This is a genomic window from Reyranella sp. (genome assembly GCF_004297265.1).
Taxonomy (GTDB): domain Bacteria; phylum Pseudomonadota; class Alphaproteobacteria; order Reyranellales; family Reyranellaceae; genus Reyranella.
Map to the genome: position 1 here is coordinate 170,180 of NZ_SCUT01000045.1, position 55,866 is coordinate 226,045.

Sequence of the window (55,866 nt, forward strand, 5' to 3'; positions counted from 1 at the left end):
GGAGCCGCCCAAGCCTGCCCCCGAGGTGAAGAAACCGGAGCCGCCCAAGCCGCCGCCGCCCAAGCCTGCGCCGCCCAAGCAGAGCGTCGATTCCATGATCGACGACATCCTGAAGAACAAGCAGTCGCAGCAGAAGATCCAGACGCCTGAGCAGAGCCCGAAGCCCGTGCAGCAGGTCACCCGCCAGGCGCCGGCCGCGCCGAACCTGGCGGCCGTCGTCACGGCGAGCGAGATCGAGGGCGTGCGCCAGAAGATCCGGCCCTGCTGGAACACGCAGGGCGGATCCCGTGATCAAGCTATGATCATTACGCTGACCGTCGAGATGAACCAGAACGGTACACCGGTGAAGGCTGAGCTGCGAGATACGGGGCGCTATAACAGCGATCCGGTCTTTCGTGCCGCAGCCGATGCGGCGCATCGCGCCATCATGAATCCGCGTTGCCAGCCCTGGCCGCTTTCGCCAGAGAAGTTCGCGAGCTGGCGAACGATCACCTTCAATTTCGATCCACGTGACTACTAAGACCCCTCCACCCTAATAGAAGCCTTGAGATGAAGAGGTCCGACATGATGCTTCCCCGACGGACGACCCTGCTGGGCGGTGCTGCCCTCGCCACCATCGGCGTTGCGGGCACGGCGCGCGCGCAGCTCACCATCGACATGACGCGGCCGAGCTTCGAGCCGGTGCCGATCGCCATCGTCGACTTCAAGGGCGACCCGGTGGGCGCCCAGATGGCGGGCGTGATCCGGAACAACCTGCAGAATTGCGGCCTGTTCCGGGTAATCCCCACGAGCGCCTACATCCAGAAGGACGTCGACGCGACCTCGCCGCCGCGTTTCCAGGACTGGCGCAGCGTCGGCGCGGCCGGCCTGGTCGTCGGCCAGGTCACCTCGGTCGGCGGCAGCATCAAGGTCGACTTCCGCCTGTGGGACGTCGTCACGAGCCAGCAGGCCACCGGCCTGTCCTTCACCAGCCAGCCGAGCAACTGGCGGCGCCTCGCGCACATCATTTCCGACGCGATCTACAAGCGCGTGACTGGCGAGGAAGGTTATTTCGACACCCGCGTCGCCTACGTCTCCGAGACCGGCCCAGGCAACAACCGGACCAAGCGCATCGCGGTCATGGACCAGGACGGCGCCAACAACCGCTACCTGACCGACGGCAAGACCATCGCGCTGACGCCGCGCTTCTCGCCGACCCTGCAGGAAATCGTCTACATGGCGTACGGCGAGAACAACGGGCCGCCGCGCGTCTACCTGCAGAACGTCGACAGCGGCCGCCGCGAGCTGCTCGGCAACTTCCCGGGCATGAGCTTCGCGCCGCGCTTCTCGCCGGACGGCACCAAGGTGGTCATGAGCATCGCGGAGAACGGCCGCACCAACATCTATGAGATGGACGTGCGCGGCCGGCAGCTCCGCCGCCTGACCAACTCGCCCGCCATCGACACCTCGCCGTGCTTCTCGGCCGACGGCTCGCAGATCGTGTTCAACTCCGACCGCGGCGGCGCCCAGCAGCTCTACGTGATGAGTGCCGGCGGGGGCGGCGAGCGGCGCATCAGCTTCGGTGACGGACGCTACGCGACGCCGGTCTGGTCGCCGCGCGGCGACTTCATCGCCTTCACCAAGATCGGTGCGGGCGGCTTCGGCATCGGTGTGATGCGCTCGGACGGCAGCGGCGAGCGCATGCTGGCCAGCGGCTTCCTCGTCGAGGGTCCGACCTGGGCGCCCAACGGCCGCGTGCTGATGTTCTTCCGGGGACAGCCCAGCTCGGGCGGCAGAGCGGGGTCGGCTTCCCTGCACCAGATCGACATCACCGGCCGCTTCGAGCGGCAGGTGCCGACGCCGACCGACGCGTCGGATCCGGCCTGGTCGCCCTTGATTCCGCAGTAGCGAAATATATGATCTTTTCTGTCGACCCGTGCGTACCCCTCGCCCGGGTCGATTCCGTCAGGGAGTGGATCGAAATATGAGCATGATCAAGGCTTTGTCGGCCATTGCAGCGCTGTTCCTCATTGCGGCCTGCAGCAACAACGACACGCAGACGGCCTCTGCGGCCACCACGACCGTGACGCCCGGATCGGTCGGCGACTTCCGGCAGAACGTCGGCGACCGCGTCTTCTTCGACACCGACTCCTCCACTGTGCGCGAGGACGGCCGTCAGACCCTGAACCGCCAGGCCGAGTGGCTGAAGAAATATTCGAACTACCAGATCACCATCGAGGGCCACTGCGACGAGCGCGGCACGCGTGAATACAACCTCGCGCTCGGCGAGCGCCGTGCCAATGCCGCGCGCCAGTACCTGATCGCACAGGGCATCCCCGCGACGCGCATCAAGACCGTCAGCTACGGCAAGGAAAGGCCCGATCCGGTCGGCTCCGACGAAGCGGCCTGGGCGCGTAATCGCCGCGCCGTTACCGCCCTGGAGTAGGAATCGCCTCGCACCGAGGCGAGTGCGGACAACGCCGGTCGCCATGCGACCGGCGTTTTCGTTTGGCGGCGGGACGGCCATGCCTGAAAATGGCCGCGTTTGATGTGAACAAAGCGTTGGCCATGAAGATCTTTCCCTCCCGGCTCGCTCTCCTAATCGTTCTTGCCCTGCCGACCGCGGCAGCGGCGCAACGGGGAGGCGATGCAGTCTATATCGATGATCGACTCAATCAGCTCCAGCAGTCGCTCACGATGATGACCGGCCAGATCGAGCAACTGCAGAATCGCAACGCGAAGCTGCAGCAGCAGATGGAGAAGATGCAGGCCGACTACGAGTACCGCATCGAGCAACTCGAGAAGGGTGGGGCCGGCCGCCCCGGAGGCGCCGCGCCGCGTCCGGGCGCGCAGGCCGCGGCGCCCGCGACACCTTCGCCGACGCCTCCCGCAGGCGCTGCCAATGCCGACCAGCTCTACGACGAGGCCGTCAAGAAGCTGCAGGAAGGTGACTATGCGGCCGCCGAGCGCGGCTTCAGGACCTTCATCCAGCGCAATCCGCAGAACAAGCTCGCCGGCAATGCACAGTACTGGCTCGGTGAGACCTATTACGCGCGCCGCGACTACAGCAACGCCCTCACGGCCTTCGCCGAAGGCTACAAGGTCTACAAGAACAGTCCGAAGGGGCCCGACAATCTCCTGAAGCTCGGCATCACCATGTCCGTGATGGGCCGCAAGCCGGATGCCTGCGCCGTGTTCGCCCGCTTCAACCAGGACTATCCGCGCGCGACCGACCTGCAGAAGCGCCGGATCGACCAGGAGCGGCAGAAGAACGGCTGCGGGTGAGCGATCCCGCCGAGCCGCGCCCCGTCGACGGAGCGACCTTCGCGCGCCTGATGGCGCTGTTCGGACCTTTCGAGGCATGTCCTGAACTGGCTGTCGCCGTTTCCGGCGGCCGCGACTCTCTCAGCCTCGCCCTGCTCGCGCACGAATGGTCGACCGGGCAGGGCGGCCGGGTTCTGGCGCTGATCGTCGATCATGGCCTGCGGCAGGAGGCGGCGGGGGAAGCGCAGGTGACAGTGGAGGTGCTGGCTCGGCACGGGGTGCAGAGCCTCGTCCTGCGCTGGACCGGCGCCAAGCCGCTGGCCAGCCTGCAGGAAGCCGCGCGCGACGCCCGCTACCGTCTGCTGCGCGAGGCGTGCCGGGAGCGCGGCATCCTCCATCTTCTGGTGGCCCACCATGCCGGCGACCAGGCCGAGACGATCGCGATGCGCGCCGCGCGCGCCAGCGGCCCGGATGGGCTGGCCGGCATGGCCGCCCTCGTCGAGTGGCCGGAGGTTCGCCTGCTGCGGCCGCTGCTCTGCGTGCCGCGGGCACGCCTGTCGGCAACACTCATGGCGCGCGGCGTCGCCTGGGTCGACGATCCTTCCAATTTCGATCCGCGCTTCGAGCGGGCTCGCCTGCGCCTCACCGGGACGATCGGGCCGGGGCAGCCGGATGCAGACCTCCTGCGTGCCGGCCGGGAGGCGCAGGCCGCCCGGGCGGGGGTCGAACTTATCGAGTCCCGGGCGGACGGGAGCATCGCGATCGACCGTACGGCGCTCGAGCGGCTGGCCCGCGACACGCGTGCCCGGCTGGTGAGCCGCGTCGTGCAGGCCTTGGGAGGCGGTTCTCATCCGCCGCGGCGAGACCGGCTCGATCGGGGCCTGGCCCGGATGTTCGGAGCGCCGGACCGCGGCAAATCGGGCCGCAGGCAGGATTTCACCCTGTCGGGGTGCCAATTCGCCCTGCGTCAGGCTGTCGGCTCGCGCCAGCTTGAGTGGATTGTCCGGCCCGAAAGTGGCAGGAAAGGAAGGCAGCCCTTGATTCCCGCTGCATTTTTCGCTTGCGACCCGGCGGCCGCAACCCATCTTTGGTCGTAGCCCTATTTTACGGAAGCCATCAGTGAACCCGTTCAATCGTAACGCTGCCCTGTGGATCGTCATCGTCCTGCTGCTCGCGCTGCTCTACAGCGTCTTCCAGGGCGGCGCGACCCGGTCTCCCGGCAACACGATCTCCTATTCGGAATTCGTCCGGGCGGTTGAACAGCGGCAGATCCAGGACGTTCGTATCCAGGGCAACACGATCAGCGGCACCTTCCGCGAGCCGCGCAACGGCGTGCAGAAATTCTCGACCTACGCGCCGAGCACCCCGCCCGACGACCAGTTGATGCCGATGCTCATCAAGAACGTCGACCGCGTCGATGCCGGGCCGGCGGAAGAGGGTGTCAATCTCGGCAGCATCTTCGTGAGCTGGCTGCCCGTGCTCGTGCTGGTCGGCGTCTACATCTTCTTCCTGCGCCAGATGCAGAGCGGCACCGGCCGGGCCATGGGCTTCGGCAAGTCCAAGGCGCGCCTCCTCACCGAGAAGCATGGTCGCGTCACCTTTGACGACGTCGCCGGAATCGACGAGGCCAAGGGCGAGCTCGAGGAGATCGTCGACTTCCTGAAGGACCCGCAGAAGTTCCAGCGCCTGGGCGGCAAGATCCCCAAGGGCTGCTTACTGGTCGGCCCCCCGGGTACCGGTAAGACCCTGTTGGCGCGCGCCATCGCCGGCGAAGCCAACGTGCCGTTCTTCACCATCTCGGGCTCCGACTTCGTCGAGATGTTCGTGGGCGTCGGCGCCAGCCGCGTGCGCGACATGTTCGAGCAGGCCAAGAAGAACGCGCCCTGCATCGTGTTCATCGACGAAATCGACGCCGTCGGCCGCCATCGTGGCGCCGGCCTGGGCGGCGGCAACGACGAACGCGAGCAGACGCTGAACCAGCTGCTGGTCGAGATGGACGGTTTCGAGGCCAACGAGGGCGTCATCCTGATCGCCGCCACCAACCGTCCCGACGTGCTCGACCCCGCGCTGCTGCGTCCGGGCCGCTTCGACCGCCAGGTCGTGGTGCCGAACCCGGATGTCGGCGGCCGCGAGAAGATCCTCAAGGTCCACATGCGCAAGGTGCCGCTGGCGCCGGACGTCGATCCGAGGGTGCTGGCCCGCGGCACGCCCGGTTTCTCCGGTGCCGATCTCGCCAACCTGGTGAATGAGGCCGCGCTGCGCGCCGCGCGCGTCGGCAAGCGTCTCGTGACCATGGGCGACTTCGAGTATGCCAAGGACAAGGTGCTGATGGGCACCGAGCGCCGCTCGATGGCGATGACCGACGAGGAGAAGACGCTTACGGCCTACCATGAGGCGGGCCACGCGCTGGTCGCCATGCACGTGCCGAAGAGCGACCCGCTGCACAAGGTGACGATCATTCCGCGCGGCCGCGCGCTGGGTGTCACCATGCAGCTGCCGGAGCGCGATCACCTGAGCCACACCAAGCAGTATCTGGAGTCGCGGCTCGCCATCATGTTTGGCGGTCGCCTGGCCGAGGAGCTGGTGTTCGGTCCGGAGAACGTGACGACGGGCGCCGCCAGCGACATTCAGGTCGCGACCCAGACCGCGCGCGGCATGATCACCGCCTACGGCATGTCCGAGAAGCTTGGCCGCGTGCGCTATCAGGCGAACGAGCAGGAGGTCTTCCTGGGCCACGCCGTCACGCAGACGCAGAACGTCTCCGAGGCGACGTCGCAGCTCATCGACCAGGAGGTCCGCCGCCTGATCGAGGAGGCCGAAGGCCGGGCGCGGACGATCCTCACCGAGCGCCTCGAGGATCTGCACACGATCGCCAGGGCGCTGCTCGAGTACGAGACGCTGAGCAACGACGAAATCGGCACGATCCTGCGCGGCGAGAAGGTCGTGCGCGACGACACCGGCGGCGCGGGCACGTCGGACCGCCGTCGCCGCGCCTCGGTCCCGACCAGCACCGGCCCGGCGCCAGGCGCCAATCCCGAGCCTCAGCCGGGCGTTTGACGCGAAGCTTCGCGGGCCTCGCGCTCGATCGCCCTGTCGTGATGGCGATCGTGAACGTGACGCCCGATTCCTTTTCCGACGGCGGTGAACGCCTCGACCCGGCGCGGGCCATCGACGATGGCCTGCGCTTCGTGGCGGAGGGGGCCGATATCCTCGATGTCGGCGGCGAGTCCACGCGCCCCGGTTCGGCTTCCGTCTCTCCCGAGGAGGAATGCCGCCGCATCCTCCCCGTCGTGGAGGGGCTGGTCCGGCAGGGAGCAATCGTCTCGCTCGACACGCGCCGCGCCCTGGTCGCGGATGCGGGATTGGCCGCCGGCGCGCAGATCGTGAACGATGTGTCGGCGCTGCGCGACGATGGGGCGATGCTGCCCCTGGTGGCGCGGCGCAAGGCGGCGGTCGTCCTGATGCATCGGCGCGGCCGGCCCGAGGAGCGCTATGCCGGTCCGGCCTATGACGATGTCGTCGAGGATGTACGGCGGTTTCTGCTCGATCGTGCCGCCGCTTGCGAGGCGGCGGGCATCGACCGGCAGAGCATCGCCCTCGACCCCGGTCTCGGCTTCGGCAAGAAGGTCGAGGAGGAACTGGCCTTGATCACGGGGACGCAGCGTCTGGCACAGGCCGGATACCCCGTGTTGATAGGCTGCTCTCGCAAGAGCTTCATCGGCCGGCTGACGGGCGTCGAAAAGCCGGCGGATCGCGATCCGGCCTCGGCGTTTCTGGCCGTCGAAGCCGTACGGCGCGGGGCTTCGATCGTCCGCGTCCACAACGTCGTCGCGACGCGGCAGGCTCTCGCGGTCTTCGAGGCGATGCGGTAAAATTATCATTATGGTTCGATCACTCTTCGGCACGGATGGCATTCGCGGTCGTGCGAACACTGCGCCGATGACCGCCGAAATCGCGATGCGCATCGGCATGGCCGCGGGACAGGTGTTTCACCGGGGCGCCCATCGCAACCGTGCCGTGATCGGCAAGGATACGCGCCTGTCGGGCTACATGCTGGAGCAGGCCCTGACTGCGGGCTTCCTCTCGGTCGGCGTCGACGTGTTCCTGTTGGGGCCCATTCCTACGCCCGCGGTCGGCTTCCTGACGAGATCGATGCGCGCCGACGTTGGCGTGATGATCTCCGCATCGCACAACCCGTACGAGGATAACGGGATCAAGTTGTTCGGTCCTGACGGCTTCAAGCTGTCCGATGCGGTCGAGATCGAGATTCAGGCGCTGGTGATGTCGCCCTCGGATCTGGTTCTCGCCGATTCCGCCGCGATCGGCCGCGCGCAGCGGCTGGACGACGTGCAGGGCCGCTACATCGAGGCGGTCAAGGCATCGGCGCCGCGCGGCCTCGACCTCAGCGATCTCAAGATCGTCATCGATTGTGCCAATGGCGCGGCCTACAAGGTAGCGCCCACGGTGCTCACCGAACTCGGTGCCGAGGTCATTCGCGTCGGCGTCTCGCCGGACGGCTTCAACATCAACGGCAACTGCGGCTCGACGCATCCCGGCGTGCTGCAGGAGCAGGTGGTCGCGCACCACGCCCACATCGGCATCGGCCTCGACGGCGACGCCGACCGCGTCATCATGGTCGACGAGACGGGCGCGGTCATCGACGGCGACCAGCTCATGGCGACCATCGCCGACCAGTGGACGCGGAGCGGCCTGCTGTCGGGCGGCGGCGTGGTGGCGACGGTCATGTCCAATCTCGGGCTGGAGCGCTATCTCGACGCGCGGCGGTTGAAGCTGGTGCGCACGCAGGTCGGCGACCGCTACGTCCTCGAGCGCATGCGTGCCGACGGTTACAATCTGGGCGGCGAGCAATCCGGCCACATCATCATGACCGACCATGCCACCACCGGCGACGGGCTGATGGCGGCATTGCAGGCGCTGGCCGCCCTGATCTGCGACGGTCGTCCGGCGAGCGAGCTTTTCCGGGCATTCGAGCCTGTGCCGCAGCTGCTGAAGAACGTGCGCGTGGCCGATGCCACACAGGCCCTGCACGCCGCATCCGTGGTCAAGGCAATCGCCTCGGCCGAGGCCCGGCTCGGCAAGAGCGGGCGCATCCTCGTGCGAAAGTCGGGTACGGAACCGCTGATCCGCGTCATGGCCGAGGGGGACGATTCCGATCTCGTGCACAGCGTCGTCGACCAGATCATCGAGGCGATCCCCCGGCAGGCGGCATGAAGGGCCGTGTGCTGATCATCGCCGGCTCGGATTCCGGCGGCGGGGCGGGCATCCAGGCCGACATCAAGGCGGTCACCGCGATGAACGGCTTCGCGGCGACGGCTATCACGGCGCTGACCGCTCAGAACACCGAGGGTGTGCATGGCGTGGTCGGCATCGAGCCGACCTTCATCGCCCAGCAGATCGAAGTCGTGCTGAGCGACATCGGCGCCGATGCCGTGAAGACCGGCATGCTGCACAGCGCCGAGGTGATCGGCGTGGTGGCGGCGGGGCTTGCCCGGCATGCGGCCAGTGTGCCGCTGGTCGTCGATCCAGTGATGGTCGCCAAGGGCGGGCACCGGCTGCTGCTGACCGAAGCCGAGGCCGCGCTGCGCGACACGCTGCTGCCGATGGCGGCGCTGATAACGCCGAACCTGCCGGAGGCAGAAGTGCTGGTGGGATTTCCCGTGAGGGTCGAGGCCGACATGAAACGCGCCGCCGAAAGACTGGCTTCGCTGGGGGCCGGCGCCGTGCTGATGAAGGGCGGCCATCTCGAGGGTGACCGCGTTGTCGACCTGCTGTTCCACGACGGAAGATTCGACCGCTTCGAGGATGCGAGGATCGTGAGCCGCAGCACCCATGGGACCGGCTGCACGCTCGCGTCGGCAATCGCGGCGGGGCTGGCGCAGAGGATGACGTTGCGCGATGCCGTGGCGCGTGCGCGCGACTATGTGCGCAAGGCCATCGAAACCGCGCCCGGCTTCGGACGCGGCCACGGTCCGCTCAATCACGCCGTGACGGTCAAATCAGGCTAGCATCCTTCGTGGCAGGCTGCCGCGGCGTCCATTTCCCGGCCTCGGTCTGGACGATGAAGTTCCAGAGCTCGCGATTGAAGGCATCAGGCTCCTCGAGGTTCACCGCATGGCCGGTCTTGGCGAACATCGCGAGGCCGGCATTGGGCAGAACGCGCTTCAGGTAGAGGCTGGGCTGCAGGCACGGATCGTCCTCGTCGCCGCAGATGATCAGCGTCGGCACGTCGAGCGTCTGCCATTCCTCCTCGAAATCATAGAGCGACGGCCGCTTGCCCTGGTAGTTCTCCATGGTGTTGGCGGCGCCGAGGTCCGGATGCTCGGAGAGATGCTTCGTGAATTCCGCGAAGCCGCGCGGGTCCTTCAGTCTGAAGCGCGAACGGGTGGGGTTGGTCGTCAGGCTCTCGGCATACTTCGCCATGCCGTGCTTGCGGATGAGTCCGGCCGTCGTCACCGCATCCTTCTTGAACTGCTCGTGGCCGTCGCGGCCGGCGCCGGACCCTACGCCTGCGAGGGTCAGCGAGAGGGCACGGTCGGCATGCAATCGGCCGAAATGCGCCGTCGCGAAGGCGCCCTGCGACAGGCCGACGATATGCGCTTTCGAAATCTTGAGGTGGTCGAGCATGCGCCTGGCATCGTCCACGGCGAATTGTTGGCCGTACATGTCACCGCTCGCGGGCACATCGGAGCCGGGATAGCCGCGGAAAGAATAGGTGATGCAGCGATGGCGGCGGGCGAAGAAGCGCATCTGCGGCTCCCAGGCGCGCCAGTCTCCGCAATATTCGTGGACGAACAGGATCGGCGTGCCGTTGCCGGCCTCCTCGTAATAGAGCTTCACCCCGTCGGGCGTGGTGGCGTGCGGCATGGCGCGGTTCCTCTTCGCATTGTTGATGGTGGTGGCAAATAGGCTAGCATCGCGGTCATGGCAAAGCATCGCATCTACACGACGAGCTTCGCGAGCGTTTACCCGCACTACGTCACGAAGGCGGAGAAGAAGGGACGCACCAAGGCGGAGGTCGACCGGATCATCGCTTGGCTGACGGGCTACAGCGCCAAGGCGCTGGACACGCATATCAAGAAGCAGACCGACTTCGAGACCTTCTTCGCCAAGGCCCCGAAGCCCAACCCGTCCCGTGCGCTCATCAAGGGCGTCGTCTGCGGCGTCCGCGTCGAGGAGGTCGAGGAGCCAACCATGCGCGAGATCCGCTACCTCGACAAACTCATCGACGAGCTGGCGAAAGGAAGGGCGATGGAGAAGATCCTGCGCATGGAGTGACGCGCAGGATCCGCTTTACACGCCAAATCGCTCCAGTCGTTCCAGCACCGCCGGAATCTTGTCGTCGGTGACGTTGGCGAAGGCGAGGCGGATGAATCTCTCCTGGCCGGCGCCGAACATGTCGCCGGGAATGGTGAGCAGGTTTTCCTCGTCGGCCATGCGCCTGGAGACTTCGGTGGAGGCGGTGCCGGCGAAGGGGTGCTCTACATACGCGAAGTAGGCGCCGATGCTCACCAGGCGCCAGCGGTTGGAGCGCTCGAGTCCCCGGCCCAGCAGGTCGGCCCGCGCCTTGAGGCCGGCCGTGTTGTTCCGGGCCCAAGGCAGCAGGTTGCGCAGGCCGTAGAGCGCCGCCTCCTGGCCAAGCCGCGGCGGACAGATCGAGACGCAGTCCATCGCCTTCTCGATCTCGGCCATCAGCTCGGTGCCCGCGGTGACGGCGCCGACCCGGTAGCCGGTCAGCGCGAACACCTTGGAGAAGCTGTAGAGGTGCACCAGCGTGCCGCGCCAGTCGGGCCGGCTGAAGAGGTCATGCGGCCGCTCGCCTTCGGGCAGGAAATCCTTGTAGGTCTCGTCGAGCAGCAAGGCGATGCCGTGCTTCTTGGCGAGTTCGAAGAAGGCGTGGATCGTTTCGGGCGGATAGACGGCACCCGTCGGATTGTTGGGCGAGATCAGGATGATCGCGCGGGTGCGAGGCCCGATCAGCTTCTCGGCATCCTCCGCGCTCGGGACGGCGCCGGAGCCGGGCCGGAAGTCGAGCGGCACGGGCTCGACACCCTGCATGCGCATCCACATGTCGTGATTGAAGTAGTGCGGGCGCGGCACGATCACCTGGTCACCCGCCCTGGCGATGCTCATCAGGGCGAGGCAGAAGGCCTGGTTGCAACCCGACGTGATGCCGACTTCGGCGGGCGTGACCGGAGCACCGTAGAATTCGCTGAGGTGTCCCGCATAAGCCTCGCGCAGCACCGGCAGGCCGAGGATCGGCGTGTAGCCATGCATCGTCGGATCGAGCAGCAACTCGCCCAGATGCTTGCGCAACTCGAGCGCCGGCGGATAGCCCGGCACGGCCTGGCTGAGGTCGATCAGCGGCCGGTCGGCGGGAAAGGTACGGCCCAGCACCCAGCGCTTGGTTTCGCCGATGGGCGAGGGGGCGACGGCTGCGAGCCAGGGATTGGTGATCGGAACGGTATTCATGACGAGGCAGACGCTTCTTTCAAATCTGGTGCCGAGAGAGACGGCGATGGAACTCGATCGGGATGCAATTCACAGAAAATTCTCGCAGGAATTGCAGGCCCGCTCCGGCTCGGGGCCGCGGAGCATCCAAGTCTCGCTGCTACCTGTCAAATCCCTGTCGAATCCGGGTCTCATGTCAAAATGCATTGCTTGCCCGGTGTCTTGTGCATAGCATCGAGTCAAGGCTCCGTCTGAGAGCCAGTGCCCCAAGCGTCAGCTCGGGCTGGGATCAATCTGCCGGTCGAAATCGGCGTTGAGGAGGAAACATGGTCTCGAGGAAGGTCAATCGTCGTCGATTTGTCGCCGGTACCGCTGCCGTTTCGGCAGCGTTCGTGGCTGCGCCATTCGTCCGTGGCGCCAATGCCGCCGGCAAGCTTTCGGTCGGATTCTGGGATCACTGGGTGCCGGGCGCCAACAAGGCGACCGAGGATCTCGTCAAGGAGTGGGCCGAGAAGAACAAGGTCGAAGTCCAGATGGACTTCATCACCTCGCAGGGCAACAAGCTGTTGCTCACGACCGCTGCGGAAGCGCAGGCCAAGTCCGGCCACGACGTGCTCGCTTTCTCGACCTGGCTCCCGGCGCGCTATTCCGAGCAGCTCGTCCCGATGAACGATGTCATGGAGCCGCTCATCAAGGAGAACGGCGCGGTCAACGGAACGGTCGAGTATCTCGGCAAGCTGAACGGAAAGTGGCTCGCCGTGCCGGCCACGGTGGGCAGCCAGATCAAGGGGCCCTGCTCGCGCATCGATCTGCTGAAGAAGCATGCCGGCATCGACATCCAGGCGATGTACCCGGCCGGACAGGCGCCCAAGGCGGACGCCTGGAATCTCGACAACTTCCTCAAGGCGGCGGAAGCCTGCCAGAAGGGCGGTAACCCGTTCGGCATCGGCCTCGGCACGACGTCGGACAATGTCGACACGGCCGGCGCGCTGTTCCACGCCTTCGGCGCGCAGCTCGTCAACGCCAAGGGCGACATCGTCGTGAAGAACGACCAGGTCCGCCAGGTGCTCGACTACTACAAGAAGCTGATGCAGTTCCTGCCGCCCGACGTCCCGTCCTGGGATGACGCTTCGAACAACAAGTTCCTGGTGTCGGGCCAGGGCTCGCTGATCATGAACCCGCCCAGCGCCTGGGCCGTCGCCAAGCGCGATGCGCCGCAGGTCGCCGAGCAGCTCTGGACGCACGGCTTCCCGGTCGGGCCGAAGGGCCGCTATGCGCCGTTCCTGCCGTACTTCTGGGGTATCTGGAACTTCAGCAAGAACCAGTCGGCGGCCAAGAGCCTGATCACCCATCTCTCGCAGGCCAGCTCCGCCGAGAAGATGACCAACGCGTCGCAGGGCTACGACCTGCCGTCGTTCGAGAAGCTCACAACCTTCAAGGTGTGGGCTGAAGAGTCGCCGCCCAAGGGCACGCTCTACCACTACCCCAACCCGCACAACCATCAGACGCTTTCGATCGCCGCGGCTCCCGCGCCGCACAAGATCGCCGAGCAGATCTACACCCAGGCCATCATGACCCAGATGGTCGTGCGCTACGCCAAGGGTGAAGCGATGGACAAGACGCTCGACTGGGCGGCTAAGGAGCTCGAGGGCTTCACACGTAACTGACGCGTCGTCGTTCTGCATCCGTTGGGGGCGCCGCGTGAGCGCGGCGTCCCTGCGATTGCATCTTTGGTCTCGCCGCGGGAGTACAACATGGCAGACATCGCCGCCCGAAATCCGACCATCCTTACGGGTGATCGCCGCAGTGGCTTGCACAAACTCATGCAGCGCAAGTCGACCATCGCCTTCCTGATGGCCCTGCCGCTGATCCTTCTGATCGCCATACTGGTCGCCTATCCGGCGGGCTACGCGGTCTATCTCGCAACGCTCAACAAGGGCATGACCCGCTTCGTCGGCTTCGGAAATTTCGAGTTCCTGTTCGGCCGCGACACGTTCTGGCTGGTCGTCTACCAGTCCTGCCTGTTCGCCATCACGGCGGTGATCTTCAAGGCGATCATCGGCTTTGTGGTCGCGCACTTCGTCCATAACATTCCAGCGAAGGGCCAGCGTAAGTGGCGTGGCATGCTGCTGGTGCCGTGGGTCATTCCGCCGGCCATGAGCACGCTCGCCTGGCTGTGGCTGTTCGATCCGTCCTACAGCGCCCTCAACTGGCTCCTGGGAATTTTTGGCATCGAGGGCATTCCCTGGACCGGCGAGGCCGGCTGGGCACGCTTCTCGGTCATCCTCGTCAACGTGTGGATCGGCTCGCCGTTTTTCATGATCATGTACCTCGCGGCGCTGAAGTCGGTGCCCGAGCAGCTCTACGAGGCGGCCTCGATCGACGGCGCCACCTGGTGGCAGCGCATCTGGTACGTGACCCTGCCGATGATGCGCAATATCATCGCGATCACAGCGCTCTTCTCGCTGATCGTCACTTTCGCCAACTTCGACATCGTGCGCGTGCTGACGGCGGGCGGCCCGCTGAACAGCACGCATATCTTCGGGACATGGGCATTCCGCGTCGGCATCGAGGGCGGAGACATCCCGCTCGGCGCCGCCGTGTCGCTGTTCATGGTGCCGATCCTGGCCGTCGCCGCGACCTTCATCCTGCGCGACATCACCAAGCGGGGGAGTGAAGTCTGATGGCCGACGCATCGATCGCCAGCGGGGCGCCGAGCCGCCCCAAGTACGGCAGCATGAGCCGGGACCGGGCCTGGGCGCTGCGCTGGTCCTATTTCTTCCTCGTGCTGTTCGCCATCTTCTTCCTGATGCCGCCGATCTACATGCTGATTACCTCGCTGAAGACCAGCGCGGAGATCTCGGCCGCTGCCAACCCCTGGTGGATCAGCAATCCGACGCTGCAGAACTACATCGACCTGCTGTCGCAGAACCAGTTCCTGGTGTTCTTTCGGAACTCGGCGATCGTATCGATCTGCGTCGTCATCCTGACCATGATGATCAGCGTGATCGCGGCCTTCGCGCTCGCCCGCATGAAGTTCTGGGGATCGGCCACGCTGGCGACCGGGGTGTTCCTCACCTACCTGATACCGGAAACGCTGCTGTTCATCCCGCTGTTCAAGATGTTCGCCTGGGTGAACGAGACTTTCGGCATCCAGTTGATGAATCATTGGTGGACGATGATCATCCTCTACCCGACGCTGACGGTGCCGTTCGCCACCTGGATCATGATCGGCTACTTCGCCTCGATCCCGAAGGAACTCGACGAAGCGGCGCTGATCGACGGCGCGACCTGGATGCAGACCTTGACCAAGATCTTCATTCCGGTAGCCCTGCCCGGGATCATCGCGGCGACGATCTTCACCTTCACGGTGGCCTGGGCGCAGTTCCTCTATCCGCTCGCCTTCACGACCTCTACCAGTGAGCTGGTGCTGCCGGTGGGCATCATCACGACCCTGATCAAGGGCGACGTCTTCAACTGGGGACAGATCATGACCGGCGCGCTGCTCGGCGCGGCTCCGCCGCTCATCATCTACGCCTTCCTCATGGACTACTACATTGCGGGTCTGACCGCGGGCGCGACAAAGGGATAGTCGACACATGGCTCAGGTAACGTTGCGTAAGGTCGTCAAGAAGTACGACGAGGTCCTCGCCGTCCGCGGCATCGACCTCGACATCACCGACAAGGAGTTCATCGTCCTGGTCGGCCCGTCGGGCTGCGGCAAGAGCACCACGCTCCGCATGATCGCGGGGCTGGAGGAGATCAGCGGCGGCGACATCGCGATCGGCGGCCACGTCGTCAACGACGTGCCGCCCAAGGACCGGGACATCGCCATGGTGTTCCAGAACTACGCGCTCTATCCGCACATGAACGTCTACGAGAACATGTCGTTCGGCCTGAAGCTCAAGAAGACTCCGAAGGACGTGATCGACCAGCGGGTCAGGCAGGCGGCGCAGATCCTCGACATCACGGAACTGCTCGACCGCAAGCCCAAGCAGCTCTCCGGCGGCCAGCGCCAGAGGGTCGCCATGGGCCGCGCCATCGTGCGCGATCCCAAGGTGTTCCTGTTCGACGAGCCGCTGTCCAACCTCGACGCCAAGCTGCGCGTGCAGATGCGCACCGAGATCAAGAAGGTGCACCAGAAGGTTCGCACCACCACGGTCTACGTGACCCACGACCAGGTCGAGGCGATGACCCTGGCCGACCGCGTGGTGGTCATGAACGGCGGCATCATCGAGCAGGTCGGCTCGCCGAACGACCTCTACCACTCGCCGGCCACCAAGTTCGTTGCGGGCTTCATCGGCTCGCCTGCGATGAATTTCATCACGTGCCAGCTGGAACAGGCGGCGGGTGCGTTGCGCGTCCGTCTGAACGACGCCCTGTCGTTCCCGGTGCCTGCCGACCGCACGGCCCGCTACACGCCGCATGTCGGCAAGCCCAACCTGATGCTGGGGCTGCGGCCCGAGCACATCATGGAGACGAGGCCCCACACCGAGCCCAACCAGCACGATTTCGACATGCTGATCGACGTCGTGGAGCCGATGGGCATGGAAACACTGGTTTATTTCACTGTGAACGGCCGGGAGGTCTGCGGCCGCGTCAATCCCAACGCGGGAGCGGAGCCGGCCCGTCCCATGAAGCTCCGGGCCGACCTCAGCAACATGCACCTGATCGACGACGGCACCGGCAAGGTGCTTTAATCGTCGCTTTCCAAGCGAGCGTTGAGGAGATTTTCATGGGTTCGTTGACGGGCAAGGTCGCCTGGGTGACCGGTGCTGGCTCGGGTATTGGACAGGCGGCGGCGGTCGCGCTGGCGAAAGAGGGCGCCACGATCGTGCTGACCGGCCGGCGCAGCGCGCCGCTCAAGGAAACGGCCGCCATGATCAAGAAGGCCGGTGGTGCGTCCGAAGTGAAGCCGGGCGACCTGATGAAGGCGGCCGCGGTCACCAAGATCGCCAAGGAGATCGAGAAGAAATATGGCCGTTGCGACATCCTGGTGAACAACGCCGGCCTGAACATCCTGAATCGCCAGTGGGCCAAGCTGACGCCGGCCGATGCCGAACTGGTGATCGACGGCAATCTCGCCAGCGCCTTCTACTGCACGACCGCGGTGCTGCCGATGATGCGCAAGCACAAGGATGGTGTGCTGATCCACACCTCCTCGGTGGCCGGCAAGGTGCCGAGCCTGCTGTCGGGCCCGGCCTATTCGGCGGCCAAGCACGGCGTGGTGGCGATGAGCCACACGATCAACATGGAGGAATGCGTCAACGGCATCCGCTCCTGCGTCGTTTGCCCGGGCGAGGTGGCAACGCCGATCCTCGACAAGCGCCCGGTGCCGATCACCCCGGCCGAGCGCAAGCGCATGGCGCAGTCGGAGGATGTCGGCGATCTGATCCGCTATGTCGCCTGCCTGCCGCCGCACATCGTCATCAACGAGGTGATGATCAACCCGACCTGGAACCGCGGCTACGTCGCGAGCCTGCAGCGCGGGAAGTCCTGACATGGGCAGCGTGACCATCAAGGCGAAGGAACTCGAATCCTTCGTCGCGGACATCTTTGCCGCCGCGGGATGCTCGAAGGAGGAGGGCGGCCGCATCGGCCGCTATCTCGTGAGCGCGAACCTGTCGGGCCACGACAGCCACGGCGTGGTGCGTGTGCCGCGCTACGCCTCGCAGAAGAAGAGCGGCACCGTCATTGCCGACGTGAAGGTCGACGTGCTGGTCGACACGCCGGTGATCGCCGTGGTCGACGGCAAGTACGGATTCGGCCAGACCGTGACGCCGCAGGCGGTACAGATCGGCATCGACAAGTGCCTGAAGAACGGCCTCTCGGCCGTGACTCTGCGCAATGCGGGCCATGTCGGCCGGGTCGGCGACTGGGCCGAGATGGCGGCCGAGGCGGGCCTCGTCTCGGTGCATTTCGTGAATGCCTCGGGCAGCGTGCTGGTGGCGCCCTATGGCGGTGTCGAGCGGCGTTTCTCGACAGCGCCCTATTGCGTCGGCGTTCCGCGGCCGGGCGAGGATCCGCTGATCCTCGACTTCGCCACCTCGATCGTGGCCGAGGGCAAGGTCCTGGTGACCAGCCAGGGCGGCAAGAAGCTGCCCGAGGGAGCGCTGATCGGCCCGGACGGCAAGCCGAGCGCCGATCCGCATCTGCTCTATGGCGACTACACGCCCACGGGGCCGCGTGACCACAGCAAGGGCACCGGCGCCATCCGCGCCTTCGGCGACCACAAGGGCTCGGGCCTCGCGTTCATGTGCGAGATCCTGGGTGGCTCGCTGTCGGGCACGGGCGCGACCGATCCCAAGCGCGGCCGCTTCGCCAATGGCATGCTGTCCTTCTACGTCGATCCCAAGGTGTTCGACGCCGAGGGCTTCTTCCCCACGGACATCGCCAAGTACGTCTCCTTCGTGAAGGGCTCCAAGCCCGTGACGCCCGGCGTCGAGATCCTGGTGCCGGGCGAGCAGGAATCGCGCACCCGCGCCCAGCGTCTTGCCGAGGGCGTGCCACTGCCGGACGATACCTGGGCCGCGATCGTGGAGACGGCCCGCGCGGTCGGCCTCGACGAGCGGCGCATCCAGCAGGCGACGATGTAGCCGTCAGCGGCCGGCGGCGCGTTGCAGCCGGTACAGGGAGCCTGCGACCGGATCGACGGACACCGGCGTCGCGACAAAGTCGGTGCGCAGCATGCGTTGCAGTGCACCGAGACGGGCGGCGTCGGCGACCATGCCGGTCTCTGTCAGCAGCTGCGCCTCGGGAATGTTCCACAGGCGCACGACGATCACCTCGTAGCCGAGCGCCAGCGCGCGGTCGATCTGCTGCCGCAATGCCTCGACGTGACGTTCGGTGCTCCAGTCGGGGTGGCGCAGGACGTCGCCCGTGAAGCCGATCCACTTGAACCTCGGCAGCGCCTGCGGCGCGGGCCCGAGCGCGGCAACACCCGGTTCCGAAGTACCCCAGTGCAGCGAGGCGTAGACCATCGTCCAGTCGAAGTCGTGCAGCAGGAATACCGTGCGCGATGGATCGCCCAGCTGCTCCAGTCGCTCGATCCCGAGGCGCCATTTGGTGTCGAGGCCGCGCAGTGGGGCGATGCTCCAGACGTTGTAGGCGAACAGCGCTACGGTGACGGCAGTCATCGCGGCGAGGCCGCGGGCGGGCCAGCGCCGGCGCGCGGCCAGCAGCACCAGCGCCCAGGCCGGCGTGACCCAGGCCATGACGTTGATCTGCATTTGCGGGTCCTGCGGCTGGGAGTAGAGGTTGAAGACCTCGCCGGCGAGGAAGGTGACGCCGAACACCGCGACAAGGGCGCGGGTCCGTTCGTCGCCTCGGGTCGGCCACAGGACCGAGCCGGCCACCCATGCCATGCCGATCAGCCAGAAAGTCGTGGCGAAGCGCCAGATGTCCCAACCAGGAATGCCGTCGAACGTGGTGACTCCCGTTCCCAGCAGATAGGCGACGATTCCGTCCCAGAGATAGCCGACCTTTGGCCAGGTGAAGCCGGCCCACACCGAGCGCACCGCCTTGCCCGTCCAGATGAGATCGAAGGGGCCGACGGCGCCTGGATGCCCGTGCCAGGCCAGCGCCATGAGGGCGGCCGTGGTGACCATCGCGCCGAGGAACAGTGCGATCCAGGCAAAGCGCAGCGACCAGCGTCGCTCGCAGAACCAGAGCGCGGCCAGCATCGCGGGTAGGGTGGGGAACATCAGCCGCCATTCGAACAGCCAGCCGATCGAGAACAGGACGGAGACCGCGGCGACCCGCGCCACCGACGGCCGGGCAAACCAGACCGCTCCCAGCGACATCGCCGCGAACATCACCGTATAGCTCGGCATGATGTCCTCGTTGACGATGGCAAGGAACATCACGTGACTGGTCGAGAGATGGAACGCCCCCGTCAGCCAGGCGATGACCCGGTCGCCCGTCACTGCGCGGGCGAGAAGGTAGGCCGCGCCGGTGCAGAGGCTCGCGCTCACGGCATTGAGGATCGTGAGCTGCCGCCGCGGATCGCCGGCGAAGACACCGAGCAGATCGAGCAGCCGGCAGAGTGCGCCGTAGGCGGGATAGAAGAGATAGTTCGAGGCGTAGAGCGGCGCGTTCGCCGGATCGACCACCCAGGGCTTCAGCTCGAGGCTCTTGAAGACGCCGTTGCCCGTCAGGCCGCCCTGCGCATTGTCGAACCAGAGGATGAGGGCGATCAGTACGGCGCCGCTGACGACGACGAGCAGCGCAAGATCGACGAACGTTGTGCGCGGCGAGCGGCCGTCCAGGAAGGGATGGGAAGGAGCCGGGAGGGTCATCGGGAGGGCCGGCGGCTGAGGCCACGGCGCTTGCGGCAGGAGCGCCCCGCGCGCACCATCCCGCCAGGCAACAGGAACGGGCGGATGGCATGTACCGGGTAACTTCCCAATTCAAGGCGACGACACTGGCGCGCTTCGCGGCGGCGCTGCATCAGCTCGACGACTGGAACCGCGAGCCCAACTGGAAGGAGGAGGAATGCCTCTTCCGTGCCCTGGGCTACATGAAGCGCGGCAACTTCAAGCTCGCCGAGGCGGAACTGAAGGAACTGACCGCCATCTTCACGTCGCCGCCGGACAAGAAGGCCGTTCCGCCCGATATCGGCCGGGAACGCTACACCAAGGCCCTGATGAAGCGGGGACTCGCCCAATTGAGGGGGGAGGCGGCCTGACGCCGTTCCAGAGACTCGAGATTGCCCCATGCCGGCGTTTCAGTAGCTGTTGTCGGCGGTATTCTCAACGATGCCGCGAATGAAGTCCCGGGAGGAAACGATGAAGAAGATGACAAGGCGCGCTGCCTGCGCGCTGGCGCTGGCAGTGGCCGCGGGCCCCGCGCGGGCGCAGGACTTTCCGTCCAAGTCCCTCAAGCTGGTGGTGCCCTATGCGCCGGGCGGCGGCGCCGATTCGGTAGCGCGCATCGTCGCGAAGAAAGTCAGCGAAAACATCGGCCAGCCGATCGTGATCGAGAACAAGGGCGGCGCCGGCTCGATCGTCGGCACCGACCTCGTCGCCAAGGCCGAGCCCGACGGCTACACGCTGCTACTCGGCCAGTCCGGCCCGATCTCGATCAACCCGGCCGTCTACAAGACGCTGCCCTACGATCCGGTGAAGGATTTCGCGCCCATCACCATGACCACGGCCTACCCCTACATCCTCGTCGTCAATTCGGAGGCGCCGGCCAAGACCCTGCAGGAGTTCGTGACGCTCGCCAAGAGCAAGCCCGGCGCCCTGAACTACGGTTCGACCGGCGTCGGCGCGGCCAACCATCTCGTGGCCGAGCTGTTCGCCAGCAAGGCCGGCCTCAAGATGACCCATGTGCCCTATCGCGGCACGGCGCTGGCGGTCGCTGATCTCGTCAGCGGCCAGTTGAACGTCGTGTTCGGCGATCCGATCAGCGTCCTGCCGCACATCAGGTCCGGCAAGCTGCGCGCGCTCGCCGTCACCAGCCTGGAGCGGTCGCCGGTGGCCCCGGAGGTGCCGACCATCGCCGAGAGCGGCTATCCCGGCTTCGAGGCGCTGGCCTGGCATGGCATCCTGGCGCCGGCCAGGACCCCACCTGCCGTCGTCAAGAAGCTGAACGCCGAGATCGTGAAGGCGCTGGCTGATCCCGCCACCAAGGAGCTGCTGGAGAAGCAGGCCATGCAGACGGTCGGGAACTCGCCGGAAGCGTTCGCTACCTTCATCCAGAAGGACATCGCGACCTGGAAGGCGGTCGCGGCGGCCGCCAACGTCACCGTCGAGTAGGCACCGCGAGCGCCAGCAGCGAGGAGACATCCTCGCTGCCGTCGAGCGCCCACACGGCGTCGATCAGCGGCTGGATGTCGTGGTCCGGCTCCCAGCGCCTGGCCTCGTCGCGCAGCTTGGCCTCGATCTCGGAATCCTTCAGCGGGTTGGACGAGCTGCCACGTGCCGCCTGGGTCGAGAGCGGGTGCTTCTTCCCGTCGGTCGTCCAGATGTCCATCTCGGCCGCGATGGTCGAGATGCGGTCATCTGCCGAGCATTCGAACTTGAGGCGCAGCGCCTTGATGGCGGGATCGGCGACGCAGGCATCGGTCAACTGATCGAGACCGGCTTTGCCGAGCACCAGCGCCGCCGCCACGCAATGCTGCAGGCTGACCTGCGCCTCGCGGCCCGTGGCGATGTCGGCGCGGTCCGTGCGCTGCAGCAGCAGGGGATTGCCGCGTACGGCGATCCGCTCGACCTGGCCGTCCGGATGGGCGCGGCGCCAGTCGAGCGCCAGGTCGAGCAAGGGATGGATCACGAAGCCCGCAGCATAGGGCTTGATCGAGTTGTGATTGACCTGCCAGTCCTCGCCCAGACCGTCGAGCAGGGCCTTCCAGTCGGGCGGCTCGCCCATGGCCGCGAGAAAGCCCTGCGCGCCGGCGATCGGCTCGGGCGGGCCGGCAAATCCCTTCTCCGCCAGCAGTGCCGAGAAGAGGCCGTTGCGTGCGGCATTGCCGACGCTCACGCTCTTCGCGGGCCAGCCGAGGCACTCGCAGAGGCCGGCGGACTGGGTCGAGGCGCTGCCCAGCGCCCAGACGGTGCGCTCGACGTCGAGGCCGAGCAGCTTGGTCGCACCCGCCGCCGAGCCGAACACGCCGCAGGTCGAGGTGATGTGCCAGCCCTTGGGATAGTGACCGGGCGAGACCGCGCCGCCGACCCGGCACTCGATCTCGAAGCCCAGTGCGAAGGCCAGCAGCAGCTCGGGTCCGGTCACCTTGCGGATTTCCGACAGGGCCAGCAGCGCGGGGGCGAGCGGCGAGGTCGGGTGAACGACCGTCGGCAGATGGGTGTCGCAATAGTCGAAGACGTTGGCGCCGGCCGCATTCAGGAAGGCGGCCGTCAGCGGGTCGATGCGCTCGGGCCGCCCGACGATGGTTGCCTGCCGGCCGCCCGAGAATTCGCCCAGGGTCCGCAGCGCCAGCTCGACCGGCTGGGTGCGGCACCCGGCGATCGCGACGGCGAAGAAGTTCAGCAGGGCCCGCTTGGCTTCGTGGCGGGCCTTCTCGGGAAGGTCGTCCCACTTCGTATCGACGATGAAACGGGCCAGTTCCGGGGTGACGCCTTGTCTCGGCAGCATGGTTACTCTTTCAATGAGGAAGCGTGTCTATTCACGGACCGCCGGGCCTTCGAGCCTGAGCGGGGCATCGGCGGAGGGCTTGATGCCTTCGTCGAGCCTCAGGCAGCCGGCGTTGAGCCCGTCCCCCGGCTTCCTGTCGACCGGGGCGATGAACAGCGCCGTGACCTTGATGTCGCCGACGGCGAGGCGCGCCTCGCTCAGCCAGCGGGTGGCGCGGATCGAGGCGCCACCCTTGTCGAGCGGAACCCAGCCGCACAGCACGGTGCGTTCTCCCGACGGGGCGATGCGCACATGCGCCGTGTCGCTGCCCTTGAAGCTGCCGGCGGCACTGTTCACCTGCCACTCGAAAGGCACGGGTCGGTAGAGTTGCGCATCGTCTGCCGAAACGTCGATCGTGCCGACATAATCGGCTTTCGCGAGCGACGGATCGCGCAGCCAGCCCTGCGAGGCCGCGATGCCGTACAGGACCAGCGCGGCCGCCAGCAGGAGCATCGCCCAGCGCGGGATGCCTGTCATGGTCTGGCCCGTCCGATCAGGCGAGGATGGTCGTCAGGCCGCCGTCGACCACCAGCGTGTGGCCGGTGATGTAGGCGCCGGCGTCCGAGGCCAGCAGCAGCAGGGCGCCACGCAGATCCTCGGGCTTGCCCCAGCGCGCGGCCGCGGTGCGGCGCTCGAGCATGTCGCTGAAGTCCTTGTTCTGCTGCAGGGGCACGTTGAGCTCGGTCCGGATGTAGCCGGGCGCGATCGCATTGGCGGTGACGTGCGGTCCGAACTCGGCCGCCAGGTTCTTGGTCAGGCCGACAAGCCCGTGCTTGGCGGAAACGTATCCCGCGACCGAGGCGCGGCCGAGGATCGCCATGACCGACGAGATGTTGACGATGCGGCCATACTTGCGCGTCAGCATGTGACGGCCGACCTCTCGGGCGACGATGAACTGCGAGACCAGGTCGGTTTCGATCACCTTGCGGAAATCGGTCGTTGCCGTGTCGACGATGTCCTGGCGATGGACGATCCCGGCATTGTTCACCAGCACGTCGATGCGGCGGTGCCTGGCCACGATGGCCGCGACCTTGGCGACGACATCGTGCTCGTCGGTCACGTCCATCGGAACCACGTGCGCCTTGCCGCCCTTGCGGCCGATGGCGCGGGCCGTCGCGTCGAGTTCCTTCACCGAGCGGCCGGCGCAGAGCACCGTTGCGCCGGCGCCCGCCAAGGCCAACGCCATGTCGCGTCCCAGTCCACGCGACGCGCCGGTCACCAGGGCCACGCGCTTCGTCATCGAAAAAAGATCGGCCATGTTCCCGCTTACCACCCGCTTCTTTGCCTTGGAGGCCGATCCTAGCCTATGAAAGGTGCCGCAGATATCGGGAGAAGCGACATGGCGAAATCGAACAAGGTGGCGATCGTGACGGGCTCGGCGACGGGGCTGGGCGCTTCCTGCGCGCTCGACCTGGCCGAGCGCGGCTGGAACGTCGCGATCAACTACACCAAGAGCAAGAAAGAGGCGGACGAGACCTACGAGGCGGTGAAGGCCAAGGGCGTCGAGGCGATCCTCGTCCAGGCCGACATGGGCCAGGACGCCGACTGCCGGAAGCTCGCCGCCGAGACCATGAAGAAGTGGGATCGCATCGACGGTCTGGTGAACAATGCCGGCACCACCAAGTTCCAGAACCAGGGCGACCTCGACGGCGTCACGCCCGAGGATTTCGATCGCATCCTGCGGGTCAACGTGACCGGCCCCTATATGATGAGCCGCGCCGTCTATCCGACGATGAAGAAGCAGTGGGAGACCCATCAGGACCGCGGTTCGATCGTCAACATCTCCTCGATCGCTGGCGTCATGGGTGTCGGCAGCTCGATCCCCTATGCCTGCTCCAAGGGTGCGCTCAACACCTTGACCCTCACGCTCGCGCGCTGGCTGTCGCCGGCAGTCAGGGTCAACACGGTCTGCCCGGGCTTCATCCAGACGCGCTGGCTGCTGGGCGGCATGGGTGAGGAAAACTACAACAAGATGAAGATGGGCCAGGAGCAGAACACCCCGCTGCGCCAGGCCGGCACGCCCGAGCAGATGGCGGAGGCCGTGATGTTCTTCCTGACCAGTGCCAGCAACATCACCGGCGAGTTCCTGATCGTCGACGCCGGCACCCATCTCGCCAGCCTGCCGATGAAGGCGCGCTGACGACGCGTTCTTGCCGTGAACGTGCGGCGCGACAGAAGAGGTTTTCCTTTCGGATAACGTCTCTTCATGTGGCGCCGCACATCTTCTCCATGGCGTGGAAAGGGGGTGGGTCCAAGATCATCCGAACATCTTCGGAGGTCCTGGACCATGACTCTGCAGGAACAACTCGACGTCTTCTCCAACCTGTCGAGCGTCGTCGCCGACATGAACTATCTCGTGCCGATGGTGGAGCGGCCGCGCAACTACACGTTCGACCCACCGCCCGGCATCCCGCGCAGCAATGCCGAGCACGAAGCGCACGCCGTCGCGATCCGTGACGCGCGGCCTCTCGCCGACAAGGTGTCGCTCGACGCCAACGGCTTTGCGCTCGTCCGGCATCGCAGCGACGTGAAGGACTTCTTCGACGACGAGGAGGTTCGCCGTATCTACTATCCAGAAGTCGAGCGTCTCGTACGGGAAGCCACGGGCGCGGACCGGGTTCACATCTTCGACCACACGACCCGCCGCCGCGTGCCCGATGCCGAGACCCAGGCGGATGCCCCGCGCCAGCCGGTCCGTCGTGTCCATATCGACCACACGGCGCGGTCGGGGCCGCAGCGGGTGCGGGATCTTCTGCCCGATGAGGCCGTGGAGCTGCTGAAGGGCAGGGTGCAGGTGATCAACCTGTGGCGTCCCATCAAGGGGCCGCTGCTCGATTCACCCCTCGCGGTCTGTGATGCAACGAGCATCGTGCTGGACGACCTGGTGCCGTCGGATCTCGTCTATCCGCATCGGGTCGGCGAGACCTACTCGGTGAAGTTCAATCCCGCGCATCGCTGGTACTACGTACCGCAGATGCGGACCGACGAGGCGCTGCTGCTGAAATGCTGCGATACGTCGACCGGCGTTCCGGCGCGCTATACGCCGCACAGCGCCTTCACCGACCCGACGGCGCCCATCGATGCCCCGCCGCGCGAAAGCATCGAGGTCAGGACGCTGGTGTTCCACCGGTCCTGACGGTGACTACGGAATCTCGTGGCCGCGGCCGATGTTGCGGACTACTTCCTTGAGGTGCGGCTTCACCTCGAGCAGAGCCTTCCGATAGGCGACAAGGCCCCGCAGCATGGCGCCGTCGCGCTTCAGCAGCGTGTCGGCGAATTCGACCATGCGGGTGTTGGGCCAGCCGTGCTGGCGCAGCTCCAGCAGCTTCAGGAAGGCCTGTTCCTCGGTTCCCGGTGCGAACTGCGTCATCAGGATGGCGGCGGCGGCAGTCGAACGTGAAATGCCTGCGTGGCAATGGACCAGTACGTGGCCATCGGGCCGGGCATGGACGCGTTCGCCGAAGGCCAGCACCTTCTCGATATGGGCCTGCGTGCAGGCCTCGAAGCCGGGATACTCCGCCACGACGTCGTCGAAGCGGATCAGCTCGTGTTCGAAGTCGGAGTAGGTGTCGAGCGCGGGTGGGCGCGGTTCGTGGGTGTCGATGATCGACAGGACGTGGCTGACGCCGACGGCGCAGTGCTGCGGCAGCTCGGGAATGCCGCAGATCGTGACCTTGAAGGGAGGGAGTGACATGGCTCGACCCTACAACAACCCACGCGCCATGTGCAGCCCGAGGGCCAGCAGCCCGACCAGGAAAACCCGGCGGAACATCTCTGGAGACAGGGCATTGCGAGACTTCTGGCCGAGCCAGACGCCGATCGAGGTCGGCACGATGGCGGCAATCCCGCCGATGACGTTCGTGGTGTCGAAGGCCCCTTGGCGAAACAGCGCGAAGGTGAGAGCACCGATCAGGAAGATGAAGAGGATGCCCAGCGCCTGGACGAGGTCGTTCTTGTCGATGTCCAGCGACTGCATGTAGGGCAGGAACGGCACCGCCGCGATGCCGGTGAAACCGGCGACGCCGCCGCTGGCAATGCCCATCAGCGGGTTCATCCAGCGTTCGGCCTGCCGCGACACCCGCGGACGCCACGCCAGGAGCACGATGGTCGAATAGACGGCCAGCATCACGCCCAGCCAGGCCGAGGCCTGGGCCGAGCCGAGCTTGCCCAGGGTCGCTGCCACCAGGATCAGCGTGACGGTCGCGGTGAGGGCCAGCGTCCAGAACCGGCGGAACAGGCGCAGCAGGCCGGAGCCGTAGCCGGCCTGCCAGACGTTCGTGGCCAGCGTCGGAATGGTCATGATCGCCAGCGCGTCGTCGAGAGGCACGGCCAGGGTCATCAGGCCCACGGCGATCGGCGGCAGGCCGATGCCGACCGCTCCCTTGGCGATGCCGGCGACGATGAAGGCGACGACGATCACCAGGATCTGGATTTCGGTCATCAGGGCAGAACGCCTTTCACCAGCCGGTCGAACGCCTCCCAGAACAGGGCGCGGATCTCGTCGGTTTCCATCATGATCTCGTGGCGGGCATGGCCGATCGTGAAGTGCTCGCCATGCTTCAGCCGCGCCACCAGGGGGCCATGCGATCGGGAGTCGATCAGCCGGTCCTCGCCGGCGCTGATGACGAGGAGCGGAATGTCGATGCGCTCGAGATAGCCGGGCGCCTGGACGGCGGCCATCGAACGGACGGCCTGGCGGGACCAGCCGAGCGTCGGTCCGCCCAGCGACAGCCGCGGATCGGCGGTGAACCAGTCCTCGGTGAAGCGATAGCGGCGCTCGTCATGGGTCACGAAATTCGAGGCGAATTCCCGGGCAAGGAGGACGAAGGGACCGGTCCCGAACAGGTAGCGTTCCTCGACGGCGGGGACCTCGGGCATGATCATCAGGACCGACCGCAGCATCGCCTCGCGGCGAAGGGCCGTCATGGGCGACACGAACAAAGCGGCGGAGAAGGGGCCGGTCCCGTTTTCGGCCATCTCGCGCATCATGATATGGCTGCCCATCGAGTGGCAGAGGGCCAGTACCGGGCGAGGCGCTTCGGGCGAAACGACGGTTTCCAGGAACAGCCGGAGGTCGGCCATATAAGTCGCGAAGGTGTCGATGTGTCCCTTGCCGCGATCCTGCAGCGGCCTGTCCGAAAGGCCCTGGCCCCGCCAGTCGACGGCGGCCACCGCGAACCCGCGCTCCAGCAGGTCGCCCACCACCTCGGTCGCGTACTTCTCGATGAACTCGCCCCGGCCGGTCAGGATGACGACGGTACCGCGGGCGGCGCCCAAGGCGTTCCACCATGCGTAACGAAGGCGCGCTCCGGCGCGCTCGAGGAAGCCGTAACGATCTGCCGCGCGATAGGTTGCGCTAAGAGAGGCAGGTATCGTTACGGGGGCTGCGGCGGGGTCCTGATCGCTCATTGTTTGTGGCGTTTTGGCGAAGGACGGGCGTCAAGGCCAGCAAAGAATTGGGCATTTTAGCCATCATCCCCTTCGGTCTCTTTACCGTACCGGGAGCCGCAGGTTATAGAACGCCTGTGTCGCCTTACCGACTGCGAAGGGTCGCCGTCGAGGAAATCGGGCGCAAGGAAACCTCGAAGAGGTCCGCCGCACTGCGTGGTAGTCGGCTCGCTGGAAGAGTCGATCCGGGCACGGTCCTTGCGTCGACGATTGTCGTCCGCAGGAGACTTGCGACCGCGATCCCGAAGCGAGCGTTCACCACCGGCGGCGTTGCCGGAGCAATCGTCTCTTCATGATGCGTCGGGGCCTGGTTCTTTTCATTGCAGTCGCGGCCACGCTGGTGGGCTGGCGCCTCCTCGACAGCCGTGTGACGGCGGCGAACGTCGACGGTCCGCTCCACGGCGTCACCTATGCGCCCTGGGCCAAGGACCAGGATCCGCTCGAAGGCAAGGCGAGCGGTATCTGGAGCTTCCTGCGGACCGCCGTGAACGAGGCGCCCGCGCCGCAGATCAAGCCGCGCAACGACCAGATCGAGCGCGACTTCGCCATGCTCAGCGGCAAGGTCAACTATGTCCGTACCTACCGCACCACCGACGGCGGCGACGTGATGCCGGCGCTGGCCGCGAAGTACGGGCTGAAGCTGGTGCCCGGGGCTTGGATCTACAGTCCGAACGAAGCCAAGCTGCAGTTCGGCCGCGAGGCGAGTGAGGTCAACGCCGAGGAGACCGGCGCGCTGATCCGCATGGCCAACCAGAACCCCAATATCGAGCGCGTGCTGGTCGGCAACGAGAACATCCTGCGTTTCGACGGCGAGAAGGATCTGCGCAATCCCAACGCCACCAGCCCGGCCCAGCTCATCCGCGAGATCCGCAACGTCAAGCGCAACGTGAAGGTGCCGGTCAGCACCGCCGAGCCCTGGCACGTCTGGGAGCGCTATCCCGAGCTCGCACGCGAGGTCGACTATCTCGCCGTCCATATCCTGCCGTACTGGGACGAGCAGTCGAGTTCGACGCCGCTGGAGTACGTGAAGGAAAAGATCGGCCTCCTGCGCAAGCTCTACCCGAACAAGAACATCATCGTGACCGAGGTCGGCTGGCCGTCGAACGGCGCTGCACGGCGCAGCCCCGGCTCAGGCGTGGTGAAGTATGCGACGCCGGCCGAGCAGGCCAAGAACGTGCGTGACATGGTGGCGTGGCTGCGCTCGCAGAACATCGACACTTTCGTCGTCGAGGCCGTCGATCAGCCGTGGAAATCCTACGACCTGGAAGGCAAGGCGGGTGGCTACTGGGGCCTGTGGAATGCCGACCGGCAGCCCAAGTTCGCCTGGACCGGACCGATCGAGACTTTCCCGCAGTGGCTTTCCTGCGCGGCCTGGTCGCTGGCGGCGTCGCTGCCGCTGATGCTGCTCTTCCTGTGGCGCTGGCCGCGCCTCGGCATGGCGGGGCAGGTGGGATTCTGCGCCCTGCTGGCCCTTTCGGCGAGCGCCGTGGCCTATGGCGCGTCCGTTGCGGCCGGCACCTACATGGTCGCCTCCGAAATGATCGGTTGGGGCGTGCTGGCCTTCTTCCTGGTGGCCAGCCTCGGCATGGCGCTCGTCCAGGCGCTCGAGATGGCGGAGACGATCTGGCGCGGCCGCTGGACACGCGAGGCGCTGCCTGCGGCCGAGATGATCGCCCGCCAGCCGGCAAACCGCGAGTGGCCCAAGGTTTCGCTGCACCTGGCGATCTGCAACGAGCCGCCGGCGATGGTCATGCAGACCCTCGATTCGCTGGCCGGGCTCGACTATCCGGATTTCGAAGTCATCGTCATCGACAACAACACCAAGGACCCCGCGGTGTGGCGCCCGGTGCAGGACTACTGCGCTCAGCTCGGCGAGCGCTTCAAGTTCTTCCATTTCGACGTCATGAAGGGCTTCAAGGCCGGCGCGCTCAACTACGTGCTGAGCCAGACCGCGCCCGACGCCAAGGTGATCGGCGTCATCGACAGCGACTACATGGTGCGGCCGGACTGGCTGAAGGCGCTGGTGCCGTACTTTGACGACGCCAGGATCAGCTACGTGCAGGCGCCGCAGGACCATCGCGACTGGCGCGGCGACCGGTTCAAGGAAATGCTGAACTGGGAATATGCCGGCTTCTTCGACATCGGCATGTGCCTGCGCAACGAGTACGACGCCATCATCCAGCACGGCACGATGACCTTGGTGCGCCGCTCCTGCATGGAGGAGATGGGCGGCTGGGCGACCTGGTGCATCACCGAGGACACCGAGCTCGGCCTGCGGCTGATGGAGAAGGGCTACGGCGCGATGTACAGCCGCGAGCGCTTCGGCCACGGCCTGACGCCCGACCACTTTGCCGGCTACAAGAAACAGCGTTTCCGCTGGGCCTACGGTGCCATGCAGATCATGAAGGCGCATGCCGGCAAGATGTTCTTCGGCGATACCAAGCTGACCTTCTGGCAGAAGTATCACTTCGTCGCCGGCTGGCTGCCTTGGTTCGCAGACGCGCTGAACCTCATCTTCACCTGGGCGGGACTGGCCTGGGTGCTGGCGGTCGTCGTGCCGCCGTTGTTCGGCATGAAGCCGGTCGGCCTGCCGCCGTCTGAGTTCATCGCGCCGACCATCGGCATCTTCGTCTTCAAGCTGCTCTATTCGTTCGGCCTCTACTTCGACCGCGTGCGCTGCACCTTCCGCCAGAGCATCGGCGCCTCCCTGGCGGGCCTTGCGCTCACCTACACGGTGGGACGGGCGGTGATCTACGGGCTGGCGACCAGCCGCCTGCCGTTCATGCGTACCCCCAAGATGGACGAGCGCGCGACCCTCGGCATGGCGCTGGGCATGGCGCGCGGCGAGGCGATCCTGGCCGCGTTCCTGTGGATCGCGGCGGCCGTCCTGTGGTTCGGCAACGGTGTCGTCGACCCCGAGGCGCGCCTGTGGTCGCTGTTCATGATCGTGCAGTCGCTGCCTTATGCGGCGGCCGTCTATGTCTCCATGGTCAATGCGGTGGAGCAGATGCGGCATGCCGAGACGGCCTTCGAGCCGCCGGCATCGGCAGTCCCCGCGGCAGCACCCGCCATGCAACCCGCGCAATAGGGAGCAGCTGCTTTTTCCTGTCGACTTGGAAAGGCGTCTGTTAGCGTTTCGCCCATGCCCCCGATCGAGTCTCGTGCCGGTCTCGACTCGCGCGCCGGTACCTCTCTTTTCCTGAAGCGCTGGCTGCGCAACCCCTTCTCCATGGGTGCGGTCGTGCCGAGCGGGCGGCTGCTGGCCGAGGCGATGGCGCGGACGACCCTTGCCGAGATGACAGGGCGCGACGGCCATGTGATCGAGCTTGGTGCCGGCACGGGCGAGGTCACCAAGGGGCTGCTGGCGGCCGGCATCCCGGCCGACCGGCTGGCCCTGGTCGAGCGCGAGCCCGAACTCGCATCCTTCCTGCGCCGCCATTTCGTTGGGCCGCAGATCGTCGAGGGCGATGCCGCCCGCCTGCCGAAGATCCTGGCCGAGCAGGGGATCGGCTCGGTCTCCGCCGTCGTGTCGAGCCTGCCGCTGCTGTCCCTGCCGGCCGACGTTGTGCGGGGCATCGTCCATGGCGTGTTCGAGGCCCTGCCGCGCGGCGGTGCGCTGGTGCAGTTCACGTACGGCCCCTCGCAACCGGTGCCGCGTACCCTGACGCAAGAGTTGAGGCTGGTCGGGACGCGCGGCCCGCGCATCTGGCGCAATGTGCCGCCCGCCGTCGTCTGGACCTTCCGGAGACCCGCCGGCGCGTGAAGTCCTTTCCGCTAGACCAGGCGTTGCGCGCCGACGTCATGGCCCGTCTCGGCCGCTTCGACCTGCGCCGTCGTACCGATGCCGGCGGCCTGAAGCGCGCAGCCGTGGCCATCGTCATCGCCGAGGCCGATGAGCCGGGCGAGGCCGCTTTCCTGCTGACCAGGCGCACGCCGAAGCTGCGCGCCCATGGCGGCCAGTGGGCCCTGCCGGGCGGGCGCGTCGATCCCGGCGAAACGATCGAGCAGACCGCCTTGCGCGAGCTGCACGAGGAACTGGGCGTGCTGGCCTCGGCCGACGATATCCTGGGCACGCTCGACGACTATCCGACGCGCTCGGGCTACCTGATCGCGCCCGTTGTCGTGTGGGCCCCCGGCGTGACCCTGACTCCCAACCCTTCCGAGGTGGCGGGTGCCTATCGCATCGCCTGCAACGAACTCTTCCGCGAGGGCTCGCCCGAGGTCGTGGCGATCGAGGAATCGGACCGGCCGATCATCCGCCTGCCGCTGCCGGTCGCCACGGTGAACGCCCCGACGGCGGCCCTGCTGTTCCAGTTCCGGGAAGTGGCGCTGGCCGGTCGCGACACGCGCGTCGACCATTACGAGCAGCCGGTCTTCGCCTGGCGCTAGGTTCGACGGTTGGAAGCAGCCGGGCGCCGGCACATCATGCCAGCACTGCTTACATAAGAGACCCTTTTTTCCCACCCGTAGCGGAGCGGAGGGTTTTTCCTTTCGTTCGTTTCGTTGATTTCGTTTGTTTCGGTTACGCTCCCCTGGCGGCGCTCTGCACAGCCCGGCGCCGTTTCAGGAAGACCGTCGTCTCCTGTTCCATCACCGGCTGGTCGCGTTGATTGATCGTGACCTGGCGCAGCCGTGCGATGCCGCGGTCGGGCCTGGAGGCGGATGGCCGCAACTCGACGATGTCGGTCACAACCCGCAGCGTGTCGCCGGGGCGGACGGGACGGGGAAACTGCACTTCGCCGATGCCGGGCGAGCCCAGGCTGCAGGCCTGGAAAATGCCGAGATCGAGCCACAGGCGCAGCGTTGCGGCCATCGTGTGGAGCCCCGAGGCGATCAGCCCGCCGAAGGTCCACGTGGCGGCGAACGCGGGATCGGTGTGGAAGGGCTGCGGGTCCCACTGGCGGGCGAAGTCGACGATGGCGGATTCGGTAAGGGTCATGCTGCCGCTCAGGAAGCGATCACCGACGTTGAAATCCTCGTAGAAGCGATCGGTCAAAGGACCAGCTCCATATAGACGGTGCCGGGCACCGGACTGGGGTAGTAGGGCGCGATCTCGGTGAAGCCCATCGTGCGATAGAGCTTGATCGCGGCCTCCATTTGGGGACCGATTGTGTCGAGCCTGAGACGCCGGTGGCCGCAGGCGCGCGCTGTCTCGACGATGCGATGGGCGAGTTCGCGGCCGATGGAATTGCCGCTTTCGGTGCGCTCCCTGCGGAAGTCTGGCCTGACATACAGCCGCTTCATCTCGCCGATGCCGGGCTCCAGCTGCCGCAGCGCCACGGTGCCGGCCGACTCACCGTCGACCCGCGCCAGCAGCAGGGCGCCGCCCGGCGGACCATACTTTGCGCGGAGGTCTGCAAGTTCCGCCTCGAACCCCTGATAGTCGAGGGAGAAGCCGAGCGATCCCGAATACTCCCGGACCAGTTCCGCGATGGCGTCGTAATCCGTCGTATCGCGGGGCGGGCCGATCTGGATGGTGCCTGTCATGAGGTCATTTTCGGGAGCCTATGCTACCCTGTCACTTGAAACGAACTGGGAGGTTCCAGAAATGTATCCGACGCGTCGCCATGTCCTGGCGCTCGCTGGCGCGGCCGGCGCAGCGCTTGCCGGACCGGCCATCGCGCAATCCGCGTGGCCCAACAAGCCCGTGCGCTTCGTCGTGCCGTTTCCCCCGGGACAGGCCGCCGATATCTTTGCGCGCCTGATGGCCGAGAAACTGTCCGAGAAGTGGAAGCAGCAGGTCATCGTCGAGAACAAGGCCGGCGGGAGCGGCATCCCGGCCACCGAGTACGGGAAGATGGCGGCGCCCGACGGCTACACGCTGATGGTCGTGTCGAGCGGCACGTTCGGCGTCAATCCCAGCCTCTATCCCGACCTGCCCTACAAGCCGCTGACCGATTTCCTGCCGATCTCCAACATCTTCCTGGTGCCGCTGGTCATCGTGGCGCATCCCAGCCTGCCGGTGAACACGCTGGCCGAGTTGATCGCGCTCGCCAAGAAGGAGCCTGGCCAGCTTTCCTACGCTTCGGCTGGCCCCGGCACCTCGCAGCATCTCGCCATGGAGCTGTTCAAGCTCAAGGCCGGGGTCGACATCGTGCACATTCCTTACAAGGGCAGCGGGCCGGCGATGGCCGACCTGCTCGGGGGGCACGTCAAGCTGATGATGGACAGCACCGCGTCCGCGCTCAACGCCATCAAGGACGGCCGCATCAAGGCGATCGCCGTCACGACGTCGCGCCCCGCGCCGCCGCCGCTCGACAAGATCCCGCTGATCGCCGCGACCATACCGGGCTTCAATGCCGCCGGCTGGTCGGGCCTCGCGGCCCCGGCGCGCACGCCACTGGAGATCGTGGCCAAGGTCAGCCGGGACCTGCAGACCCTGCTGAACGACGATGCGGTGATCAAGCAGATCGAGCAGCGCGCGGCCCTGCCGGCGCCGGGGACACCCATCCAGTTCGCCGAGTTCATCAAGAACGAGATCGACACCTGGGGCGCGGTGGTCAAGGCGACGGGCACCAAGCCCGGAACCTGAGTTGGAAAAAAGAAGCCCGTCGTCTCGACCGGAGCGCCGCAGGCGCGTAGCGGAGAGACCTTCTCTCTACAAATAGGCGACCTTTGGTGGAGAGAAGGTCTCTCCACTACGCCTCGCTGCGCGAGGCTTCGGTCGAGACGACGGAGCCTCCTACAGCCCCGCGGCCCGCAGGCCGTAGATCAGGCCGACGACCAGCAGGCCGACGAAGATCGTCTCGGTGATGAGCAGCATCACCGGGGCCATGCCGATGCGCACCAGCGCCAGCAGCGACGTCTTCATCCCCAGCGCCGCGATGGCGGTGATGATCAGGAAGGCGGAGATCTGGCCGACGGCGTCGCGCACGGCGGCGGGAACGACGCCCAGCGAGTTCAGCGCGGCGAGCGCCAGGAAGCCGAACAGGAAGACCGGCGGCGTCGGCCGCGCCGAGGTCTGCGGGCCGCCGCTCCGGGCGACCCACCAGGCGATGCCGGCGATGGCGGGCAGCAGCGCCGCCACCCGCAGCAGCTTGGTGATGACCGCGTCGCTCAGCACCTGCGGGCCCATCGTCTGGCCGGCGCCCGCCACCTGCGCCACATCGTGGATCGCGCCCCCCAGGAACACGCCCATCTCGAACAGCGAGAAGCCCAGCGCCTCGCGCAGGGTGGGGTAGATCACCATCACCACGGTGCTGAGGAAGTTGACGCCCATCACGGTGAAGGCGAGGTCGCGGTCCGAATTCTCGTGCTTGGGCAGCACGGCCGACGCCGCCATTGCGGCCGCCGCGCCGCAGACGCCGGTGGCGCAGCCGGTGAGCAGGCCGAAATTCCGGTTGAGGCCGAACAGGCGCGACACCCAGGCGCCGAACACGATGGTGCAGCCGACCGCCGCCACGGCGACCACGATCGGCAGAGCACCGCCCTCGACGAGGTTGCCCAGCGTCAGCCGGGCGCCCAGCAGGGCGACGCCGATGCGGAGCAGGGTGCGGCCGGCGAATTCGAGGCCGGGCTTCAGCACGGGCCTGGCCGAGAGCGGCTGCAGCGCCATGCCGATGACCAGGGTCAGGATCAGCGGCGGCACCCACACGGCGCCGAAGCGCAGCAGGCTCCTGGTGTCGGCATAGTAGGCGACGGCGGCGATGGCGGCGCAGAGAGCGATGCCGGGGGCGGAACGGCGGAGATTGTCAGGCGCCCAGAGCCGCGCCAGTTCGACGGCAACGACGCTGTTACGCATCGAGCACGGCCACGAGCTGGCCTTCGCCGATCGCCTCACCTTCGTTGACCTTGATTTCCCTGATCACGCCCGCTTTGGGCGACAGAACCGGAATTTCCATCTTCATCGATTCGAGGATCATGATCTCGCCTTCGGCCTCGATCCGATCCCCCGCCTTGACCTGGATCTTCCAGACATTGCCGGCGATCTCCGACTTCACATTGACGACGGCCATGCCCCAAACGTCTCCCGTTCAGCTTTGTCCAGACTTTTCGGCCAGTGCGCGCGCCAGTGCAAGGGCGGAGCTTCCCACCCTCGCGCCGAGCCGGTATGCGGTTGCGTTGACGTCGGAAATCGTTCCGTCCTGCAGTGTGGAACGGCCATCTCCGATGCGGGCGGATTGCGTTGCGACTGCGATGGCGGCGATGCCTTCCTTGTCGAGTTCGGGCAGTGCCAGCACCCCGCCGCGATCGGCGCCGAAGCCGGCATCGTTGAACATCAGCAGCAGTGGCCGGAACGGTGCGGTCGCCCGGTAAGAGTTGAGCGCGCCGTGACTGCCGGTCGCGACGATCCGGCCGCCATCTTCCGGCACCAGCAGCGTGGCGGAATCGGCGCAGACGGCTCCCTCGATCATGTACCGGCTTTCGCCCTTGGCAGGCGGCATCGTGTGCGGCCACGGCGCCTGCTTCAGCAGATCGGCCGCCTCGCGGGCCGGCATGCCCGGCACCACGCCGCAGGCCGCGGCGAGCCCGTTGGCCCGGCTGATGATGCCGCGGGCGTGCAGATCGGTGCCATCGCCAATGCGGGCGCTTGCCGTCGCCACGGCCGCCATCGCCATGCCGAGCGTGTCGGCATAGGCGAGGCCGCCGACCCCGGCCTCGTCCTTGCCAATGCCGGCATCGTGGTGGATCGCCGCGCGGCAGCCGAACTTCGCGGACATGTAGGCGGCATAGACCGCGGCGTGGCTGCCGCCGATGACGACCGCCCCGTCCGCTTCGGGCGGCAGCTTGGTCACGCTATCGAATACGAGAGTGGCGACGTCTGGAGCGAGGGGCATCGCGCGACCCTAGCCGGGCGGCTATATGTCGGCCATGTCGGAGACGGTGGACAACAAGGTTTCGATCCTGGTGCTGCAGCATCCGCAGGAGCAGGACCGCGTGCTGGGTACGGCGCGCCTGCTCTGCGGCTCGCTGGCCCATGCCAGGGTCGTGGTCGGCCTGTCGTGGCGCAACCTCGCCCATGCGCTGGGCGAGCCAGCGGAACCGCGCGACTGGGGCGTGCTCTATCTCGGCTCGACGCAGGCGAAAGGGCAGGGGCCGCTGGTCGCCGTCGGCCGCAACGGCGAGCCCTTGCCCGATCAGGCGGCGGCGCGCGCCGGCCTCAAGGGCCTGATCGCGCTCGACGGCAACTGGGCACAGGCCAAGGCCCTGTGGTGGCGCAACCCTTGGCTGACCAGGCTGCGCCGCTTCGTCGTGGTGCCGGACGGTCCGTCGCTCTACGGCGACCTGCGGCGCGAGGCACGGCCCGATGCCGTCTCGACCCTGGAGGCCGTGGCGCTTTCGCTTCAGGTGCTCGAACGCGATGCTGCAGTGCGGGAGAAACTGCTCGAACCGTTTCGCGCGCTGCTGGCAAAGGCGCGGCGCGAGGGTGTGCGGGACTCCAAACGGGATCGTCGCGTCCGGCGTTAGCCGCCCCTATACTTTGCGCCATGCTCGACCAGCCGGCGGCCCAGCGTCCCGTCTCCCAGCGGACCAACCCGGAACGCTCCTTCACCGAGGAAGTGCGCGCGCTGCGGCTGGGCGAGGGCGAGGTCTTCCGCGGCGAGGGCATCCTCGCGGTCACCAAGGCGATCCTGCAATCCGGCGTCGCCTATGTCGGCGGCTATCAGGGTGCGCCGGTCTCGCACCTGGTCGATGTGCTGGTCGAAGCGCAGGACCTGCTGGATGAACTCGGTGTCCATCTCGAGACCTGCACCAACGAATCCTCGGCCGCGGCGCTGCTTGGAGCCTCGATCAACTATCCGATGCGCGGCTGCGTGACCTGGAAGTCGATCGTCGGTACCAACGTGGCGGCCGATGCGCTCTCCAATCTCGCTTCACCCGGCGTGATCGGCGGCGCGCTGATCGTGGTCGGGGAGGATTATGGCGAGGGCGCCTCGGTCATCCAGGAACGCACCCAGGCCTACGCGTTGAAGTCCTCCGTCTGGCTGATGGACCCGCGCCCGTCGCTGCCGACCATCGTGCGCTGCACGGAGAAGGCCTTCGAGCTTTCCGAGGCGACCAACACGCCGGTGATGATGGAGCTGCGCATCCGCGCCTGCCACGTCACAGGAGAGTTCGTCGCCAGGGACAACGTGCCGCCTGCCATCTCGCGCAACCGGCGCCTGGCCGAGCCCGCCGCGCACAACTACGATCGCATTTCGCACCCGCCGTCGACCTATGCGCACGAGAAGATCAAGGTCGAGGTCCGCCAGCCCGCCGCCGAACGCTTCATCATCGAGCAGGGGCTGAACGAGCACCTTCCCGGCGAGCGCTCCGATCTCGGCATCATCGTCCAGGGCGGTATCACCAACGTGCTGGTGCGCGGTCTCGACCGGTTGGACGTCGAGGGCAGGATCCCGACCCTTGTGCTGAACGTCACGCATCCGCTGGTGCCCGACCAGATCGCCGACTTCTGCAAGGGCAAGCGCGCCGTGCTGGTCGTTGAGGAGGGCGCTCCCGACTATATCGAGCAGGCGATCCACGTGATCCTGCGCAAGCGCGACATCGACACGAAGGTCTACGGCAAGGACGTGCTGCCGATGGCGGGCGAATACACCGCCGAGGTGGTGACCGAGGGCTTGCTGAAGTTCTTCGCCCAGTCGGCCAACGACATCGACCTCAGCAAGCCGCGCGAGCGCTTCGAGGCCGCGCGTGCGGGGCGTGCCGAGGCTCAACGCCTTCTGGGCGGGCCGCTGCCGCTGCGGCCGCCGGGCTTCTGCACCGGCTGTCCCGAGCGGCCGGTCTTCTCCGCCATCAAGCTGCTCGAACGCGAGGTCGGCAAGGTCCACATTTCGAGCGACATCGGCTGCCATTCGTTCGCGACGCTGGCGCCGTTCAATCTCGGTAATTCGATCCTGGGTTTCGGCATGTCGCTGGCCGCGGCCGGCGCGGTCGCGCCGGTGATGCAGAAGCGCACGATCTCGGTGATGGGCGACGGCGGCTTCTGGCACAACGGCCTGCTGAGCGGCGTCGCCTCGTCGATGTTCAACCGCGGCGACCGCGTGCTGGTCATCATGCAGAACGGCTACACCTCGGCCACCGGGGCGCAGTTCATTCCTAACACGTCGGGCAACCGTCGCGACGGCGAGACGACGTCGGACATTGCCGCCACCCTGAAGGCGATGGGCGTCGGCTGGCTGCGCACCATCCGCACCTACAATGTCGGTACCATGCTCAAGACTTTGCGCGAGGCGATGAGCACCGACGACAAGGGCCTCAAGGTCATCGTCGCCGACGGCGAATGCCAGCTCGCCCGCCAGCGCCGCATCCGCCCGCAGATCGCCGCCCAGCTGAAGCGCGGCGAGCGGGTCGTGCGCACGCGCTACGGCGTCGACGACGAGGTCTGCACCGGCGACCATTCCTGCATCCGGCTGTCGGGCTGCCCGTCGCTGGTGGTGAAGCCCAGCCCCGATCCGCTGCGCAGCGACCCGGTGGCGAGCGTCAACAATGGCTGCGTCGGCTGCGGCCTGTGCGGCGAGGTGGCCGATGCCGCCGTGCTCTGCCCGTCCTTCTACAAGGCCGACATCGTCCAGAACGAGACTTGGTGGGATCGCCTGAAGTGGAAGGTCCGGTCGAAGGTGATCGGAGCGATGGCATGTTGAGCGCTGGGGGCGCGCCACTCCAGTGGCGCGTCATGCATTGTCGAAATAAGAAGATCGCGCCACTGGAGTGGCGCGCCCCCAGCCCATGAAGCCCATCACGATCCTGATCGGCGCGCTGGGCGGCGATGGCGGCGGCGTGTTGTGCGACTGGATCGTCTCGGCGGCGCAGAGCCGCGGGCTCCCCGTGCAGGCGACGCAGATCCCGGGCGTCGCGCAGCGCACCGGCGCCACGACCTACTATGTCGAGGTGATGCCGGCCGGCGCCGCGCCGTCATCGGTGCTGGCGCTCAATCCGGCGATGGGCGAGGTCGACGTCGCGCTGGCGACCGAGCTGCTGGAAGCCGGTCGCATGATCTTCAACGGCTTCGTGACGCCGGATCGCACGACGCTCATCGCCTCGACCCATCGCGTGCTGGCGATCGGCGAGCGCATGGCGATGGGGGACGGCAGCTTCGACGTCGGCAAGCTGCTGCGCGCCGTGAAGGAGCGCAGTCGCGAGCAGATTCTGTTCGACATGGACCAGGCCGCCGAGGAATCCGGCGGCGTGATCAACGCGGTGCTGCTGGGCGCACTGGCCGGCTCCGGCAAGCTGCCGATTCCCGACAGTGACTTCGAAACGGCGATCCGCCATGCCGGAAAGTCGGTCGACACCAATCTCGCGGCCTTCGCCTTTGGCCGCGGCCATGCGCGCGGCGAACTGGAGCAGGCGGTGCGCGAGCATCGCAAGCGGCAGAGCGCGGCGCAGGGTGTCGAGGACCTGATCGAGCGGGCGCGACGGAGTTACCCGGCCGCCAGTCTCGATGTCGTGGAGGAGGGCATCCGCCGCCTCACGGCCTATCAGGACCGGCGCTACGCCGCGCTCTACCTCGACCGGCTCGAGACGATCGACGCGGTGGGCTCGGCCGAGCTACTGCGCGAGGTGGCGCGCCATCTCGCCGTGCGCATGTCGTTCGAGGACCTGATCCGCGTGGCCCAGGCCAAGACCTCGGCCGAGCGTCTGACGCGCGTGCGGGCCGAGGTTCGCGCCAAGGCGCACGAGCCGCTGGAGATCACCGAGCATTTCAAGCCGGGTATCGAGGAGATCGCCGCGATCCTGCCGCCATCGCTGGCGCGGCGCCTGCTGGCCTGGGGCGAGCGGACCGGCCGTCTCGGCACGACCTACTTCTCGATGCATGTGCGCACGACGACCATCCTGGGTTTCGCGCGGCTGCGCCTCGTGGCCGGCCTGCGCTGGTGGCGGCCGCGCACCTTTCGCTATGTCGAGGAGCAGGCCGAGATCGAGCGCTGGCTGGGCCAGATCCACGCCGCCGCGCCGCTCGGCATCGATCTCGCGCGGGAGATCGCGGAGTCGGCGCGCCTGATCAAGGGCTATGGCGACACCCACAAACGCGGCCTCGGCAACTACCGCCGCATTGCCGACGCGGTGATCGCGCCGGCCCTGGCGGGGCGCCTGACCCCGCGGGCGGCGGCCGATGCCGTGGCCAATGCCCGGGTCGCGGCGCTGTCCGATCCCGAGGGCGAATCGCTCTCGAAGACACTGGCCGCCATCGCTGCCGCCACGCCGCCGCTGCGGCAGGCGGCCGAATGATCGACGTTTCGGCGCTGGCACGGCGGGACACCTTCGCGAGGACCCTCGGCGTCGATCTCGTCGAGGCCTCGCTCGGCCGGGCCGTGACGCGCGTCGCGATCGAGGAGCGCCATCTGAACTTCAACGGCGTCGGCCATGGCGGCCTCACCTTCACCCTGGCCGACGCGGCCTTCGGCTATGCCTGTAATTCGCAGGGCGTCGTCTCGGGCAGCATCGATGCGCATATCGTCTACAGCGTGGCCGTGCGGCTGGGCGACGTGCTAACGGCCACCGCGGTCGAGATCTCTCGCTCCAGCAAGGCCTCGACCTACCGCATCGACGTCGTGCGCGGTGACGGCAAGCTCGTCGCCGCCATGACCGGCACCGCGCTGATCAGCGGCAAGCCGGTGGTCGTCTGATCAAGGGAGCGCGCCACTCCAGTGGCGCTCATGCCTTGCTTATCGATGAAGAGCTTGAGCGCCACTGGAGTGGCGCGCTCCAATGAGGCTCACGCCGCGCCCTTCAAAATATCCGCCATCTTCTCGCCGACCATGATGGAGGGCGCGTTGGTGTTGCCCGAGGGCATGGTCGGGAAGATCGAGGCGTCGGCGACGCGCAGGCCCTGGATGCCGTGGACCCGGAGCTTGTCGTCGACCACGGTGCTCGGGCCTTCGGGGCCCATGCGGCAGGTGCCGATCGGGTGATAGGCGGTCTGCGAGTTGTTGCGGATCCAGGTGAGGATCTCCTCGTCGGTCTGCACCGACGGGCCCGGCGAGAATTCCTCGTCGCGGTAGGGATCCATCGGCTTGGCATCGACGATCCTGCGCATCATGCGGAAGCCGGCGGTCATCGCGTCCTGGTCGATCCTGTCGGCGAGGAAATTGAAACGGATGGCCGGATGGGCCTTGGGATCGGCCGAGCGGATGTGGATCGAGCCCAGGCTCTCGGGGCGGAGCTGGTAGCAGGCGATCGTCATCGACGGGAAGTCCTGCAGCTTGCGGGTCTTCGGGTCCTTGATCGAGTAGGGCACGAGATGCATCTGCACGTCGGGCGTCTCGAGCTCAGGCCGGGTCTTCAGGAAGCCCAGCAGCGGCGCCGAGGGCAGGCTCATGAAGCCGCCGCCGGTGGCCAGGTACTTCATCATCTGCGTCACGGCACCGATGCCGCGGGCCATGTGGTTGTAGGAGACGTTGGCGACCTTCAGGCGCCAGATGATGCGGGCGTTGATGTGGTCGCGGAAGTTCTCGCCCACCGCCTTCAGCTCGTGCTTCACCTCGATGCCGTGCTTCCTCAGCAGCTCCGGCTGGCCGATGCCGGAGAGTTCGAGGATCTGCGGGCTGGCGACGCCGCCCGCCGACAGGATCGTCTCCCTGGCCCTGGCCTGGACGACCTTGCCGTCCTTCTCGTACTCGACGCCGACGCAGCGCTTGCCCTCCAGCAGGACACGCAGCGTGTGGGCGTGGGTGACGACATGCAGGTTGGGCCGCTTCATCGCCGGCTCGATGTAGCAGTGCGCCACGCTCATGCGCCGGCCCTTGTAGATCGAGGTCTGCGTCTTCACGACGCCTTCCTGATCCTCGCTGTTGTAGTCCGGATTGGTCTTGAAGCCAGCGGCCTTCGAGGCCTCGAACAGCGCGTCGTAGAGCGGGTTCTGGTCGGGCACGGTCGAGACTTTCAGCGGCCCTGACGTGCCGCGGCCGTTCGAACCGTCGCCGTCGACGAAGTTCTCCATGCGGGTGAAGAGCGGCGCCACGTCGCGCCAGCTCCAGCCGCGACAGCCCATCTGCGCCCAGGTGTCGAAGTCGAGCGGCTGGCCGCGCACCCAGACCAGCCCGTTGATGGAGCTCGACCCACCCAGCACCTTTCCGCGCGGCACCGGGATCACCCGGTTGGCGGTGTTGGGCTCCGGTTCGGACTGGTAGAGCCAGTTGGCGGCCGGATTGTCGATCAGCAGGCCGAAGGACAGCGGCATGCGAGAATAGGGATGGCTGGCCGCACCGGCCTCCAGCAGGAGGACCTTGTTGGTCGGCACTTCCGTGAGCCGCGCCGCCAAGGCGCCGCCCGCCGAACCCGCGCCAACGATGATGTAGTCGTACTCGGCCATTTCTCCTGCTCTCCCCGCGCATTCGCTGTCATGCAAGCGTAGCGCACCGCCATGCAGTTGACAGGGGCAATCTCGCCTCGACAGCTATGATGTCGCGTGTTCCGATAAGCGGTCGCCAGGGCTGGGGAACAGGGCGACTCACATTCGAGTGGAAGTACGGCCAATATGATTGGTTTGGTCCGGGTCGCCCTCAAGCGGCCCTATACGTTCGTCGTGATGGCGCTGCTGATCCTGATCGTCGGGCCGCTGGCGGCCCTTCGGACGCCGGTCGATATCTTCCCAGAGATCCGCATCCCGGTCATCGCGGTGGTCTGGCAGTACACCGGCCTGCCGCCCGACCAGATGTCGGGCCGCGTCATGCTGAACTTCCAGCGTGCCCTGACCACCACCGTCAACGACATCGAGCATATCGAGGGCACATCCTACACCGGCATCGGCATCGTGAAGATCTTCTTCCAGCCCGGGGTCGACATCAGCATCGCCAACGCGCAGGTCACGGCGATCTCGCAGACGGTGTTGAAGCAGATGCCGCCGAACATCACGCCGCCGCTGATCCTGAACTACAACGCCGCCACCGTGCCGATCATCCAGCTCGCGCTGGCCGGCAGGGGCGTGCCGGAGCAGGCGGTGTTCGACCTCGCCATCAACACCGTGCGCACGCCGCTGGTCACCGTGCCGGGCGCCGCCATCCCGTTCCCGTTCGGAGGCAAGTTCCGCCAGATCCAGATCGACCTCGATCCGGCGGCCATGCAGGCGCGCGGCCTTTCGGCCAACGACGTGGCCAATGCGCTGGCGGCCCAGAACCTGTTGACCCCGGTCGGCACGCAGAAGATCGGCAGTCACGAATACGCGATCCAGCTCAACAACGCGCCGGTCGACTTCAACGCGCTGTCCGACCTGCCGGTGTTCGCCGCCAACGGCACCGTGGTCTATCTGCGCGACGTGGCGCAGGTCCGCGACGGCAACCCGCCACAACAGAACATCGTGCATGTCGACGACGGCCGCTCGGTCCTCCTGGCGGTGCTGAAGAACGGCGCCACCTCGACCCTGGCGATCATCGCCGGCATCAAGGAGCGCGTGGAGGAGCTGAAGAGGGTCCTGCCCGAGAACGTGTCGCTGAAGATCCTGGGCGACCAATCGCTGTTCGTCGAGGGCGCCGTGTCGGGTGTGGCGCACGAGGCGGTGCTGGCCGCGGTGCTGACCAGCCTCATGATCCTGCTGTTCCTCGGCAGCTGGCGCTCGACGGTGATCATCGCCATCTCGATTCCGCTGGCCATCCTGGGGTCGATCGCGCTGCTTGCGGCCTTCGGCGAGACCCTCAACATCATGACCCTGGGCGGCCTGGCGCTGGCCGTCGGCATCCTGGTCGACGACGCCACCGTCACCATCGAAAACATCAACTGGCACCTCGAACAGGGCAAGGACGTCGAGACCGCCATCATGGACGGCGCCCAGCAGATCGTCGCGCCGGCCTTCGTGTCGCTGCTCTGCATCTGCATCGTCTTCGTGCCGATGTTCTTCCTGGAGGGCGTGGCGCGCTTCCTGTTCGTGCCGATGGCCATGGCCGTGATCTTCGCGATGGTCTGCTCGTTCGTCCTGTCGCGTACCCTGGTGCCGACGATGGCGAACTTCCTGCTGAAGCCGCACACCGTGCACGCCGACGGCCATGCGCCGCCGCCTTCGCGCAATCCGCTGGTACGCTTCCAGCGCGGCTTCGAAGTGCAGTTCGAGAAGCTGCGTGCCATGTATCACGACCTGCTGGGCCTGGCGCTGAACCACCGGCCGGTGTTCATCGTCTGCTTCCTGGGCTTCGTGCTGGCCTCGTTTGCGCTGGTGCCGTTCCTCGGCCGCAACTTCTTCCCCACCGTCGACTCCGGGCAGATCCTGATGCACGTGCGCGGACCGATCGGCACGCGCGTGGAGGAGAGCGCCAACAGTTTCGCGGACATCCAGAAGGCGATCCGCACCATCATCCCGTCGAATCAGATCGCGACGATGGCGGACAATGTCGGCATGCCGGTCAGCGGCATCAACATGGCCTACAACAACACCGGCACGATCGGGCCGCAGGACGGCGACATCCAGATCAAGCTGACGGCCGATCACAAGCCGACCGATGAATACGTGGCCGAACTGCGGAAGCGCCTGCCCGCGATGTTCCCGGGCTTCACCTTCTCGTTCCTGCCGGCCGACATCATCAGCCAGATCCTGAACTTTGGCGCACCGTCTCCCATCGACGTACAGGTCCGCACGTCCGACACCAATGCCGGCTTCGAGCATGCCAACAGGCTGCTGGCGCGCATCCGCAAGATTCCCGGCGTGGTCGACGCACGCATCCAGCAGTCGCGCGGTGCGCCGGTCTTCGCCGTCGACATCGACCGCTCGCGCGCCCAGACCGTCGGCCTGACGACCCGCGACGTGACCAACTCGCTAGTCGTCAATCTCGCGGGCTCCAGCCAGGTCGCGCCGACCTACTGGCTCAATCCCGCCAACGGTGTGACCTACAATATCGTCATGCAGACGCCGCAGTACCGGCTGGATTCGCTGGCCTCGCTCAGCAACCTGCCGATCATGGCGCCGGCGGCCTCGCAGCTCCAGGTGCTGGGCGGCATCGCCGACATCAGGCGCGACACCGCCAATGCCGTGGTCTCGCAATACGATCTGCAGGGCATGGTGCAGGTCTATGCCGCCGTGCAGGGCCGCGACCTGGGCTCGGTGGCGGCCGACATACGCGCCGTCGTGTCGGAGCTCGCGCCGTTGCAGTCGCCGCGCATCCGCTCGGTGAAGGTCCAGGGCCAGGTGAAGACGATGGAATCGGCCTTTTCGGGCCTGATCTTCGGCCTGCTGGGTGCGGTGGTGCTGATCTACCTGCTGATCGTGGTGAACTTCCAGTCGTGGAGCGATCCGTTCGTCATCATCACCGCCTTGCCGGCCGCCCTCGCGGGCATCGTGTGGATGCTGTTCGCGACCGGCACGACGCTCTCCGTGCCGGCGCTGACCGGCGCCATCATGTGCATGGGCGTGGCGACGGCGAACTCGGTGCTGGTGATCTCCTTCGCCCGCGAGCGGCTGGCCGAGCTGGGCGATGCCACGGCGGCCGCACTCGACGCCGGCTTCGTCCGCTTCCGCCCTGTCGTCATGACCGCGCTGGCCATGATCATCGGCATGGCGCCCATGGCGCTGGGCATGGGCGAGGGCGGCGAGCAGAACGCCCCGCTTGGCCGCGCGGTCATCGGCGGCCTCGTTTTTGCTACCATCGCCACGCTGATCTTCGTCCCCGTGGTCTTCAGCGTCGTCCATCGCAATCACGGCAAGGCGGCCTCCAAAGCGCCCGCCACTGTGCCCGGAGCGCCTCATGTCGCCTGAAACCCTTCCCGCTGCCCCCAAGTCGCGTTCGCGACGCGGCCTGGTCCTGTTCGGCCTTGCCGCCGCGCTTGGCCTCGCCGCCGTCGTCGTCAACGGCATCTGGAGCCGGCAGGCCAGCGAAGCCAGGCTCAAGGAATGGACCGACACCCAGGCGGTCCCGACGGTCAGCGTCGTCAGCCCGTCGACCGGCGCCAACAAGACGTCGCTCGACCTGCCGGGCCGCCTGGAGGCCTACTCCCGCGCACCGATCTACGCCCGCGTCGGCGGCTTCCTGAAGGCCTACTATGTCGATATCGGCGCGCCGGTGAAGGCCGGCCAGCTCCTGGCCGAGATCGAGGCGCCCGACCTCGACCAGCAGCTCCTGCAGGCCAAGGCCTCGCTCGCCAGCGCTCAGGCGGCCGAGCAGCTGGCCACCATAACGGCCGGCCGCTGGCAACAGCTTGGCGGTGCCAACACGGTGTCGCGCCAGACGGTCGACGAGAAGACCAACGACTTGATGGTGAAGCAGGCCCTGACCAGGGCGGCGCAGGCCGCCGTCGATCGGCTCGAGGTGCTGTCGGCCTTCAAGCGCATCACCGCGCCGTTCGACGGCATCGTGACGACCCGCAACACCGACGTGGGCGCGCTCATCAATGCCGAATCGAGCGCGGGCCTTGCCCTGTTCGTGATCTCCGACGTCGACAAGCTGCGCCTCAACGTCAGCGTCCCGCAGAATTTCGTGCCGGCGGTGAAACTGAACACCAACGTGCAGATCACCGTCCCGGAATATCCAGGCAAGGTCTACAAGGGCGTCGTCGAGGCGTCGGCCCGCGCCGTCGATGCCCAGACCGGCACGACCCGCATGCAGGTGGTGGTCGACAATGCCAGCGGCGAGCTGATGCCCGGCGCCTTCGCCAATACCCGCATCGAGCTGCCGTCCAGCATGCAGTCGCTGGCCATCCCGTCGGGCGCGCTGATCTTCGACAGGAACGGCCTGCGCGTCGCGACGGTCGACGCCAACGGCAAGGTCGTCCTGAAGCGGATCACGATCGCCCGCGACCTCGGGCAGATCGTCGAGATCGGCAGCGGCCTCACCGTCCAGGACCGCGTCATCGACAGCCCGCCGGACGGCCTGTCCGACGGCGATGCGGTTCGCGTGGTGGATACCGCCAAGCCCGCCGCCGTGCGATAAACGCCCTCCGCCACGAGGGCGGCAGGGGGCGGCGGCGGAGACGGCGATGATCGAGACGGAAAAGGGCAGGGCCGAGGTCACACGGTTCACGATCGACCTGGCGATTCGCCTCGGCCTGATCGCGACCATCGTCTATGTGAGCCTGCTGCTGCTGAGGCCGATCGCAGCGCTGATGATGTGGGCCGTCATCCTGTCCGTGGCCGTCTACCCGCTGTTCAACCTGGTCCGCCGCCGCCTGCATGTCCGCGACGGGATCGCGGCGGCACTGTTGTCCCTGCTGCTGCTCGTCCTGCTGCTCGCGCCCGTCGTCATCCTGGCCGCTTCCGCGATCGAGAGCCTGGACGATTATGCGCGGCTTCTGCTGCGGGGCGGCCACGTCGTGCCGCCGCCACCGGAGTCCGTCAAGAGTTGGCCGATGGTCGGCGCGCGCGTCTACGATTTCTGGCTGAACGCCTCAAACGACCTCCGCACCATGCTGGGTGCCCACATGGAGCAACTTACGTCGGCCGGCCGCTGGATTGGCCGCATCGCGGCCGGCGTCTTCCTGGAGGTGCTGCAGTTCGCCGGCGCCATCATCGTGGCGGGCGCCCTGCTGGCCTATTCAGACGAACTCGCCGGCACCTTGCGCGATCTGGCGGCGCGGGCCGCCGCCACCCGCGGCCGGCACTTCATCGAGATCGCCGGCTCGACCATCCGCAACGTCTCGCAGGGGGTGATCGGCATCGCCCTGCTGCAGTCGGCTCTGCTGGGCATCGGCATGCTGGTGGCGGACGTGCCCTTTGCCGGCGCCATCACCTTCGTCTGCCTGGTGCTGGCGATCGTCCAGGTGGGACCCAACATCGTCATGATCCCGGTGGTCATCTGGACCTGGATGTACCTGCCGGCGCTGCATGCCGGCCTCTTCACGGTCTATACCGCGCCCTTGCTGCTGCTCGACAACGTGCTGCGGCCGATCCTGATGGCGCGCGGCCTGCCGACACCCATGGCGGTGATCCTGGCCGGCGTCATCTGCGGCACACTCGCAGGCGGCCTCATCGGCCTGTTCGTCGGGCCTGTGGTGCTGTCGGTCTTCTACGACCTGCTGGCGGCCTGGATTGCGGCGGGCCGGAAGGTCGAAGCAGACGACGTTCCGGCCCCCGCGTCCTGACTACTTCTTCTTCGGGCGGAGCGCGTCCCACTGCTCGTCGGTCCAGTCGAGCATTGCCGAGGTGTTGGCGCCGCCGCCTCCCGACTGCAGCATCTTGCCGCCGTCGATGACGATCGCGTCGCCGTTGATGTAGGCCGCGCCGTCGCTCACCAGGAAGGCCGCGAGGTTGGCCAGCTCGATATGCTCGCCGGTACGGCGCATCGGGATCGCCTTGATCATGTCCTCGTTGCCGCCCCGTTCCTTGGGCATCAGCCGGCTCCAGGCGCCCTCGGTCGGGAAGGGACCGGGGACGATCGCGCAGGTGCGGATACCCTTGGGACCCCATTCGACGGCCAAGCTCTTGGTCATGGCCAGCACGCCCGCCTTGGCCATCGCCGACGGCACCGTGAAGGGCGCGCCGGTCAGGGACGAGACGGTGAGGATGGACATCACCACCTTGTTGCGCTCGCCGGCGTCGATCCAGCGGCGGCCGGCCGCCACGGTGCAATAGGCCGAGCCGTGCAGCACGATGCCCAGCACGGCATCGATCGCCCTCGGCGACATCTTGTGGGTCTGGGCGAGGATCTGGCCGGCGGCGTTGTTGACCAGGATGTCGAGCGGCCGCTTTTCCCAGATCTTGTCCATCATCGCCTCGACGGCGTCGGGGATGCGCACGTCGCAGCCCACCGTCTCGATCTCGCCGCCGGTCTCCTTCGCGAGCTCAGCCGCGGTCTCCTTCAGCACCTCCTCGCGGCGGCCGCAGATGATTACGTTGGCGCCGAGTTCCAGGTAGCGGTGCGCCATCGAGCGGCCGAGGCCGGTGCCGCCGCCGGTGACCAGGATGCGCTTGCCCTTGAGCAGGTCGGGTTGGAACATCGTTACTCCTACTTCCTGGTCTCGGTGAAGGCGATGCCGGACGCAACCAGCCCGTCGATCTCGGTAGCGGAATAGCCGGCTTCCTGGAGCACCGCCCTGGTGTCGGTGCCGAACTTCTTGGGCTTGGTGCGCACCTTGGGAGGCGTGCGCGAGAGCTTCACGGGATTGCCGACGTTCCGCCAGCCATCCTTCTCCCACACCATGCCGCGATGCTTCGTGTGCGGTGCTTCCATCACGTCGGAGACTTCGAGCACGGCGGCCGACGGCACGCCGCCGCGCATCAGCTCCTGCGAGAATTCGTTGGCGTCGCGATCCTTCAGCAGCGCGCGCAGCTCGGCCTCGAGTTCGGCGCGATGGGCCACGCGGTCCTTGTTGGTCTTGAAGCGCGGATCGTCGGCCAGTTCCGGCTTGCCCAACATCTGCGTCAGCTTGCGGAACTGCCCGTCATTGCCGGCGCCGACCACGATGTTGCGGGTCTTCGTCGGGAAGTTGGAGTAGGGCACCAGGCTCGCATGGCTGTTGCCGACCAGCTTCGGCTTGAGGCCCGCCATGAAATAGTTCGGAGCATGCGGTTGATGCAGCGCGATGGCGCTGTCGTAGAGCGTCGCGTCGACGAACTGGCCCTTGCCGGAACGGTTGCGCTCGTAGAGCGCCATCATAATGCCGATCGTGGCGTTCATGCCGGTCGAGAGATCGACCACCGGCACGCCGATGCGCACCTGGCCGCCTTCGGGTGAGCCATTGACCGAGACCAGCCCGGCCGAGGCCTGCACCATGGCGTCGTAACCCGGAAAGCCGCCCAGCGGCCCGTCGGCGCCGAAGCCCGAAACGCGGGCATGGACCAGCCGCGGGAATTTCGCGGCCAGTACGTCGTGATAGCCGATGCCCCACTTCTCCATCGTGCCGGTCTTGAAGTTGTCGATCAGCACGTCGGCGGTTTCGAGCAGCTTCAGCAGGACCTCGCGGCCCTCCGGCCTGGAGAGGTCCAGTGCGATCGTGCGCTTGTTGCGGTTGATGCCGGCGAAGTAGGCGGAGATGCCCTCGGCGTCGAACGGAGGGCCCCAGGTGCGGGTCTCGTCGCCCTGCGGCGGCTCGATCTTGATCACGTCGGCGCCGTGGTCGGCCAGCATCTGGCCGCAATAGGGGCCTCCCAGCACACGCGACAGGTCGATCACTTTCAGGCCCTCGAGCGCGCCCCCGCTTGCCACCGGCATCTCGTTCCACTCCTCGAATTCAGACAGGAGGCGCGGTTATAGACCATGGGGCTGGAGCCCGGTACCGTCCGGACATGATCGAACGCGAGCTTGATATCGCCACGCAAGATGGCGTCCTGAACACCTATACGGTACGGCCCGACGATGGCGGGCCGCTACCGGTCGTCATCATGCTGATGGATGCGCCGGGCGTGCGCGAAGGCCTGCGCGAGATCTGCCGGCGGATCTCGCAGTCCGGCTACTACGTGCTGCTGCCCAATCTCTACTATCGCTCGACGCGCGAATTCGTCTGCGGCCCGACCCGCAACCATCCCGACGGTGAGGCCAACCTGAAGCGCATGTTCGGCCTGATGGAGTCGATCTCAAACGCGAAAGTCGCGGCGGACACGGGCGCCGTGCTCGACGTGCTGCCGACCCTGCCCGACGCCAAGCCCGGCAAGGTGGGGCTGGTCGGCTACTGCATGAGCGGCGCCTTCGTCACGGCGGCCGCCGCGGCGCATCCAGATCGCATCGGCTGCTTCGCGTCCTATTACGGAACGCGCCTGATCACCGACAAGCCCGACTCGCCGCACCTGATGCTGGGCGACATCACCGCCGAGGGCTATTACGCCTTCGCCGAACACGACACCTACGTGCCGCTCTCGGACGTCGCCAAGTTCGAGCGGCTGCTGGCCGCCGCGCCGTTCCCGTCGAGGGTCGAGACCGAGGCGGGCACGCACCACGGCTATGCCTTCTCCGACCGCGGCAACCTGCACGAGGCCGCTCGCGAGAAACACTACGAGCGCATGCTGGCGCTGTTCCGCCGGCACCTGAGTTAGCCGCACCACCTCACCCTGAGGAGCGGCCACCGGCCGCGTCTCGAAGGGTGGGCTACAGTCTTGTCGTTGCCCATCCTTCGAGACGGCGCTGGCGCGCCTCCTCAGGATGAGGATGGAGGAGTTGAACATGCTGAGCGGTATCCACGGGCACCAGGACATCGAGCGCGTCGTCTACGGCAAGCCGGCGGGCGCGGCCCTGCGTGCCGAGGCCGAGCGGCTGGGCGCGAAGAGGGTGTTCATCACCACGTCGAAGTCGGTGGCGCAGAGCGCGCTGCTGGCGTCGGCGATCGATGGTCTCGGCGAGCTGCATGCGGGCACCTATGCCGGCATCACGGCACATTCGCCGCGACCCTGCGTGGTCGAAGGTGCGGAAATGGCGCGCAAGGCCGGCGCCGACCTGATCGTCGCCGTGGGCGGCGGCTCGGTGATCGATGCCACCAAGACCATCCTGATCGCGCTGTGGCAGAACGTGACGACCGTCGATCAGCTCGACGCCTACCGCGCCGGCAAGCCCAGGGAGGGCGCGGCGCCGCCGTCGGAGGCCATCAAGCCGCCGGCCGACGCGATCCGCATGATCGCCGTGCCGACGACGCTCTCGGCCGCGGAGTTCAATGCCTTTGCCGGCATCTCCGACCCGCGCAAGGGCATCAAGGAAAGCTTCGGCCATCGGCTGATCGTGCCGCGGGTCATCGTGCTCGATCCTGCGGCCACGCTGGCGACGCCAATGGACCTCATGCTCTCGACCGGCCTGAAAGCTGTCGACCATGCGGTCGAGCGGCTTTGTTCGCAGCAGGCCCATCCCTTCGTGCTGGGTACCGCCACCGAGGCACTGAAGCTGCTCGCCCGCGCGCTGCCGGCGCACAAGGCGAACCCGGACGACATGGCGACGCGGCTCGACCTCCAGTTCGGCATGTGGCTGTCGATCGGCGCCGGCACCTCGGGCGTCGGCGTGGGGGCGAGCCACGGGATCGGCCACGTGCTGGGCGCCGCCTGCCATGTGCCGCACGGCCATACGTCCTGCGTGATGCTGCCGTCGGTGCTGCGCTGGAACCTGCCGGCCAATGCGGAGCGCCAGAAGCGGGTGGGCGAGGCGTTCGGCAAGCCCGATGCGGCGGCGGGAGATCTCGTGGAAGAACTGGTGAAGTCGCTCGGTCTGCCTGGACGCCTCTCGGACGTGGGCGTTGGCAAGGATCGCTTCCGCGAAATCGCCGAGAAGTCGATGCACGACCGGGCGGTGCTGAACAATCCGCGCCCCATCAAGGGACCGGAGCAGGTCATGGAGATCCTCGAACTCGCGGCCTGAAGTCGACATGACCCCATGAATTCTTCTCGTGAGCCCGCGGGGTGGCAAGCGGCTAAAGCCACACGACCTAAGGGGAGCAAACGCTAGTCACGGGTGAAACCATGGTCGACGTTCGAATTGCCGAATCCGCCGCTGTGCGCCTGCCGCTCGCCGGCTGGGTGGATGCGCCGGTGAACTATCTGGCCGATCTCAGCATCAAGCCGGTGACCTACAACCCGCCGCACGGCACGGGCCTGCCGCGTCGCGACGGCAACTATCGCGACTTCACGGTGCGCATCCACGACGCCCGTCCGATCACGCGCGATCTCTCGCTCGACCGCCAGGCCTTCATCCTGACGCGCCACGATACCCACGTGCGCGATTTCTACGACGAAGAGGAAGTCCGCACGAAGTACCATGCCGAGGTCGAGGCGCTGATCAAGCGCGAGACCGGCGCGTCGAAGGTGGTGGTATTCGACCATACGGTGCGCACCGCCGACCGTGCCGTCGAGCGCGGCCTGCGGACGCCCGTGCGCAGCGTGCACAACGACTACACGGAGAAGTCCGGGCCGCAGCGGGTACGAGACCTCCTGCCGCCCGAGGAGGCCGGACGGCGGCTGAAGAAGCGCTTCGCCGAGTACAACGTCTGGCGCAACATCGATCACGAGCCGATCGAGATGGCGCCCCTCGGGTTCGTCGATTCGGAGAGCATCGCGCCGCGCGACCTCGCGGTCTGCGACCTCGTCTATGCCGACCGCACCGGCGAAATCTACCAGGGCGTCTACAACGCCGATCACCGCTGGTTCTATTTCCCGAAGATGACGCGGGACGAGGCGATCCTCATCAAGTGCTACGACTCGCTGAAGGACGGTCGTGCGCGCTTCTCGCTGCATTCCGCCTTCGACGATCCGACCTCGCCGGCCAATCCGCGGCCGAGGCAGAGCATCGAAGCGCGCGCGTTCGCATTCTTTGATTAAGTGCGCAATTGGAGCCGTGCGGGCTCCCGCGCCTCAGAAGGCGCTGCCGCCCGCCGGCGTGTCTGAACGCGCCGCCGCAATCGTCTCCAGATGCTCGACCAGTTCCTCGGGATTGCTGAAGAACGGCGAGTGGCCGCATTCCAGGCGAAGCACCTTGCAGGGCGTCGACTTCACCATCGTGCGCTGCAGGTTGATGCGGATGGCGTGGTCGAGCGTGCATTCGATGTACCAGCGCGGCACCGAGCCGAAGCGCTCCTCCGTAAGCGTCACCGGCGTCGTCGAAATGGCGAGTGGCTGCGGCCGCAGGCGCTCCATCGCCTTGTAACGGTCCTCCGGCGAGACGTCGGCGTAGAACAGGCTCGGCAGCTTGTCGCGCGCGAAGGTGTAGGTCTTGCCGTCGGGACTGACCTGCCGCGAGAGCCGGAACATGGCGTCCGGTTCGAGTGAGGTCATGTCCCTGCCGGTCTTGCCCGAGGTCGGCAGCAGCGCGCAGACATAGACCAGCGCCTTGATCTTGCGCCGCCGCGCCTCGGCGAGCTGGCTGATCGTGACGCCGCCCAGCGAATGGCCGACCAGGATGACCTGCTCTTCCATCTTGTCGAGGAGGCGCGCCAGCTTCTCGACATTGTCGGCGAGCGTGACGTTGGCCGGTGGCGTCTGGTCCTTGCCGAGACCCGGCAGGTCGGGGGCGCAGACCTTGTGCCCGGCCGCTTCCAGCAGCGGCACGACCTTCTCCCAGCACCAGCCGCCGGTGCAGGCCCCATGGACCAACAGGAACGTCGCCACGGGCTAGGCCTTTCCGACGACGGTGCGCGCGCCAGGGGCGGGCACGAAGAAGTCGGGCATCAGCGGCGTGCCGGGCGAAACAGCGTACTTGTCGAAATCCGTCACGCCCTCGGCGGTCAGCACCTCGTCGTCGATGAAGAAGTTGCCGGTGCAGTCGCGCGCCGGCCGGGTGAAGATCGCATGGGCGGCATCGGCCATGATCTCGGGCTTGCGGCACTGCTTCATGCCCTCGTCGCCGCCCAGGATGTTCTGGATCGCCGCGGTGGCAATGGCGGTGCGCGGCCACAGGCAGTTGAAGGCCACGCCCTTGTCGCGGAACTCCTCGGCCATGGACCAGGCGAACACCGACATGCCGTACTTGGCCAGCGTATAGGCCGCGTGATTGGCGAACCACTTCACGTCGAAGTCGAGCGGCGGCGAGAGGTTCAGCACGTGCGGATTGGCGGCCTTCAGGAGGTGCGGGATGCACTTCTGCGAGACCATGAAGGTGCCGCGCGCATTGATCTGGTGCATCAGGTCGTAGCGCTTCATCGGCGTCGCGAGCGTGCCGGTCAGGCTGATGGCGCTGGCATTGTTCACCAGGATGTCGATGCCGCCGAACTTCGCGACGGTATCGGCCACGGCCTTTTCGACGCTCTGCTCGTCGCGGATGTCGCAGGCCAGCGGCAGCGCCCTGCCGCCGGCTCGTTCGATCTCCTCCGCGG

52 protein-coding genes and 1 pseudogene (2 of these 53 only partly in view) are annotated in these 55,866 nt (G+C 66.9%); 34 read left to right on the top strand and 19 right to left on the bottom strand.

The features are described 5' to 3' along the window. The 9 genes and pseudogenes from EPO41_RS19560 to thiD all read left to right on the top strand — a co-directional run. A protein-coding gene (locus tag EPO41_RS19560) for a hypothetical protein (RefSeq protein ID WP_296328463.1) crosses the window boundary here: on the top strand, positions 1–520 show its 3' portion. It extends 437 nt beyond the left edge of the window; the window shows 520 of its 957 coding nt (coding positions 438–957); its start codon lies beyond the left edge, outside the window; the stop codon is at positions 518–520. 44 nt (positions 521–564) lie between these two features. Then, positions 565–1,887: a Tol-Pal system beta propeller repeat protein TolB gene (gene tolB, locus EPO41_RS19565; RefSeq protein ID WP_296328466.1), complete on the top strand. Its 1,323-nt coding sequence runs from the start codon at positions 565–567 to the stop codon at positions 1,885–1,887. Positions 1,888–2,065: 178 nt separating this feature from the next. Then, positions 2,066–2,425: pseudogene (gene pal / locus EPO41_RS19570) on the top strand (peptidoglycan-associated lipoprotein Pal); the annotation flags it as partial. A 122-nt stretch (positions 2,426–2,547) separates the two neighbouring features. Continuing rightward, complete coding sequence (gene ybgF, locus EPO41_RS19575) at positions 2,548–3,264, top strand: tol-pal system protein YbgF (protein ID WP_296328472.1); 717 nt, start codon at positions 2,548–2,550, stop codon at positions 3,262–3,264. Beyond that, positions 3,261–4,340: a tRNA lysidine(34) synthetase TilS gene (gene tilS, locus EPO41_RS19580; RefSeq protein ID WP_296328475.1), complete on the top strand. Its 1,080-nt coding sequence runs from the start codon at positions 3,261–3,263 to the stop codon at positions 4,338–4,340. Before ybgF ends, tilS begins: the two co-directional genes overlap by 4 nt. Before the next feature lie 22 nt (positions 4,341–4,362). Continuing rightward, positions 4,363–6,300: an ATP-dependent zinc metalloprotease FtsH gene (ftsH, locus tag EPO41_RS19585; protein WP_296328478.1), complete on the top strand. Its 1,938-nt coding sequence runs from the start codon at positions 4,363–4,365 to the stop codon at positions 6,298–6,300. Further along, positions 6,297–7,115: a dihydropteroate synthase gene (folP, locus tag EPO41_RS19590; RefSeq protein WP_296328480.1), complete on the top strand. Its 819-nt coding sequence runs from the start codon at positions 6,297–6,299 to the stop codon at positions 7,113–7,115. Before ftsH ends, folP begins: the two co-directional genes overlap by 4 nt. A gap of 10 nt (positions 7,116–7,125) precedes the next feature. Continuing rightward, positions 7,126–8,475 carry a phosphoglucosamine mutase gene (gene glmM, locus EPO41_RS19595; RefSeq protein WP_296328483.1) on the top strand — a complete coding sequence of 450 codons (1,350 nt, stop codon included), beginning with the start codon at positions 7,126–7,128 and terminating at the stop codon, positions 8,473–8,475. Continuing rightward, the gene (gene thiD / locus EPO41_RS19600; RefSeq protein WP_296328486.1) at positions 8,472–9,269 is read left to right on the top strand and encodes a bifunctional hydroxymethylpyrimidine kinase/phosphomethylpyrimidine kinase; all 798 of its coding nucleotides are present in this window, start codon (positions 8,472–8,474) and stop codon (positions 9,267–9,269) included. The genes glmM and thiD overlap by 4 nt, the downstream gene beginning before the upstream one ends. Here thiD and EPO41_RS19605 read toward each other — a convergent pair. Next, complete coding sequence (locus EPO41_RS19605) at positions 9,256–10,128, bottom strand: alpha/beta hydrolase (protein WP_296328489.1); 873 nt, start codon at positions 10,126–10,128, stop codon at positions 9,256–9,258. The two genes, thiD and EPO41_RS19605, sit on opposite strands and share 14 nt — an antisense overlap. A 57-nt stretch (positions 10,129–10,185) precedes the next feature. On the opposite strand from EPO41_RS19605, the gene EPO41_RS19610 reads away from it, so the two are divergent. Further along, a complete protein-coding gene (locus tag EPO41_RS19610; protein ID WP_296328492.1) occupies positions 10,186–10,539 on the top strand; it encodes a DUF2200 domain-containing protein in 354 nt (117 codons plus the stop codon). A 15-nt stretch (positions 10,540–10,554) separates the two neighbouring features. Here EPO41_RS19610 and EPO41_RS19615 read toward each other — a convergent pair whose 3' ends face one another. Continuing rightward, the gene (locus EPO41_RS19615; protein WP_296328495.1) at positions 10,555–11,733 is read right to left on the bottom strand and encodes an aminotransferase; all 1,179 of its coding nucleotides are present in this window, start codon (positions 11,731–11,733) and stop codon (positions 10,555–10,557) included. A 305-nt stretch (positions 11,734–12,038) separates the two neighbouring features. On the opposite strand from EPO41_RS19615, the gene EPO41_RS19620 reads away from it, so the two are divergent. The 6 genes from EPO41_RS19620 to EPO41_RS19645 all read left to right on the top strand — a co-directional run bounded on the left by EPO41_RS19620 (position 12,039) and on the right by EPO41_RS19645 (position 18,308). Further along, entirely contained in the window at positions 12,039–13,379 is a 1,341-nt protein-coding gene (locus tag EPO41_RS19620) for an extracellular solute-binding protein (RefSeq protein ID WP_296328498.1), read from the top strand. A 156-nt stretch (positions 13,380–13,535) separates the two neighbouring features. Beyond that, the gene (locus EPO41_RS19625; protein ID WP_296328709.1) at positions 13,536–14,396 is read left to right on the top strand and encodes a sugar ABC transporter permease; all 861 of its coding nucleotides are present in this window, start codon (positions 13,536–13,538) and stop codon (positions 14,394–14,396) included. Next, positions 14,396–15,304: a carbohydrate ABC transporter permease gene (locus EPO41_RS19630; RefSeq protein ID WP_296328501.1), complete on the top strand. Its 909-nt coding sequence runs from the start codon at positions 14,396–14,398 to the stop codon at positions 15,302–15,304. The genes EPO41_RS19625 and EPO41_RS19630 overlap by 1 nt, the downstream gene beginning before the upstream one ends. A 7-nt stretch (positions 15,305–15,311) precedes the next feature. Beyond that, on the top strand, positions 15,312–16,412 hold the full coding sequence (gene ugpC, locus EPO41_RS19635; protein WP_296328504.1) for a sn-glycerol-3-phosphate ABC transporter ATP-binding protein UgpC: 1,101 nt from the start codon (positions 15,312–15,314) through the stop codon (positions 16,410–16,412). A gap of 35 nt (positions 16,413–16,447) precedes the next feature. Then, positions 16,448–17,212 carry an SDR family oxidoreductase gene (locus EPO41_RS19640; protein ID WP_296328507.1) on the top strand — a complete coding sequence of 255 codons (765 nt, stop codon included), beginning with the start codon at positions 16,448–16,450 and terminating at the stop codon, positions 17,210–17,212. Between the two features lies 1 nt (position 17,213). Continuing rightward, complete coding sequence (locus EPO41_RS19645) at positions 17,214–18,308, top strand: malate/lactate/ureidoglycolate dehydrogenase (protein WP_296328509.1); 1,095 nt, start codon at positions 17,214–17,216, stop codon at positions 18,306–18,308. A 3-nt stretch (positions 18,309–18,311) separates the two neighbouring features. On the opposite strand, the gene EPO41_RS19650 is transcribed toward EPO41_RS19645, so the two are convergent. Then, entirely contained in the window at positions 18,312–20,009 is a 1,698-nt protein-coding gene (locus EPO41_RS19650; protein ID WP_296328512.1) for a hypothetical protein, read from the bottom strand. Between the two features lie 89 nt (positions 20,010–20,098). On the opposite strand from EPO41_RS19650, the gene EPO41_RS19655 reads away from it, so the two are divergent. Both EPO41_RS19655 and EPO41_RS19660 read left to right on the top strand, forming a co-directional pair. After that, entirely contained in the window at positions 20,099–20,398 is a 300-nt protein-coding gene (locus EPO41_RS19655) for a hypothetical protein (RefSeq protein WP_296328514.1), read from the top strand. Positions 20,399–20,498: 100 nt separating this feature from the next. Then, positions 20,499–21,470 carry a tripartite tricarboxylate transporter substrate binding protein gene (locus tag EPO41_RS19660; protein WP_296328516.1) on the top strand — a complete coding sequence of 324 codons (972 nt, stop codon included), beginning with the start codon at positions 20,499–20,501 and terminating at the stop codon, positions 21,468–21,470. Here EPO41_RS19660 and EPO41_RS19665 read toward each other — a convergent pair. From EPO41_RS19665 to EPO41_RS19675, 3 genes are read right to left on the bottom strand one after another with little or no spacing between them, the layout of a single operon-like run. Beyond that, positions 21,457–22,806: an MmgE/PrpD family protein gene (locus EPO41_RS19665; protein WP_296328519.1), complete on the bottom strand. Its 1,350-nt coding sequence runs from the start codon at positions 22,804–22,806 to the stop codon at positions 21,457–21,459. The genes EPO41_RS19660 and EPO41_RS19665 overlap by 14 nt on opposite strands. Before the next feature lie 27 nt (positions 22,807–22,833). Beyond that, complete coding sequence (locus EPO41_RS19670; RefSeq protein ID WP_296328520.1) at positions 22,834–23,322, bottom strand: hypothetical protein; 489 nt, start codon at positions 23,320–23,322, stop codon at positions 22,834–22,836. A gap of 16 nt (positions 23,323–23,338) precedes the next feature. Then, positions 23,339–24,085 carry an SDR family oxidoreductase gene (locus tag EPO41_RS19675; RefSeq protein WP_296328523.1) on the bottom strand — a complete coding sequence of 249 codons (747 nt, stop codon included), beginning with the start codon at positions 24,083–24,085 and terminating at the stop codon, positions 23,339–23,341. 99 nt (positions 24,086–24,184) lie between these two features. Here EPO41_RS19675 and EPO41_RS19680 point away from each other — a divergent pair, with 99 nt between their 5' ends. Then, on the top strand, positions 24,185–24,985 hold the full coding sequence (locus tag EPO41_RS19680; RefSeq protein WP_296328525.1) for an SDR family oxidoreductase: 801 nt from the start codon (positions 24,185–24,187) through the stop codon (positions 24,983–24,985). Positions 24,986–25,132: 147 nt separating this feature from the next. Further along, positions 25,133–25,981 carry a CmcJ/NvfI family oxidoreductase gene (locus EPO41_RS19685; RefSeq protein ID WP_296328528.1) on the top strand — a complete coding sequence of 283 codons (849 nt, stop codon included), beginning with the start codon at positions 25,133–25,135 and terminating at the stop codon, positions 25,979–25,981. A 6-nt stretch (positions 25,982–25,987) separates the two neighbouring features. On the opposite strand, the gene EPO41_RS19690 is transcribed toward EPO41_RS19685, so the two are convergent. From EPO41_RS19690 to EPO41_RS19700, 3 genes are read right to left on the bottom strand one after another with little or no spacing between them, the layout of a single operon-like run. After that, on the bottom strand, positions 25,988–26,539 hold the full coding sequence (locus EPO41_RS19690; protein WP_296328531.1) for a protein-tyrosine-phosphatase: 552 nt from the start codon (positions 26,537–26,539) through the stop codon (positions 25,988–25,990). Between the two features lie 9 nt (positions 26,540–26,548). Then, the gene (locus EPO41_RS19695) at positions 26,549–27,286 is read right to left on the bottom strand and encodes a sulfite exporter TauE/SafE family protein (RefSeq protein WP_296328533.1); all 738 of its coding nucleotides are present in this window, start codon (positions 27,284–27,286) and stop codon (positions 26,549–26,551) included. Next, positions 27,286–28,122 carry an alpha/beta fold hydrolase gene (locus tag EPO41_RS19700; protein WP_296328536.1) on the bottom strand — a complete coding sequence of 279 codons (837 nt, stop codon included), beginning with the start codon at positions 28,120–28,122 and terminating at the stop codon, positions 27,286–27,288. Before EPO41_RS19700 ends, EPO41_RS19695 begins: the two co-directional genes overlap by 1 nt. Before the next feature lie 463 nt (positions 28,123–28,585). Here EPO41_RS19700 and EPO41_RS19705 point away from each other — a divergent pair, with 463 nt between their 5' ends. From EPO41_RS19705 to EPO41_RS19715, 3 genes are read left to right on the top strand one after another with little or no spacing between them, the layout of a single operon-like run. Further along, positions 28,586–31,381 (top strand): glycosyltransferase, encoded by a 2,796-nt coding sequence (locus EPO41_RS19705; protein WP_296328538.1) that lies wholly within the window; start codon positions 28,586–28,588, stop codon positions 31,379–31,381. Positions 31,382–31,435: 54 nt separating this feature from the next. After that, positions 31,436–32,056 (top strand): phospholipid methyltransferase, encoded by a 621-nt coding sequence (locus EPO41_RS19710; RefSeq protein ID WP_296328540.1) that lies wholly within the window; start codon positions 31,436–31,438, stop codon positions 32,054–32,056. Continuing rightward, positions 32,053–32,682, top strand: coding sequence for a CoA pyrophosphatase (locus tag EPO41_RS19715; RefSeq protein ID WP_296328542.1), 630 nt, complete (start codon positions 32,053–32,055; stop codon positions 32,680–32,682). The genes EPO41_RS19710 and EPO41_RS19715 overlap by 4 nt, the downstream gene beginning before the upstream one ends. Before the next feature lie 133 nt (positions 32,683–32,815). Here the strand turns inward: EPO41_RS19715 and EPO41_RS19720 are convergent, their stop codons facing one another. Further along, complete coding sequence (locus tag EPO41_RS19720; protein WP_296328544.1) at positions 32,816–33,289, bottom strand: MaoC family dehydratase; 474 nt, start codon at positions 33,287–33,289, stop codon at positions 32,816–32,818. Next, on the bottom strand, positions 33,286–33,780 hold the full coding sequence (locus tag EPO41_RS19725) for a GNAT family N-acetyltransferase (RefSeq protein ID WP_296328546.1): 495 nt from the start codon (positions 33,778–33,780) through the stop codon (positions 33,286–33,288). Before EPO41_RS19725 ends, EPO41_RS19720 begins: the two co-directional genes overlap by 4 nt. A gap of 61 nt (positions 33,781–33,841) precedes the next feature. On the opposite strand from EPO41_RS19725, the gene EPO41_RS19730 reads away from it, so the two are divergent. Next, the gene (locus tag EPO41_RS19730) at positions 33,842–34,825 is read left to right on the top strand and encodes a tripartite tricarboxylate transporter substrate binding protein (protein ID WP_296328549.1); all 984 of its coding nucleotides are present in this window, start codon (positions 33,842–33,844) and stop codon (positions 34,823–34,825) included. Positions 34,826–34,975: 150 nt separating this feature from the next. On the opposite strand, the gene EPO41_RS19735 is transcribed toward EPO41_RS19730, so the two are convergent. Genes EPO41_RS19735 through EPO41_RS19745 form a run of 3 tightly spaced genes read right to left on the bottom strand, consistent with a single transcriptional unit; the run spans position 34,976 to position 37,028 of the window. Next, entirely contained in the window at positions 34,976–36,034 is a 1,059-nt protein-coding gene (locus tag EPO41_RS19735; protein WP_296328552.1) for a putative sulfate exporter family transporter, read from the bottom strand. After that, positions 36,027–36,248: a biotin/lipoyl-binding carrier protein gene (locus EPO41_RS19740; RefSeq protein WP_296328555.1), complete on the bottom strand. Its 222-nt coding sequence runs from the start codon at positions 36,246–36,248 to the stop codon at positions 36,027–36,029. The genes EPO41_RS19735 and EPO41_RS19740 overlap by 8 nt, the downstream gene beginning before the upstream one ends. Before the next feature lie 18 nt (positions 36,249–36,266). After that, on the bottom strand, positions 36,267–37,028 hold the full coding sequence (locus EPO41_RS19745) for a hypothetical protein (RefSeq protein WP_296328558.1): 762 nt from the start codon (positions 37,026–37,028) through the stop codon (positions 36,267–36,269). A 76-nt stretch (positions 37,029–37,104) separates the two neighbouring features. On the opposite strand from EPO41_RS19745, the gene EPO41_RS19750 reads away from it, so the two are divergent. The 4 genes from EPO41_RS19750 to EPO41_RS19765 all read left to right on the top strand — a co-directional run bounded on the left by EPO41_RS19750 (position 37,105) and on the right by EPO41_RS19765 (position 41,861). Then, positions 37,105–37,701, top strand: coding sequence for a tRNA-uridine aminocarboxypropyltransferase (locus EPO41_RS19750; RefSeq protein WP_296328560.1), 597 nt, complete (start codon positions 37,105–37,107; stop codon positions 37,699–37,701). A 20-nt stretch (positions 37,702–37,721) separates the two neighbouring features. Continuing rightward, positions 37,722–39,875, top strand: a complete 2,154-nt coding sequence (locus EPO41_RS19755; RefSeq protein ID WP_296328563.1) for an indolepyruvate ferredoxin oxidoreductase subunit alpha — start codon at positions 37,722–37,724, stop codon at positions 39,873–39,875. Between the two features lie 85 nt (positions 39,876–39,960). Next, positions 39,961–41,463, top strand: coding sequence for an indolepyruvate oxidoreductase subunit beta family protein (locus EPO41_RS19760; RefSeq protein WP_296328565.1), 1,503 nt, complete (start codon positions 39,961–39,963; stop codon positions 41,461–41,463). Further along, positions 41,460–41,861 (top strand): hotdog fold thioesterase, encoded by a 402-nt coding sequence (locus tag EPO41_RS19765; protein WP_296328567.1) that lies wholly within the window; start codon positions 41,460–41,462, stop codon positions 41,859–41,861. The genes EPO41_RS19760 and EPO41_RS19765 overlap by 4 nt, the downstream gene beginning before the upstream one ends. Positions 41,862–41,950: 89 nt before the next feature. Here the strand turns inward: EPO41_RS19765 and EPO41_RS19770 are convergent, their stop codons facing one another. Continuing rightward, a complete protein-coding gene (locus tag EPO41_RS19770) occupies positions 41,951–43,546 on the bottom strand; it encodes a GMC family oxidoreductase N-terminal domain-containing protein (protein WP_296328570.1) in 1,596 nt (531 codons plus the stop codon). 165 nt (positions 43,547–43,711) lie between these two features. On the opposite strand from EPO41_RS19770, the gene EPO41_RS19775 reads away from it, so the two are divergent. Genes EPO41_RS19775 through EPO41_RS19785 form a run of 3 tightly spaced genes read left to right on the top strand, consistent with a single transcriptional unit; the run spans position 43,712 to position 49,230 of the window. Then, positions 43,712–46,912 carry an efflux RND transporter permease subunit gene (locus tag EPO41_RS19775; RefSeq protein WP_296328572.1) on the top strand — a complete coding sequence of 1,067 codons (3,201 nt, stop codon included), beginning with the start codon at positions 43,712–43,714 and terminating at the stop codon, positions 46,910–46,912. Next, positions 46,902–48,083: an efflux RND transporter periplasmic adaptor subunit gene (locus EPO41_RS19780; RefSeq protein WP_296328575.1), complete on the top strand. Its 1,182-nt coding sequence runs from the start codon at positions 46,902–46,904 to the stop codon at positions 48,081–48,083. The genes EPO41_RS19775 and EPO41_RS19780 overlap by 11 nt, the downstream gene beginning before the upstream one ends. A gap of 46 nt (positions 48,084–48,129) precedes the next feature. Further along, positions 48,130–49,230 carry an AI-2E family transporter gene (locus tag EPO41_RS19785; protein WP_296328578.1) on the top strand — a complete coding sequence of 367 codons (1,101 nt, stop codon included), beginning with the start codon at positions 48,130–48,132 and terminating at the stop codon, positions 49,228–49,230. Here EPO41_RS19785 and EPO41_RS19790 read toward each other — a convergent pair whose 3' ends face one another. Both EPO41_RS19790 and EPO41_RS19795 read right to left on the bottom strand, forming a co-directional pair. Then, complete coding sequence (locus EPO41_RS19790; RefSeq protein WP_296328580.1) at positions 49,231–50,085, bottom strand: SDR family oxidoreductase; 855 nt, start codon at positions 50,083–50,085, stop codon at positions 49,231–49,233. It abuts the gene before it with no gap. Between the two features lie 8 nt (positions 50,086–50,093). Further along, a complete protein-coding gene (locus EPO41_RS19795; RefSeq protein WP_296328583.1) occupies positions 50,094–51,299 on the bottom strand; it encodes a CoA transferase in 1,206 nt (401 codons plus the stop codon). A gap of 74 nt (positions 51,300–51,373) precedes the next feature. Here EPO41_RS19795 and EPO41_RS19800 point away from each other — a divergent pair, with 74 nt between their 5' ends. The 3 genes from EPO41_RS19800 (at position 51,374) to EPO41_RS19810 (ending at position 54,376) form a co-directional block, all read left to right on the top strand. Next, the gene (locus EPO41_RS19800) at positions 51,374–52,117 is read left to right on the top strand and encodes a dienelactone hydrolase family protein (protein WP_296328586.1); all 744 of its coding nucleotides are present in this window, start codon (positions 51,374–51,376) and stop codon (positions 52,115–52,117) included. Positions 52,118–52,244: 127 nt separating this feature from the next. Then, positions 52,245–53,420, top strand: a complete 1,176-nt coding sequence (locus EPO41_RS19805; RefSeq protein ID WP_296328589.1) for an iron-containing alcohol dehydrogenase — start codon at positions 52,245–52,247, stop codon at positions 53,418–53,420. A 101-nt stretch (positions 53,421–53,521) separates the two neighbouring features. Continuing rightward, positions 53,522–54,376, top strand: coding sequence for a CmcJ/NvfI family oxidoreductase (locus EPO41_RS19810; RefSeq protein ID WP_296328591.1), 855 nt, complete (start codon positions 53,522–53,524; stop codon positions 54,374–54,376). Positions 54,377–54,409: 33 nt separating this feature from the next. Here EPO41_RS19810 and EPO41_RS19815 read toward each other — a convergent pair whose 3' ends face one another. Both EPO41_RS19815 and EPO41_RS19820 read right to left on the bottom strand, forming a co-directional pair. Further along, positions 54,410–55,162, bottom strand: a complete 753-nt coding sequence (locus tag EPO41_RS19815; RefSeq protein WP_296328594.1) for an alpha/beta fold hydrolase — start codon at positions 55,160–55,162, stop codon at positions 54,410–54,412. A gap of 3 nt (positions 55,163–55,165) precedes the next feature. Continuing rightward, positions 55,166–55,866, bottom strand: partial view of an NAD(P)-dependent oxidoreductase gene (locus tag EPO41_RS19820; protein WP_296328597.1) — the 3' portion only. 154 nt of this gene lie beyond the right edge of the window; 701 of the gene's 855 nt are visible here — the last part of the coding sequence; its start codon lies beyond the right edge, outside the window; the stop codon is at positions 55,166–55,168.

What these genes read in the sequence shown, in the direction of transcription:
- EPO41_RS19770 (WP_296328570.1), bottom strand. Translation starts at nt 43,546, where the DNA reads ATGGCCGAGTACGACTACATCATCGTTGGCGCGGGTTCGGCGGGCGGC.
- EPO41_RS19805 (WP_296328589.1), top strand. Translation starts at nt 52,245, where the DNA reads ATGCTGAGCGGTATCCACGGGCACCAGGACATCGAGCGCGTCGTCTAC.
- EPO41_RS19760 (WP_296328565.1), top strand. Translation starts at nt 39,961, where the DNA reads ATGAAGCCCATCACGATCCTGATCGGCGCGCTGGGCGGCGATGGCGGC.
- EPO41_RS19610 (WP_296328492.1), top strand. Translation starts at nt 10,186, where the DNA reads ATGGCAAAGCATCGCATCTACACGACGAGCTTCGCGAGCGTTTACCCG.
- EPO41_RS19685 (WP_296328528.1), top strand. Translation starts at nt 25,133, where the DNA reads ATGACTCTGCAGGAACAACTCGACGTCTTCTCCAACCTGTCGAGCGTC.
- EPO41_RS19725 (WP_296328546.1), bottom strand. Translation starts at nt 33,780, where the DNA reads ATGACAGGCACCATCCAGATCGGCCCGCCCCGCGATACGACGGATTAC.
- EPO41_RS19755 (WP_296328563.1), top strand. Translation starts at nt 37,722, where the DNA reads ATGCTCGACCAGCCGGCGGCCCAGCGTCCCGTCTCCCAGCGGACCAAC.
- EPO41_RS19645 (WP_296328509.1), top strand. Translation starts at nt 17,214, where the DNA reads ATGGGCAGCGTGACCATCAAGGCGAAGGAACTCGAATCCTTCGTCGCG.
- EPO41_RS19765 (WP_296328567.1), top strand. Translation starts at nt 41,460, where the DNA reads ATGATCGACGTTTCGGCGCTGGCACGGCGGGACACCTTCGCGAGGACC.
- EPO41_RS19740 (WP_296328555.1), bottom strand. Translation starts at nt 36,248, where the DNA reads ATGGCCGTCGTCAATGTGAAGTCGGAGATCGCCGGCAATGTCTGGAAG.
- EPO41_RS19690 (WP_296328531.1), bottom strand. Translation starts at nt 26,539, where the DNA reads ATGTCACTCCCTCCCTTCAAGGTCACGATCTGCGGCATTCCCGAGCTG.
- ybgF (WP_296328472.1), top strand. Translation starts at nt 2,548, where the DNA reads ATGAAGATCTTTCCCTCCCGGCTCGCTCTCCTAATCGTTCTTGCCCTG.
- EPO41_RS19670 (WP_296328520.1), bottom strand. Translation starts at nt 23,322, where the DNA reads ATGACAGGCATCCCGCGCTGGGCGATGCTCCTGCTGGCGGCCGCGCTG.
- EPO41_RS19710 (WP_296328540.1), top strand. Translation starts at nt 31,436, where the DNA reads ATGCCCCCGATCGAGTCTCGTGCCGGTCTCGACTCGCGCGCCGGTACC.
- EPO41_RS19620 (WP_296328498.1), top strand. Translation starts at nt 12,039, where the DNA reads ATGGTCTCGAGGAAGGTCAATCGTCGTCGATTTGTCGCCGGTACCGCT.
- tolB (WP_296328466.1), top strand. Translation starts at nt 565, where the DNA reads ATGATGCTTCCCCGACGGACGACCCTGCTGGGCGGTGCTGCCCTCGCC.
- EPO41_RS19655 (WP_296328514.1), top strand. Translation starts at nt 20,099, where the DNA reads ATGTACCGGGTAACTTCCCAATTCAAGGCGACGACACTGGCGCGCTTC.
- EPO41_RS19630 (WP_296328501.1), top strand. Translation starts at nt 14,396, where the DNA reads ATGGCCGACGCATCGATCGCCAGCGGGGCGCCGAGCCGCCCCAAGTAC.
- EPO41_RS19680 (WP_296328525.1), top strand. Translation starts at nt 24,185, where the DNA reads ATGGCGAAATCGAACAAGGTGGCGATCGTGACGGGCTCGGCGACGGGG.
- EPO41_RS19750 (WP_296328560.1), top strand. Translation starts at nt 37,105, where the DNA reads ATGTCGGAGACGGTGGACAACAAGGTTTCGATCCTGGTGCTGCAGCAT.
- EPO41_RS19695 (WP_296328533.1), bottom strand. Translation starts at nt 27,286, where the DNA reads ATGACCGAAATCCAGATCCTGGTGATCGTCGTCGCCTTCATCGTCGCC.
- EPO41_RS19665 (WP_296328519.1), bottom strand. Translation starts at nt 22,806, where the DNA reads ATGCTGCCGAGACAAGGCGTCACCCCGGAACTGGCCCGTTTCATCGTC.
- glmM (WP_296328483.1), top strand. Translation starts at nt 7,126, where the DNA reads ATGGTTCGATCACTCTTCGGCACGGATGGCATTCGCGGTCGTGCGAAC.
- EPO41_RS19785 (WP_296328578.1), top strand. Translation starts at nt 48,130, where the DNA reads ATGATCGAGACGGAAAAGGGCAGGGCCGAGGTCACACGGTTCACGATC.
- EPO41_RS19810 (WP_296328591.1), top strand. Translation starts at nt 53,522, where the DNA reads ATGGTCGACGTTCGAATTGCCGAATCCGCCGCTGTGCGCCTGCCGCTC.
- EPO41_RS19625 (WP_296328709.1), top strand. Translation starts at nt 13,536, where the DNA reads ATGCAGCGCAAGTCGACCATCGCCTTCCTGATGGCCCTGCCGCTGATC.
- EPO41_RS19640 (WP_296328507.1), top strand. Translation starts at nt 16,448, where the DNA reads ATGGGTTCGTTGACGGGCAAGGTCGCCTGGGTGACCGGTGCTGGCTCG.
- EPO41_RS19775 (WP_296328572.1), top strand. Translation starts at nt 43,712, where the DNA reads ATGATTGGTTTGGTCCGGGTCGCCCTCAAGCGGCCCTATACGTTCGTC.
- EPO41_RS19605 (WP_296328489.1), bottom strand. Translation starts at nt 10,128, where the DNA reads ATGCCGCACGCCACCACGCCCGACGGGGTGAAGCTCTATTACGAGGAG.
- EPO41_RS19780 (WP_296328575.1), top strand. Translation starts at nt 46,902, where the DNA reads ATGTCGCCTGAAACCCTTCCCGCTGCCCCCAAGTCGCGTTCGCGACGC.
- EPO41_RS19705 (WP_296328538.1), top strand. Translation starts at nt 28,586, where the DNA reads ATGATGCGTCGGGGCCTGGTTCTTTTCATTGCAGTCGCGGCCACGCTG.
- EPO41_RS19650 (WP_296328512.1), bottom strand. Translation starts at nt 20,009, where the DNA reads ATGACCCTCCCGGCTCCTTCCCATCCCTTCCTGGACGGCCGCTCGCCG.
- ugpC (WP_296328504.1), top strand. Translation starts at nt 15,312, where the DNA reads ATGGCTCAGGTAACGTTGCGTAAGGTCGTCAAGAAGTACGACGAGGTC.
- EPO41_RS19800 (WP_296328586.1), top strand. Translation starts at nt 51,374, where the DNA reads ATGATCGAACGCGAGCTTGATATCGCCACGCAAGATGGCGTCCTGAAC.
- EPO41_RS19675 (WP_296328523.1), bottom strand. Translation starts at nt 24,085, where the DNA reads ATGACGAAGCGCGTGGCCCTGGTGACCGGCGCGTCGCGTGGACTGGGA.
- EPO41_RS19735 (WP_296328552.1), bottom strand. Translation starts at nt 36,034, where the DNA reads ATGCGTAACAGCGTCGTTGCCGTCGAACTGGCGCGGCTCTGGGCGCCT.
- EPO41_RS19795 (WP_296328583.1), bottom strand. Translation starts at nt 51,299, where the DNA reads ATGCCGGTGGCAAGCGGGGGCGCGCTCGAGGGCCTGAAAGTGATCGAC.
- EPO41_RS19660 (WP_296328516.1), top strand. Translation starts at nt 20,499, where the DNA reads ATGAAGAAGATGACAAGGCGCGCTGCCTGCGCGCTGGCGCTGGCAGTG.
- EPO41_RS19615 (WP_296328495.1), bottom strand. Translation starts at nt 11,733, where the DNA reads ATGAATACCGTTCCGATCACCAATCCCTGGCTCGCAGCCGTCGCCCCC.
- thiD (WP_296328486.1), top strand. Translation starts at nt 8,472, where the DNA reads ATGAAGGGCCGTGTGCTGATCATCGCCGGCTCGGATTCCGGCGGCGGG.
- EPO41_RS19730 (WP_296328549.1), top strand. Translation starts at nt 33,842, where the DNA reads ATGTATCCGACGCGTCGCCATGTCCTGGCGCTCGCTGGCGCGGCCGGC.
- EPO41_RS19790 (WP_296328580.1), bottom strand. Translation starts at nt 50,085, where the DNA reads ATGTTCCAACCCGACCTGCTCAAGGGCAAGCGCATCCTGGTCACCGGC.